The organism is Accumulibacter sp. (genome assembly GCF_029255285.1).
Lineage (GTDB): Bacteria > Pseudomonadota > Gammaproteobacteria > Burkholderiales > Rhodocyclaceae > Accumulibacter.
Map to the genome: position 1 here is coordinate 1 of NZ_JAPUVI010000088.1, position 57,245 is coordinate 57,245.

Sequence of the window (57,245 nt, forward strand, 5' to 3'; positions counted from 1 at the left end):
CAGATAGTTGACCAGACTCGCTTCTGCCGGCGGGGGGCGGCGCCGCGCCCCCAAGGAGAAGAAAATATATAAGAAAAAACCCCCCCCCCCCCCCCCCCCACCCCGCCCCCCCCCCCCCCCCACGCCCCCCGACGCCCCCCCCAGCGAGAAATATGGTAAGAGAGGCCCCACACCCCCCGTATCCACCTTCTTCTCCCCCCCCCCCCCCCCCCCCGGCCACCATCCAGCTCGCGGCGACCGCCGCGGACGAAGACGGCAGGATCACCAAGGTGGAGTTTTATAATGGCGCCACGCTCCTGGCGACCGTGCTGACGCCGCCGTACCAGTTCACCTGGAACAATGTCGGCGCCGGCACCTATAGCCTGACCGCCAAGGCCTACAGCACCCAGGGCCTCAGCAAGACCTCGCCGGCCGCCAACGTGACCGTCTCCGTCAACCAGTTGCCGGTCTCAGCCTGCTGACACCGGCCAACAACAGCGCGGTCGGCCCGCCGGGTAACGTCAGTCTTTCCGCCATCGCCTCCGACACCGATGGCCTGGTAGCCAGAGTGGAGTTCTACCGCGACTCCGCCCGGGTCGCGACGACCTTCGATGCGCCGCATCTTGCCGAGGCCTACGGCCTGGCGCCGGGCGTCTACAGCTTCACGGCGCGGGCGATCGACAAGCGCGGCGGCACGGTCGTCAATTGGCTGCCGCCGCTTTCGTCGTGGCGTCATCGAACGCCGTTTCGGAACTCGTCCGGCAGTACGACATGCCGGTGCGTTCAGCCTGACTGACTATCCCGGCGAGAAAATGCTCAGCGATCGCCATAGGTTCGCCGACTGCCGCTGGCGACGCCGCCGTGACTGCCTTTGGCTGCTTCGTGGTACGCTGCGCGGCCCGGGCCGTCTTGCCTGGGCGTGGCAGGTGAGCCGAAACGCTTGTCGCTTCGTCCGCTCGGTTGACTTTGGCTGCGCTTGTCGCCGCTTTTCCAGGCGGACTTGCCGACCGGCCGAGGCTTGACCGGCGCTGGACGCCGGGTCGGCTCATGACCGGCTACGATTTCGACCGGAATCGACTGTTTGGTAAAGCGCTCGATCTTTCGGACGTTGAAGTGTTCGGCGTGATGAACCAGCGAAATGGCCAAGCCGTTGCGACCCGCCCGGCCAGTGCGACCGATGCGATGCACGTAGTCTTCGGCGAACTTCGGCAGGTCGTAGTTGAAGACGTGCGTGATCGTCGGCACGTCGATTCCGCGCGCGGCGACGTCGGTCGCGACCAGAATGCGCACCTGGCCGCGACGCATCGCGGCAAGCGTGCGATTGCGCGCTCCCTGATGCATGTCGCCGTGCAGCGCCGCGGCATTGAGTCCGGCGATGTTGAGGCGGTCGCTGACCGTGTCGGCGTCACGCTTGGTGGCTGTGAACACCAGAGCCTGGTCGATCGTCGCGTCGCGCAGGAGGTGGTCGAGCAGACGGTTCTTGTGCGCGAGATCGTCCACGAAGTGCATGCGTTGCTCGATGTTGTCGTGCCTCGCCGAGCAGGCATCGACCTGGATGCGCAGTGCGGCGCGTGTCATCCGTTGCGCCAGCTCGCCGACGTTGCCGTCGAGCGTCGCCGAGAAGAGCAGCGTCTGACGTGAAGCGGGAGTTGCCGCGACGATTCTCTCGATATCTTCGATGAAGCCCATGTCGAGCATGCGGTCGGCTTCGTCGAGGACCAGGATCTGCAGTTGTGAGAAATCGATCTTGCCCGAGCTCATGTGGTCGATCAGGCGACCCGGCGTGGCGACCAGAATCTCCGGGTTGCGGCCGAGGAGTTCCATCTGCTTGGGGTAAGGCATGCCGCCGAGGATGGCCACGGCGCGCACTTGGAGTCGACGGCCGTACTTCTCGGTCGCCGCACTGACCTGTAAGGCCAGTTCGCGGGTCGGCGTCAGGACCAGCATTTTCGGTTGCGCCGCCTGGAAGCGCCGACGGTCGTGGCCGTGTGGCCGCGCGGCGCTCCGTTCGGCCGGCCGCGCCGTCGCCGGGCGCTCCGGTGAAGCGAAACGATGCAGCGCCGGTAGCATGAAAGCGGCGGTCTTGCCTGAACCGGTTTGCGACGAAACCATCAAATCGTGGCCAGCGATGGCGAATGGGATGGCTTGGCGCTGTACCGGTGTCGGTTCGCTGTAGCCGGAATCGGTGAGTGCGGCAAGGATGGCCGGGTGGAGGCCGATTTCTGCAAAAGTCATTCTCGTCTTTCGTAGGGAGGTGCGGCGTGCTGCCGTCAGGGCAGGCCACGCGGCAATAGAAAAAGCGCAACGCCAACCAACGAAAAAGCTGAGACGACTCTGATCGATCCAGAGAGTTCAGCACCCATCAGCACGGAAGCTTTGTGCCAGGGCGGTGCTGAAGGAATCGACACCAGGAGGCAGGAGGGCTTGAGAGTTACGGCCAGGTTCGCGATGCTCGTCGCACTTGGCAGTCTCTGCTGCCCGGTGCGGCGCGCATTATAACATTGGTCGTTCCGCGGTCCAGAATTCTTTGCCCGACTCCTCGCTCGACTCGGGCAGTTCCCGCAGCCGCGGCGAAAAGATCTCGCTTACCAGTACGGTTTGTCCGGCAAAACCAAAAAGCGAGCGACGGGCCCAAAGGATGGGCGAATCCGCTTCGGCGAGTTGCAGGGCCGCGCACGCCGGCGTGTAGAGCGCGTGGCGATGATCGAGTCGCTGAAAGGTCATCAGGCCACGCGTGAAGCCGGGGTGCGAAAACAGGAGCGCGCCGAGAGAACGATTGCCCAGGCGCGCCAGCCAGACGCTCAGCGGTCCGCGCGGTCGCCGCGGCAGAACGGTGTGCGCGAAGACGACGAGCCGCTCGTCGCAGGTCAGCGCCACCTCTCGCACCCAGGCGAGAGCGCCGGAATCGAGACCGAGCACGCGCGCTTCGTCGGCCGTCGGGCTGGCCAGCTGCTGGCGCAGCACGCGCACGGCGAAACGGCCTCGCGCCTGGAGGCGGGCGGTCAGCGATCCGCGGTTGCGCAACCAGTCGAGCAGCGACACGTTATCGGGCGTGCGCGGCAGGCTGGAGCGCCAGTCCTGCCGGCGAGCGATGGCCATTCCTTTCGACGCGGGGTGGGCGGTGCTTACCGTGGACGCGGGGACTTGTCGATACCGTTGACGCGCGCGCCCGGTTTGATTCCCTTGCCTGCGAACCAGCCGATATTCATTTCGAGCGCGTAGCGCGCGGCTTGCGCGGCGCAGTGGTTGTCTTCCGTCTGCGGCTGCATGTCCTCGATGTTCAGGATGCGTCCTTCGTTGTCGAGAAATGCCACCGAGAGCGGCAGGTAGGTGTTGCGCATCCACATGCAGTGGCGTGCCGGTTGGCTGAAGACGAAGAGCATTCCCTGGTTGGCCGGCAAGCTGCGTCTATGCATCAGACCCCGCGCGCGATGGGCATCGTTGGCCGCCACTTCGGCGTCGATGCGATAGAAACCGGCCGTCAGCTCGACGCGCGGCAATTCTTCCGCCGCCAGCGGCAGCGCCAGCAGACCCAGGGCGAGCATGACAGATTGGTGCATTGCGGACTCCGGCTGTTGGCGGTCTTGTCTCGGGGGAAATAGCGGTCGGTGCGGCGCGGAACGCTGGCGGCCGGCGTTCTGGCTACTTCTTGCGTGCCGTTCCTCTGGGTTTGGCGGGGGCATTGACGGCGGGCTTGGCGGTGGCCCCCGTCTTGGCCGTCGCCTGTGGTTTCGCGGCCCGGGTTGCCGCCGAGTCGGGTTTTCTCGCCGCCGGCGAGCGTGCGGCCGTTTGCGTCGTGGCGGGCGTCGCCAGCTTGGTAGTGGCCTTGCTCGTCGGCTTCGGTGGCGGCGCGGCCTCGCCAAAGCTGACCGGCGCGTCCTCATGCTCGGCGGCTTTTGGTACCGCCAGGCCGGTAGCGCAGCAGAGTGACAATCCGGCAGCAGCCAGGCACCGCCACGGCGTGGAAACGTTCTTTCTCATGGGCAAGCCTCTCGACATTTCGCTTTCGGCGCCAGTGCCCCGTGTGGGCTGCCGCGCCGCCGGCACGGCCCTGATCGCCGATCGTTGATCAGTGGCTGGTTCCCTCGGAACGCGATATTTTATTCCAGACGTTGTACTTGCCGACCGGTTTCCTGGCCGGAATGCGCTTCACCTCCTCAAGCGTTCGGGCGTCGATCACCACCAGGGCGCCGTCCATCTCCCACAGGCTGGCCAGCGCGTAACGTCCGTCCCGCGTGAACTCGACATGCGCGAGCGTCTGTCCGGGTTCCGCCTTGATCTGCGCGACGACTTCGAGCGTGCGCTTGTCGATCACTTGCAGCGTGTTCTTGTGTTGCGGGCTCATCATCGAATCGGTGAAGGCGTACGGAGTGTTTTCGTGGCTGCGCATGAAGAAACCCGGACCGAGCGTCCGGATCTGCTTGATGTTCTGGTAGCTCTCGAGGTCGATGACGGTGACGACGCCTTCATTGAGATTCGGCGAGGCCATCACCGTTCGTTCGCGGCCGGTCGGATCCTTCCACTTCCAGGTGATGCCGGAACCGAGATGCGGCATTCCCGGCAGGTCGAGGTCGGCGATTTTTTTGCGCCCGTCGAGGAAGATTACCTGGCCGCGGGTCGCCGAGCGCGACGAACCGAGGATTTCGTCGTAGCTTTGGGTGAAGAAGAAGTCATCGAGGTGTTGCTCCAGCATCGTCCGCCGGGGAACAAACATTGCCGGGCGAAATTCTCCCTCTTTGTATTGGAAGTCGTGCACCAGCCCTTCGGCGAGCGGTTCGGCATGCGGGTCGTAACTGATCTCCCAGGCCTCTGGAACGTCCTTGAGCGCCGCGACGAAGCTCTTGCGCGGTGCCGCATCGTAGACCGCCGAGACGCGCGATGTCTTGTCGCCGGCCGCATTCAGCGTCGGGATGATCCGGACCAGCGAGAGATCCCGGGCGTCGAGCAGCACCAGGCTATGTGGCAGGTAGTTGGCCACCATGACCCACTTGCCGTCGCCGGAAACCGCCGCATTACGGGTATTGAGGCCAGCGCGTATCTCGGCGACGACCGCCAGGTGGTAGAGATCGTACTTGGTGATCCAGCCGTCACGCGAAGCGAAATAGACGAAGCGGCCGTCGGGCGAGAATTTCGGGCCACCGTGCAGGGCGTAGCGACTCGGAAAACGATGCAGGCGTTCGAGCTTGTCGCCGTCCAGCACGGACACGTGGTGGTCGCCGGTCTCGACGACGATGAACAGGTTCAGCGGATCGGCGCCCTTCAGGCCGGGGCCAGGGGTCGCGGGCTTTTCGGCGGCCAGGGTGTCGACGACTTGCGATCCGCGAATCTCGGTTTCACCCCAGGCCGGCGAGGGGGTGACTTTGGCATACACCCAGTCGGCCAAATGCTGCGCCTCGTCGGCGCTCAGCTTGTCGCCGAAGGCCGGCATCTGTGTCGCAACGCGCCCGTCACGGATCACTTTCACGGCGTCTGCCTTGCGCAAACGTTCGAGGTTCTCCGGCAACAGCGCCGGGCCGATTCCGCCCAGGCGGGATTCGCCGTGGCAGGCGGCGCAGTGTTCGCGGTACAGTGCCGCCACGTCGGCCGCCGCCGGCCAGGCGCCGCCGGCCAGGAGGCTGGTGAGGCAAACCAGCAGCAGAACTCGGCGCGGCGTCATCACGCTCTCCGGATCTTGATGTAGGGGGTCAGGGGAACGCGTTCGCGACCGGGCGCGACGCCGATCTCTTCGTCGTCGAGATAGCAGCCGGGGTCTTCGGCCCAGGCGTCGCCGGTCAGTTGCTGAGCCCGCACACGGGTGTTGCCGTTGCAGATATCGAAATACTGACACTCGCCGCAGCGTCCGGAGACGCTTCGTGGGTGTTGCTTGAGGCCGGCCATCAGCGGATCCGAGAGGTCGGTCCAGATTTCGGAGAACGGGCGCTGGCGAACGTTGCCGAGGCTGTAGTGCCACCACATGGTGTCGGGGTGTACGTCACCGAGGTTGTCGATGTTGGCCACGTTGACGCCCGATGAATTGCCTCCCCACTGCACCAGACGGGCGCGGATGTTGGCCGCCTGTGGCGGAAAGTTCTTCTCCACCCAGTGCAGGAAATACACACCATCGGCGTCGTTGTTGCCGGTAGTAAACTCCTTGCGCAGACCCCGCCGCTGGTAATCCAGGCAGGTGGCGAAGAGCAGATCCATCGCCCAGCGCGTCAGGCGATGCTGGGCGTCGTCCTGGCGGTTGCGGTTGCCGCGGCCAGCGTAGTTGAGATGCGAAAAATAGAAGCGGTCGATGCCCTCATCCTCGATCAGGGCGAGCAGGCGCGGCAGATCCTGCGCGTTGTCCTGTGTCATCGTGAAGCGAACGCCGATCTTGAGGCCTCGGTCGCGGCACAGGCGAATGCCCTTCAATGACGCGTCGTAGGCGCCGGCGCTGCGGCGAAACTTGTCGTGCGTGGCGCCAATGCCGTCGAGCGAGATGCCGACATAGTCGAAATTGCATTCGGCGATGCGCTCGATGTTCGCGGCGTCGATCAGCGTTCCGTTCGATGACAAGCCGACGTAGAAGCCCATCGACTTGGCTCGCCTGGCGATCGCGAAAATGTCCGTGCGCAGTAGTGGCTCGCCGCCCGACAGAATCAGTACCGGAACGCGAAAGCGCGCTAGATCGTCCATCACGACGAAGATCTCGTCGGTCGTCAACTCGCCGGGGAAGTCCTTGTCGGCCGAAATCGAGTAGCAGTGCTTGCAGGTGAGGTTGCAGCGTCGGATGAGATTCCAGATCACCACCGGCGCCGGCGGGTTGCGCCTTGGCCCGGGTTGCTGCGGCGCCGACAGTTCCTGCACGTACTGGGAGAGGCGAAACATTCTGCTGGCCAGGAAAAGGAAATCCGCTCATTAAAGAATACGGCACGCGGCGCCGCATTGACGTGGATCAAGCCACTGAGCCAGCGCAACGGCAAGACGTCGGCGACGGTGGCGCCAGACGGCCCGATTCTCGCACACCTGGCACGACTGGCGACGACGAGTGACACCGTGCGGCGCGCCACGCCCGATTTGCCCGTGCCCGTGCCCGGGCCAGGGGCTTGCACTGCCTGGGCGACGATGGGAAACTGGCGACTCCCTCAATCCGTCAGGAGCACACCATGAATGCGCAGGACATCTCGCGTTGGCAGGATCTGGCCATCCAATACGCCTCGGATTTCGGCATCAAGGTCGCCGCCGCAATTGCTTTCTGGGTCATCGGCCGCTGGCTGATCGGCCGCGTCGGCAGCCTGATCCAGGGTGCGCTGGAGCGCCAGAAGGTCGATGCGACGATCATGCGCTATCTCGGCACGGTGATCAACGTGACGCTGAACATCCTGCTGGTGATCGGCATCCTGGGTTATTTCGGCATTCAGACGACGAGTTTCGCGGCACTCTTCGCCGCCGCTGGCGTTGCCATCGGGCTCGCCTGGTCGGGCCTGCTGGCCAACTTTGCCGGTGGCGTTTTCCTGATCATTCTGCGGCCGATCAAGGTCGGCGACTTCGTGACGGTCGGCGGCATCACTGGGACGGTCAAGGAGGTCGGCCTGTTCGTCTCGGCGATCAACACTCCGGACAACGTGCTGACGCTGGTTGGCAACAACAAGATCTTCTCGGACACCATCCAGAACTTCTCGACCAACCCGTATCGCCGGGTGGACCTCAAAGCGCAACTGTCGGGAGCGGCCGATCATGTCACGGCGATGGCTCTGCTGCGCGAGAAGATCGCGGCGATTCCCAATGTGACGTCGTCGCCGGCGGTGGACGTCGAAATCCTCGAGTTCAATCTCGTCGGTCCGGTGCTGGCCGTGCGTCCCTACTGTCATAACGACCACTACTGGCAGGTCTACTTCGACACCAACCGCCTCATCCGCGAGTCACTCGCGGCGGCCGGTTTCCCGGCACCGATGCCGGCGCAGGTCGTTTTCGTCAATCAACAGTAGGCCGGACGGCAGCCCGCCGGGCAGGTAACCGGGAAGCGACGGCCCGCTGCGATGACGCCCAAGTTCCTGCCCGGCAACCGGCTGACGCTGCTGAACAGCGGCGCCGAGTATTTCCCGGCGCTGATCGAGGCGATCGACGCCGCAACGCACGAAGTCCACCTCGAAAGCTACATTTTCGAGGACGACGTCACAGGACGCGCAGTCGCCGACGCGATGATCCGCGCGGCGCGACGTGGCGTCACAGTCCGCGTCCTCGTCGATGGGTTTGGCGCGCGCGAGTTCGCCGACCGGCTGCAACCGGGGCTCGTCGCCGCCGGCGTACAGGCGCTCGTCTACCGTCCCGACATCGCGCGCTTCCAGTTGCGGCGCCATCGCCTGCGCCGCCTGCACCGCAAGCTGGTGGTGATCGACGGGGAAATCGCTTTCGTCGGCGGCATCAACGTGATCGACGACCTCAATACGCCGCACCAGGTGCCACCGCGCTACGACTACGCCGTACGCGTCGAAGGCCCCTTGCTACGACCGATCGAGGAGGCGCTGCAGCGGCTGTGGGAACTCGTGCTATGGGCCAGACTCAATCGTCGCTACCGCTTGCGCCGCCGCGCGCCTCGCGAAGCGGCCGCACGCGGCACGCAAACGGCGGCCTTCCTGGTACGTGACAACATCCGCCACCGGCGCGATATCGAAGAAGCGTATCTGGCGGCCATCGCCGCCGCGCAGGAAGACATCATCATCGCCAACGCCTACTTCCTGCCCGGCCGCCGCTTCCGCAAGGCGCTGCACGAGGCGGTGCGGCGCCGAGTACGAGTGGTCATCCTGCTGCAGGGGCGCGTCGAGTACCGCCTGCTGCACTATGCCACGCAAGCGTTGTACAGCAAGTTGCTGGCCGCCGGCATTCGTATCTTCGAGTACCAACGCAGTTTCCTGCACGCCAAGGTGGCCGTCATCGACCGGCATTGGGCGACCGTCGGCTCGTCGAACATCGATCCCTTCAGCCTGCTGCTGGCCAGAGAGGCGAACGTCGTCGTTCAGGACGCCGGCTTCGCCGAGGAGTTGCGCAACAGCCTTCGCCAAGCAATGCGAATTGGCGCGCACGAACTCCACGCCGAAAACTGGAAACGGCTGCGCTGGCCGGCCCGCCTGCTGCGCTGGGCGAGCTACAACCTGGTCCGCATGCTGGTCGGGATCGCCGGCTACGGCGGCAAGCGCTGATTCGCCGCGTCAGCGCGCGGACACGCGCCGCGCCGTGCCGGCACCCGCGCCATCGACCACGCCGCGGTCGCCCAGCCCCAGAAGTTGGCCAGCGGCCCGCGAGCGATTTCCGGTGGCACGGGATGACCAAGAAATTCCAGCGCCGCGGCCAGCGGCACGCTGCCGGCCGCGGGGTCGACGGCGCGGGCGCGTGTCTGCTTGGAAAGTTTCTCGCCGCTCGCCGTGGTAACCACCGGTAGATGCGCATAACTTGGCGTCGGTAGTCCCAGGCGCTGTTGCAGCCAGATCTGGCGCGCCGTCGAGTCGATCAGGTCGGCGCCGCGAACGACCGCATTGACGCCTTGCGCGCCATCGTCGACGACCACTGCCAGTTGGTAAGCAAACTGCCCGTCAGCGCGTAGCAGGATGAAGTCACCGACCTCGCGCGCGAGATTCTGCCGCACAAGACCGTGGACCCGGTCCTGGAAACCGATCTCGCCATCCGGGACGCGCATCCGCCAAGCGCGGGCGACACTTGCGCCGGGCAAGCCGGCACGGCAAGTTCCGGGGTAAACCAGTCCGCCGTCCACCGCCGTCGGCGGTGACAGTGCGGCGATTTCCCGCCGCGAGCAGGCACAGGGATAAACGTCGCCATGCGCCTGTCGGTCGAGCAGGACCGCACGATAGACGGCAAGACGTTGGCTCTGGACGAGCACCGGACCATCCCACTCGAAACCGAAGCCTTCGAGAGTGCGCAGGATGGCGTCGGTGGCGCCGGCGACCGTCCGCGGCTGATCGATGTCTTCGATACGCAACAGCCATTCGCCGCCGTTGGCGCGGGCATCGAGATAGCTACCGACGGCGGCGACCAGCGAACCGAAGTGTAGGGGCCCCGTCGGCGAAGGCGCAAAGCGGCCACGGTAGTGCACAGGATCGCCATGCGTGACAGGTCTCGAAAATCTCATGTCTTCCCGGTAACGGCGGACGTGTGGTCGCTGCGCGGCCGGAAACGCCGACCACGGGCCGCCTTTTTATTTGCTCCGGCGCCGGGTAGAATCCAGCGGTCATCATCAGGACTGTGGCCATGACCGCTCGCTTGATCACTCCCTCCGACGCAGCCGCCATTCTCGCCGAGGCGCTGCCGTACATCAAACGCTTCCATGGCAAGACGATCGTCGTCAAGTACGGCGGTAACGCGATGACCGACGAGAAGCTCAAGCAGTGCTTCGCGCGCGACGTCGTGCTGCTCAAGCTGGTTGGCATGAACGTGGTCGTCGTGCACGGCGGCGGGCCACAGATCGAGAGTCTGCTCGGCCGGGTGGGGAAGAAGGGGCGCTTCGTCCAGGGACTGCGAGTGACCGACGATGAAACGATGGAGATCGTCGAGATGGTGCTCGGTGGTCAGGTGAACAAGGACGTCGTAAATCTGATCAATCAGGCCGGCGGCAAAGCTGTCGGGCTGACTGGCAAGGACGGCAGTTTCATTCGCGCCAGGAAGTTGATGCTGGCCAACCAGGACGACGGCGAAGATCTGATCGACGTTGGCCAGGTGGGCGACATCACACAGATCGACCCGTCACTGATCGGGCATCTCGAAGCGGGCGGTTTCATTCCGGTGGTGGCGCCGATCGGCGTCGGCAAGAGCGGCGAAACCTACAACATCAATGCCGATGTGGTGGCCGGCAAGATTGCCGAAATCCTCAAGGCCGAGAAGCTGGTCTTGTTGACCAACACGCCGGGCGTCCTCGATGAAGCGGGCAACCTGATCACCGGCATGACGCCGAAGCAGATCGACGACATGGTCACCGACGGCACCTTGTCGGGCGGCATGCTGCCGAAAATCTCGGCGGCGCTGGATGCCGCGCGCAACGGCGTGAAGAGCGTACATATCATCGACGGCCGTGTCGAACACGCGCTCTTGCTGGAAATCCTGACCGACCACGGCGTCGGGACGATGATCAAGTCTCACTGATCGGGTAACTGTGCTGAAAGCCGCTTCCCTAGTCTGGCTTTTCGACCTCGACAATACACTGCACGACGCCAGTCCGCACATCTTCCCCCATATCAATCGCTCGATGGCAAGCTACATCCGCGAACACTTGGGGGTGGACGAAAACGAAGCGACCCGTATCCGGCAGGACTACTGGCAACGCTATGGCGCTACCCTGCTCGGCCTGATGCGTCATCACGGAACCGACCCGCGGCACTTTCTCGAGTACACCCATCGCCTGCCCGACCTCGAGCACATGCTGATCTTCGAGCCTGGCCTGAAAGCGATGCTTCGCCGTTTGCCGGGGCGCAAAATCGTCTTTTCCAATGCACCGCTGCACTACAGCGAAGCGGTGCTCGAACTCGGCGGGATCCGCGACTGCTTCGCGGCCGTCTATTCGGTCGAGCGACTCCGCTTTCAACCGAAGCCGGCGATTGGCGGTTTTCGTCGCCTCTTGCACAGCGAGCGACTGCCGGCAGAGCGCTGTATCATGGTTGAGGACTCCTTGCCCAACCTGCGTACCGCCAAGCGGCTCGGCATGAAAACGGTATGGGTGAGCCGCGCCACGCGGCGCCCGCCCGGAGTAGACCTGCGTCTGGTTTCAATCCTTGATCTGCCGCACCATCTGCCGCGTTTGCAAGCGGTGACGTGACGAAAGCGCTCTGATCGCCATGTTAGACCCAGGCTCGCCGGAAAAGAAACTGCTTGAATACAAAGCCATTCTCGACGACGCGGGAATCGCCGTGGTGTGTACCTGCCGCCACAGCGTATATCGCTGCAACGCACGTGCCGAGGAGCTTTTCGGTTGGCCGGCGGGAACGCTGCTCGGTCAGCCGGACGCGGTTTTCCTGCCGAGCAACGGAGCGGGCAATTCACTGCGGCAGACGGTGCGTCCGCTGCTACGCGTTGGCAAGGTTGTCGACCTCGAAACCCGCCTGGCACGTCGCGACGGCAGCACTTTCATCGCCCACCTGATCGCCCGCACGATCGAGCCGGCGAATCCCCGCTTGGGAACCGTCTGGATCGTTCGCGACATCACGCCCGAAGTTAGCGCACGCGACAGCAATGCGCGTTTGCTACGCGAGCAGCAACTCATATTCGAGAACGCCGAAACCGGTATCGTGATCCTGCGCGATCGCATCATCCAGCGCTGCAACCGCCGCTTCGCGGAGGTTCTCGGTTATGCCGCGGGCGAGTTGATCGGCCAATCGACGCGTCTCTATTACCCGAGTGAGGAGGCCTGGCTGGAAACCGGCCGCCAGGCCTACGCGGCGATCGCCGAAACCGGCATTTTTCATGGCGACGTCGTTTTCCATCGCCGTGACGGCACGCCTTTCCGCTGCCACATCACCGGCAGCATGATGAATCGGGAGAACCCCGATGAAGGTTACGTCTGGCTCTACGAAGACATCAGCGAGAAGCACGCGGCGGCGGCGGCGATGGATGCCCTGCTGCGGGAACACACGCTGATCTTCGAAGGAGCGCCGATCGGGATTGCCTTTGTGCGCAATCGCATCATTCAGCGCTGCAATCCGAGTCTGGAAAGGATCTTCGGCTACGCGCCGGGACAATTGATCGGCCAATCGACACGCCGCTTCTTTTCGAGCGAACATGCCTGGCGGGAGAAAGGTGAGCAGGCTCGCCTGATGATCGAGGATTGCGGCAACTTCGCCGATGAACTGGAGTACCGCAAGGCCGATGGAACGCCGATCTGGTGTCAGGTCACCGGCAGCCTGGCCAACCCGGAGAACCGCGACGAGGGGCACGTCTGGCTGTTCGAGGACGTCACCGAGCGGCGTCAGGCAAGCCGGGCGATGGATGCCCTGTTGCGCGAGCAGACCTTGATTTTCGAACGCGCCCCGATCGGCATCGCTTTTCTGCGGGACCGTATCGTCAAGCGCTGCAATCCGAGTTTCGAGAGGATACTGGGCTATCAGCCGGGAGAACTGATAGGGCAGTCGACCCGCATCTGTTTTGCCAGCGAAGCGGCTTGGCGGGAAACCGGCGAGCGTGCTCATGCGGTGATCGCCGAACAGGGAAAATTCGTCAGCGAGGTCGAATACCGCAACGCCAAAGGGCTGCCGATCTGGTGCCAGGTCACCGGCAGCCTGCTCGATCCGGCAAACCCCGACGAAGGCCATGTCTGGTTGTTCGAGGACGTCACGGCTCGCCGGGCCGCCGAAGAGGCGCTGCGACAGAGTCATTTGCAACTCGAGCAACGGGTCGCCGAACGCACGCTCGAGTTGTCGCAACAGCTTCATTTCCTGCGCCAACTCATCGAAGCCATCCCCGGGCCGGTGTTCTACAAAAGCCGGGAAGGGCGCTACCTCGGCTGCAATCAGGCCTTCCTCAGAATGATCGGCAAAACGCGCGAGCAAGTCGTCGGAGCGACCGTCTACGATTTCGCCCCCAGGAATCTTGCCGATCAAGAGCAAGCGGCCGACGACGAACTCTTCGAACGTTCCGGTTCGCACGTATACGAATCTCAGGTGCTCGATGCCCAGGGCCAGGTCCGTGAGGTCATCGTCCACAAGGCAACCTACGGCCAGCGCGGCGAAACCGGTGGCGGATTGGTCGGCGTGATGCTCGACATCACCGAACGCAAACGAATGGAAACGCGCCTCCAGCAAGCGGCGACGGTTTTCGACAGCAGTACCGAAGGCATCACCATTACCGCGCCGGACGGAAACATCATTGCCGTCAACCGCGCTTTCACCGAGATTACTGGCTACAGCGAAGAAGAGGTCATCGGGCGTAACCCGAGAATCCTCCAGTCCGGGCTGCAGGATCGTGCTTTCTATTTGGACATGTGGCAAACGCTGAGCAGTTGCGGACGCTGGCAGGGCGAACTGTGGAACCGGCGCAAGGACGGCCGCTCGTTTCTCGAGTCGTTGACGATCAGCAGCGTCAAGGACAAGGACGGCCGCTTGACACACTACGTCGGCGTCTTTTCGGACATCACCGAACTACGCCGGGCGCACGATCAACTCGATCATCAGGCGCACCACGACCCTCTGACCGGCCTGCCCAATCGCCTGCTGCTTGGCGACCGGCTGCACAAGGCGCTGCAGCGCGCACACCGCGACGGGACCGGACTCGCCGTGCTGTTCATCGATCTCGATCGTTTCAAGAACATCAACGACACACTCGGCCATCAGGTCGGCGATCGCGTGTTGTGCGAAGTCGCCTGGCGACTCAGCCGGCAGATGCGCGAATCGGATACCGTCGGCCGACTGGGCGGCGACGAGTTCCTGATCGTCATCGAGGATATCAGCCAGCCGACGGACGTCTCGCACATCGCCGACAAGATCCTCAACGTTCTGCAGGCATCGCCGGTTACCGTCGAGCATGAGTTCTTCGTTGGCGCCAGCATTGGCATCAGCGTTTTCCCGCAGGACGGAGCGGATGCCGAAACCTTGATGAAGAATGCCGACGTCGCGATGTATCGGGCCAAGGAGCGTGGCCGTAACGCCTACGAATTCTTTACCAAAGACCTGACCCAGACTTCGCTCGCCCGCCTGCAGATGGAAACCGATTTGCGGCGGGCGATCGAGCGTGGCGAACTACGCGTTTATCTGCAGCCGCAATTCTCGCTTTCTGACGGCGAAGTGGTCGGTGCCGAAGCGCTGGTGCGCTGGGTGCACCCACAGCAGGGGCTGGTGATGCCTGGGGAGTTCATCAAGCTGGCCGAAGAGTCCGGCCTCATCGTACCGATCGGTGAATGGGTTCAGGCGACGGCGGCCTGTCAGTGGGCCGCCTGGGTGGCCGCCGGCTACCGGCCGGGAGTCCTCTCGGTCAACGTGTCGGGCGTCGAGTTCGCGCGTGGGCGAATCCAGGAAACCGTACGCCGAACCCTTGAGCTGTCGCGCCTGCCAGCCCGTCTCCTCGAACTCGAAATCACCGAGAGCGCGATCATGAACCAGGCCGAGAATAGTGTCCAAGTGCTGGGCAATCTCAGGGCGATGGGCGTCAGCCTGGTGATCGACGATTTTGGTACCGGCTACTCCTCTCTCGCTTACCTCAAGCGTCTACCCTTGAACAAGTTGAAGGTCGACCAAAGCTTCGTGCGTGGCTTGCCCAACGATACCGAGGATTGCGCCATCGCACGTGCGGTGATTGCCTTGGGCCATAGTTTGCAGCTGACAGTCATTGCCGAAGGGGTCGAGAGCAACGCGCAATGCGTTTTCCTGACCGGCGAAGGCTGTGACGAAATGCAGGGCTACCTGCGCGGCCGGCCGATGCCCTTTGCCGAGTATCAGGCGCGCTTCTTCGATGGCTGAGCCTTTCACGCCCGGCCCGGCGCGGCGACTGGCTTTTGTCGATGCCTTGAAAGCGCTGGCCTCGCAATTGATCGTCCTGCATCACCTGGCCTTTTACGGACCGCTCTCCGATCAGGCCTACCCGCTGCTGCCAGCCCTGATTTCCGGTCTGAGCCAGCATGCACGCCTCGCCGTGCAGGCCTTTCTGGTTATTGGCGGCTTTCTCGCTGCGCAAGGTCTGGCTCCCGCCGGCACGCTGCTGACGACCCGGCCGCTGCGGCTTCTTTGGCAGCGCTATCTGAAACTGGTCGTGCCTTATCTGGCTGCCGTATTGCTCGCCATCGGCTGTGCCGCCGTCGCCCGCGGTCTGATGACGCACGACTCGCTGCCGGGCCCGCCAACGCTGCCGCAGGTCGTCGCGCATGCGCTTCTGCTACAGAGCCTCCTCGGCTACGAGGGTCTGTCGGCGGGGGTCTGGTACGTCGCCATCGACTTCCAACTCTATCTCTTGCTGGTCGGCATACTCTGGCTGGCGCGCCGCCTCGCGCGCGATGCCGCGCGCGTCGCCCTACTTGGCCGCCTGCTGGTTGCCGTTCTGGCGCTGGCGTCGCTGTACCATTTCAATCGCGACCCCGATTGGGATAGTTGGGGTGTCTATTTCTTCGCTTCCTACGCGCTGGGGGCGCTGGTCTACTGGGTGTCGAATCGGTCAGCGGCCGCCGGTTGGCTGTTGCTCATCGTCGCTGCCGTGATCGCCGCGCTGCTTCTGGACTACCGGTCACGCATCGCCCTGGCCCTGGCCGTGGCTTTGGTGCTGGCGCTGGCGCGCCGAACCGGCTTCATCGAAAGCTGGCCCGGTGGGCGCTGGATCGCCCGCCTGGGGAAGATCTCCTACTCGGTATTCCTGGTCCACTTCCCGGTTTGTCTGGTGATCAGCGGCCTGTTCGCGCGCTTTGCCACGCCTGATCCAACGGTCGGCCTGATCGGGATGCTCGTCGCCTGGCTGGCCAGCCTGATCGCCGGCGCGCTGTTCTACCGCCTTGTCGAAAGCCGCTTGCCGAGCGTTCTTCGTCGCTTTGGCCCGACGTTCGCGTTCAGTCGGAAGACTTGAGCCAAGTCGCCGCCGCGAGGGCGAAGTAACTCAGGATGCCGTCGGCACCCGCCCGTTTGAAAGCCAGCAGCGTTTCGAGAACGCAGGCCTGCTCGTTCAACCAACCTGCCTGTGCCGCTGCCTTGAGCATGGCATACTCGCCGCTGACCTGGTAGACGTAGGTGGGAAACTGGAACTCGTCCTTCACCCTTCGAACGATGTCGAGGTAAGGCATTCCCGGTTTGACCATCACCATGTCGGCTCCCTCCGCGATGTCGAGCGCCACTTCGCGCAGCGCTTCGTTGCTGTTGGCCGGGTCCATCTGGTAGGTATGCTTGTCGCCCCGGCCAAGGTTGCCGGCCGAACCCACCGCGTCGCGGAAGGGGCCGTAGAAGTTGGACGCGTACTTGGCCGAATAAGCGAGAATTCGCGTGTGCACCTGTCCAGCCGCATCGAGTTCGCGGCGGATGCGGGCCACCCGGCCGTCCATCATGTCCGAGGGCGCCACCACGTCGGCCCCGGCCTGCGCATGAAGCAGCGCCTGTCGCGCCAGGACCTCGAGCGTTTCGTCGTTCAACACGTAGGCGCGCGGATCGTCGGCGTCGATCAGGCCGTCCTGCCCGTGGCTGGTATAGGGGTCGAGAGCGATGTCGGTGATCACGCCAAGCTCGGGAAATTCCTTCTTCAGCGCGACGACGACGCGCGGCACCAGGCCATCGGGGTTGTACGCCTCTTCGGCTCCCGGCGTCTTGCCGGCGGCATCGATCACCGGAAACACGGCGAGCGCCGGAATGCCGAGGCCGAGCGTCTGCTCGGCCGTTTTCAGCAGCCGGTCGATGCTCTGCCGTTCGATTCCCGGCATCGAAGGGACGGGCTCGCGGCGCCCGACGCCTTCCAGCACAAATACCGGGTAGATCAGGTCATCGGCCGCCAGGCGCGATTCGCGCATCAGGCGACGCGAGAAAGCGTCGCGGCGCATGCGACGCAGGCGCGTCGCCGGGAAGTTTCCTGGATAGTTCATGGATTAGCGTCGTGAATGGTTTGCGTGACAACATAGAGACAATTGATCGAAAGACCGATCCGACCCGGGAACTCCCGGGTCGACGGCCAACTCCTAGTCAACGGATGGCTAGGCCATCTCCCGCTTTACCTCCCTGAGCGGGTGCCTTATCCCCTTAAGGCATGTCTTGCCCCCGGCCCCCCTTGCCGGGGGTTTTTTTTAACGAGCACGGCCGACGCCACGGGCAGTACGAGCGCTCCAGCCGACAGTTCCACGCGGTTTCTGGCGCGCCTTTCGTGCCGTGGCCAGAGCGGTCGGCGGTGGCCGCTCTTCGCGCACCGCCAAGCCGAGCCAGTTGGCCAGAACAGCTTCCGCCTCGGGGACGCCCGACTTTTTCAGGCTGGAGAAAAGCTGCACCGTGCAGTTGCCGCCCAACTCGCGCAGGCCCGATCTTACATCGCGCAGGACCAATAGCTGTTGCTGCCGACTCAGCTTGTCGGCCTTCGACAACAAGATATGAATCGGCTTGCCGGTTGGTGCGAACCAGCCGAGCATTTGTAAATCGAGCTCGGTCAGCGGGTGGCGACTATCCATGATCAGAACCAGACCGCGCAGCGCTTCGCGTTGCCGCAGGTAGGGTGCGATCAAACCGTCCCATTGGCCCCTGACGTCCTCCGGTACCTTGGCAAAACCGTAGCCTGGCAGGTCGACGAAATACTTGCCGTCGGCGAGTCGGAAATAGTTCAGATGCTGTGTTCGACCCGGCGTCTTCGAAACGAAGGCCAACCGCGAGTGATTGGCCAGCGTGTTGAGCGCCGATGACTTTCCGGCGTTCGAACGTCCGCCAAAAGCGACCTCGCATTGCGCGTCCACCGGCAGATCAGTCAGCTCGGCAACCGTCGTGTGAAAGACAGCTTGCTGGAATAGGGGCATGATGGACGAGGGCCGCTAGGCAGGATGGGCTGGGAGCAAGCCCCGGTGGTGGTCCAATACGCCACCGGGGCGTCTGGTCGGCCAACGACCGGGAATGCTCGCCATTATAGAACGTAGAAGGCGAACTACTCGGTCGGGCCAAGCATTTACTCGCCCTCGTCCAGCGAGGCAGAGAAACGTAGCTTCGCACGGCTTATCGGTGAAGGACTCGCTGGTGAACGGCGAGTTTCTTTCTTGCGGCCGAGGAATTTCGGCTTGCCGTTGGCGCGCCAGGCATCTGCCAAAGAATCGGTACAGCCTGGCGCATTGCTTTCTCACGCTATGGTTTGCCACAGCTTCAAGCATCGCTTGGATACGGGGGAGCGCTATGATTCCGGCTGCTTTTTTTGGTCAGCCGGCCTTCCTATGCCAGAATGAGATTGATGCCGAAAGCCATGTCACTTCACCTGCCGCCTATTCTGATTGCCTTCACGCTGTGGTTCGTCGCGCTGGCGGCTGGCGACGCGTCGGCACAAGCCGGTCGGCGCGGCTTGCCGCCGATGCTGGTGACGGCCGAAGTGCTGCAGGCGAAAATCGTCGAGGTCGAAAGCAAGCCTGAACTGGACGCCAAGGGTCGTGCCGCTTTGGTCGCGCTTTACCGCGACGCCTTGAGCAACCTGAAAAAGATCGACGCCCACACAGCGCGCGCGGAGGCTTTTGCCGAAACGGTGCGAACGGCACCACGCGAGACCGAACTCGTTCGCCAGCGGACCGCCGCCTTGCAGTCAGCCACCCCGCCGCCAGCCCCGGCCGCCGGTATCGCCGGCTGGCAGATCGAGCGCGATCTCAGACGCGAGGAGGCCGATCTGGCCGCCGTGCAGGCTCTGGCTGCCGACATCGAGCGGCAACTGGCGTATCAGGAGAACCGACCGACGGCGATCCGTCAAGCTCTCGCCAGGGCGCAGGAACAGCAACGGGCGATCGCTGCCGCGTTGCAGAGCGCCGCCGCGGCCGACGACTCGGAAATGCTGGCCGAGGCGAGGCGCTGGAGCCTGGAAACCCGCTATGTCGCGTTGAGCACGTTGATCCAGGCGCTCGACGGAGAACTGCTCAGTCTGCCGATCAAATGGGAACTGCTCGGCGCGGAACGTGACGAGAAGACGGCCAAGGTCGAACGCATCAGCCAGCGCGTCAAGGATCTGAAGGCGCTGAGCAACGCCTGGCGGCTGGACGAGGCCAGGCGGGCGGAAGGTGCGGCGGAGGAGATGCGGCGGACGACGGCCGACCTGGACCCGACGCTGCTGGCGTTCGCCGAGCGGAACGTCGAACTGGCCAGGGAACTCAGCGCGGCCACCCGGCCGCTGGAAACGCTCGAACGCGAGCAGGCGCAGGCCATCGGGATGGCCGAAAGGATCCGGGCCAATCACCGACGCGAACAGGCGGCGACCGAAATCAGCGCGCTCAGTGCCGGACTCGGGCCGCTGCTGCTCGCGCATCGTCAGGCGCTGCCCGACCTGAAGCTTTACGAACGCCGGGCGGGCGAACTTGCGCAGAGGATTGCCGAGGTCAATGTCCGGCGCCTGCGCTACCTCGACGAGGTGGCGCGCTTCGCCGATCGTTCGGCCGCGGTTGCCGAGCTAGCCGCTGGCGTGGCCCATGCGCCGCCCACTTCTCAGCCGGACATACGGCAGGCCTTGATTGGCCAGAGACAGGCGCTGCTGGACCAGCAACTGGCGACCGACGCCAGGTATCTCGACCTCTTGCGCAAGCTGCGCGCCGCCGAGAACGAAGTGCTCGAGACGGCGCGCAGTTACGACAGCTTTCTCGAAAAGCATCTGTTCTGGCTGGACACGCAATCCAGAACGCAAGTCGCCGATTTCCTTCACCTGCCGGCCGAAATCCGCTTGTTGCTGACACCTGAGCGTTGGTCACATCTGGCGCAGGCCGTCGAGCGGCAGGTCGTCGCCGCCCCCGTTTTCTGGCTCGGTGTGCTGTTGTCCCTGCTCCTCGCGTGGAAGCAGGCCAGCCTCGCCAGCGCCATCGAAGGCACCGCCCGCCAGGCCGGCCAACCCGCGCGCGACGGTTTTCGGCACACCTTGCACGCCCTTGCCTGGACGCTTCTGAAGGCGGCGCCCTTTCCCCTGCTGCTGGGCGCCACCGGTTGGCTGCTGCGCGCACCGGAAAGCGGCAGTGCGCTCGCGCACGCTTTCGGTGGCGGATTGATACGCGTCTCGCTCAACGCCTACGTTCTCCTCGCACTGCGCGAGATTTGCCTTCCCGGAGGGCTGGCCACGGCGCATCTGCAATGGCCGGAGCCCGTCGCGCACCGGCTGCGCGTCGAACTGGGGCGCCTGTTCTGGCTCTTCATCCCGGCGAATCTCGTCGGACGACTGGCGCTCGACCTCAACCCGGCGAGCAGCGGCGGGGTCGTTGCCCGGCTGGCCCTGTTGCTGGCAAGCGTGGGGATTGCCCTCTTCGTCTACCGGATCTTCCACCCGGCGCGTGGCGTGTTGACGGAGCAGCGGCGCAAATCCAACGCGGCCTTGTTCTTCCGTTTGCAGCCGATATGGTTCGCCGCCCTGGTCGCGGCGCCCTTCGTTGTCCTCGTCTCGACGTTCAACGGTTACGTTTACCCGGCGGTGATCATGATGAACTCGCTGCTCATGACCTTCTGGCTGGCCTGCGGCATGGTCCTGTTGCATGGCCTGGCCTGGCGCTGGCTGACCTTGCTGCGCCAACGCGCCGGCCTGAGGAGCGCTGGCCAGGAAGGCACGGGCGGCGCTGTCCCGGACAGCGAAACGGCGACGCCCGGCGATTCCGGCGATGCGCCGGCGGCGGCTTACGCTGAGCTCGACCTGGCGGCGATCACCGAGGACAGCCGCGAGCTGCTCGGCATCTTCACCACCTTGCTCGCTCTGGCCGGCCTGCTCGCCATCTGGTCCGCCGTCTTTCCGGCCTTGCGCATCCTCGACGACGTTACGCTGTGGTATGGCTCGGCGACGATCGATGGCGAAGACCGGCGCCTGCCGATCACGCTCGCCGATCTGGGCCTCGCCCTGATCTATCTGCTCAGCATGCTGACCTTCGCCAGGCGACTGCCGGCGGTGCTCGACGTGATCCTGCTGGAACGCTTTCGCCTGCCCTCCGGCAGCCGCTACACCGTCACCACCCTGACCACCTACGGCATCGTCGCCGGTGGCACGCTGCTCACGCTCAACACGCTGGGTGCCCAATGGTCGCAAGTGCAGTGGCTGGTGGCGGCGCTTAGCGTCGGTATCGGCTTCGGCTTGCAGGAAATCGTCGCCAATTTCATCAGCGGCCTGATTATCCTGTTCGAGCGGCCGGTACGGGTGGGCGACCTCATCACGGTCGGCAACACCGACGGCGTGGTGACCAAGATTCGCATCCGTGCGACGACGATTCGTAACGCCGACCGCAAGGAGCTGGTGGTGCCCAACAAGGAATTCATCACCGGCCGCCTGCTCAACTGGTCGCTGTCGGACCAGATTACCCGGGTCGTCGTCAGCGTCGGCGTCGCCTACGGTACCGACGTCGACCGGGCGCACGCCTTGATGCGCGAAGCGGCGGACGAGCATCCGCACATCCTTGCCGACCCGCCGCCGAGTCTGAGCTTCGACGCCTTTGGCGACAATTCGCTGATGCTGACCCTGCGTGCCTTCGTCGACGACCTCGATCATCGAAGTGTGACGATGACCGACCTGCACAAGGCGATCAATCGCAAGTTCGAGCAGGCCGGAGTCGTCATGGCTTTCCCGCAGCGCGATCTGCACTTCGATCCACGGTCGCCGCTGCGTGTCAGGCTCGAAGACGCCAGACCGGCCAAGCCCGACACCGATACGCGCTAGTTGCCGAGCGGCGGAGAACGGCCGCTACCGACTTGCCGGTCGGCCGGGCATCGGTCGGGTTTTGGCGGCCGGCATTGTCCGGGCACGTCGTTGACCGGCCCGGCGTGGCAGTCTCATACTCCTGCGCATGGATTTCAGCTTTTTTTCCTTGCTGCATGTGCTCGTCCTGCTGGCGGTTTCGCTCCGCGTTTTTTCGCGGCGTAGTTCGCATGGCACGGCACTCGCTTGGCTGCTGCTGATCGTCCTGCTGCCGGCAGTCGGCGTCCTGATCTATCTGCTGATCGGCGAACGCCGCCTCGGCAAGACCTGGATGCGAAGGGCGATTGCCTTGCAGCCGCAGATCCTGAGCTGGGCGCGGCGCATTCCCGCCGAGCATGTCGTTGCACCGAGCACCCTGACGACCGGTGCCGAAAGTATCAGCCGACTGGCCACGGGTTCGGTCGGTCTGCCGCTGATGGGTGGTCATCGCCTGCAACTGCTGATCGACAGCGAGTCGAGCATGCGCACGCTGATTGCCGATATCGACGCTGCCCGCCGTTCGGTTCATCTGGAGTTCTACATCTGGAGCGCCGGCGGCTTTGTCGACGACCTCATCACGGCGCTGGTCGGTGCCGCCCGGCGTGGAGTCTCTTGCTGTGCTCTGATGGATTCCCTCGGCAGCCGGCCGTTTTTCAAGAGCGAGGCCTTCGTACGTCTGCAGGAAGCTGGCGTCAGCATCGTCGAAGTGCTGCCCGTCAATCCGCTGCGCGCGCTATTCGTACGCCTGGACCTGCGCGATCACCGCAAGATCGCCGTCATCGACCGCCGTATTGCTTACACCGGAAGCATGAACATCGCCGATCCGGAGTTCTTCAAGCGGGATGCCGGGGTTGGTGAGTGGGTCGACGCGATGGTCCGCGTCGAGGGGCCGGCGGCCTGGGTACTCGAAGCGGTCTCACTGTCGCTGACGGCTTTGCAGACCGGAGCCAACTTTGCCCCGCCGCCGCCGCCCAAACTGCCCAGCACCGGAAGCAGCCACGTCCAGATCTTTCCGTCGGGACCGCAGGCCGCCACACGGCACATCGAACAGCTTCTGCTGGCCGCCATTTACGCCGCGCGGCGCGAGATCGTCCTCACGACACCCTATTTCGTCCCTGGCGAGACACTGCTCACGGCATTGCGCTCGGCCGCCTTGCGCGGCGTTCGCGTCATCCTGATCGTGCCCGAGAAAGTGGATTCACTGTTTGTCCGCTACGCCAGCGATGCTTATAACGACGACCTATTGGCGGTTGGCATCACGATCCTGCATTTTCACGGCGGCCTGTTGCACACCAAAAGCATGGTGGTGGATGAGGAAATCACCATATTCGGAACGGTCAACCTCGATCTGCGCAGTTTCGAGCTAAATTTCGAGGTGTCGCTGATCGCCTACGACCGGACGTTTGCGGCCACCACGCGGAAACTGCAGCGCGCGTACGAAGCGCGGTCGCGGCCGCTGCATCTGGCACAGTGGCGCGCTCGGCCGAAGTGGCGGCGATTGCTCGAAAACGCGGTGCAGGTCATGGGGCCGCTGCTCTGAACTCTCCGGCCAGGCGAACCCGGCTCGCCAGGGCGAAGGGCCGACCGGTAGGCGGCGGGTTTCCAGCGCAACGCTCGGTCGTCACCGCTTCTTGCGACGCGGCTCGCTACCCTCGTGCCGGCTATCGATTGACGCGGAAAAAGCGTTGGAGTACAAACGTCTTCGGTCTCGACTCGGGCCGATACCGGCGAGCGGGCGAATACAACAAGGAGAAGCAAGATGAAAACCCTCGTCATGTCCTTCGGAAGCGCTTTACTGGCCATGGCCGCCGCGACGGATGTCGAAGCGGTCACGTGCGCCAACGGCGTCTATCGTGCCGGCTGCGCCGGCCCGAACGGCGCTGTCGTGGCGCGCAAACCGGTGGCGGTCGTTGCGCCACCGCCCCCCAAGGCCGTGGTCGTCGCTCCGGCGCCGCGGCCCGTGGTCGTCGCCCCCGCTTGTCGTTACGTCAATGGGGTGCGCGTCTGTCGTTGACTTTGACGGCAGGGCCGCGCTAGACGCCGACCGGCAAACACTGTCGAGCAGGAAAATGGGCCAATCTTTTCAGGGAGAATTCGTCATGTCTTTGCAGGGAAAACTCGTCATGTTCCGGCAGACCGCAGCCTACCTGTCGGCCGGCGTACTGGCCGCCAGTCTTGGCGCTTGCGCCGTGCCCGGGCCGCAACCCGGTGAAATCGAGATACGCACCGGGGTCATCGAACAGATCACCCGGGTTCAGCTACCGAGCAATCATCACGCCGGCGTCGGTGCCGTCGTCGGTGGTCTCGCCGGTCTCGGCATCGGCAGCTTGATCGGTGGCGGTACCGGGCGCGATGTCGCGATGGTGGCGGGCGCTATCGGCGGCGCCGTCGCCGGCAACGAAATCGAGAAGAGGTACGATCAACCGGTGCCAGGGCAGCAGGTCATCGTCCGTACCGGCAACGGCGTTCTGGTGTCGATCACGCAGCCGCTCAATCCGAATCTGTTCCAGGGCCAGCGGGTGTATATCGAAGGCTACGGCGAAGGCGCACGCGTCGTGTCGCGCTAGCCGCCATGACCCTTGCGACGATCGGCGAGGACGCGGCCGCCGCTTCACCAGGCGCCACCCTGTGGTGTCTGATAGGTTTGGCTGTCGCCGCGTGCGCACCCGATGCCTGGCGCGCCGACACACCCTATGAAGCGGCGCTCGACCGGGTGCAGCGGCAGTGCGGCAGTGAACGCCTGGGCGGCCGAGGCGTCGGCGCGGACCTGATTCAGGATCCTTATTTTCTGGATTTGAGCTCGCGTTTCTACCATGGCGAAATCAGCCGCGGCGACTACAGCGCAGCCCTTTCCGGATCCTATGGCGCGCCTGCCGACTCGCCGGGAGTCCTTTGTCTGGTGCGGGCCATGACGCAGCGCGACTTGCCTTCGCCATCGCATGGGGTGGATTGACCGCTTGGCGAGCGGCCGGGAACGCTCTGGCCGCGCAGCGCTTTCGACCGGACAGGTGGGGGGACGCTCAGCCGTCTCGGCGCTTTGCCGCCGTCTGGCCGCCTGGCCGTTGCTGGCGCTGCCACTGGTCGCCGCGGCTTGCGCGCCACAGATCGACGAACAGCCAGGGGCCGATACGGCGTCCTTCCGTCCGCACAGCGACGCCTTCCTGCGCTGCGAAGTCAGCGAATCGACCTATCGGGAAGTGATCGGCCGCTGGTTGCGCGCGCGACCGGCCGACGCCCCGCCGTTGCGCGGCCTGTCGCTCGGGCGAGCCTTCCACTTCCCCTGGATCTCGCGCCACCTCGCCGAGTCGGCACTGAGGGATGGCCAATGGGATGCGCGTCGAGGCCGGCCGCGCCACGCTGGGGAAAACCGATGGGTGGCGTCGACGCTGTCGGAGCCCGACTTCCTGGTGCGCCTGGCGATTCCTTTCGCCGGCAGTCCCTACGCGCCGGTCGGCGTGTCGGTCGAGAAAGTCCTGGTCGGCAAAGCGCAGGAGGTCGCACCCGACCTTGCGGCGGGACAGCGGCGGCTGCCGTTCGACGCCCAGATCTGGCTCACTATCGACAGCCGACGATGACCGTCGGGAACGATCCCGGGCGGGCGGTGGCCAAGCGCTTGACGCCGGCCGCTGGCGCCCGATCCACGTTCGGCCGTCAAGCGGCAGGAAGGCTTGCGCTCGGCCGCAGTTGGCGGCAGCGGAAGGACGGAGCGCGGTGAAGTGGACTCCGGCGTACCTGCTGGATCGCCTCGATATCGTCGTGTGGGGCGGTTCGCCGGAGGCGCTGCCGGCCGGCCGGCGGCACGGCTTGCGGCTGCTGCGCCTGGCCATGGTCCTGTTCCGGGATTTGGCCTATGGACAGCTCACGCTGTGGGCGATGAGCCTGGTCTATACCACGCTGCTTTCCTTCGTTCCTCTGCTCGCCTTGAGTTTTTCGGTGCTCAAGGCCTTTGGCGTCCATAACCAGATCGAACCGACACTGGCCCGGCTGCTCGCGCCGCTCGGCGCGAACGCCGACGAGATCAGTCCGCGCGTCATCCAGTTCGTCGACAACACCAACGTCGGCGTGCTCGGCTCGGCCGGTCTGGCGTTATTGCTCTACACGGTGGTTTCGCTGGTGCAGAAGATCGAGGAGTCGTTCAACGCCATCTGGCACATCGCTACCCCACGCAGCATCGCCGAACGCTTCAGCCTCTACCTGAGCGCGCTGCTGGTCGGACCGATACTGATCTTCGCCGCGGTCGGCATCACGGCCGCTACCCTGGACATGGCCGGCGTGCGCGAGTTTCTGGCGCTCGAACCCATCGGCTGGATGGCCGCGCTGATCGGGCGGCTGGTGCCTTATCTGATCGCCATCGGCACCTTCACGGCGATCTACATGGCCGTTCCCAAGACCCGTGTGGACATCGGCCCGGCGCTCGCCGGCGGCTTGGTCGGCGGGCTCCTGTGGCAGATTTCGGGTTGGGCCTTCGCCGCCTTCGTCGCTTCGTCGAGCCAGTACTCGGCGATCTACTCGGGCTTCGCGGTGGTCATCCTGTTCATGTTCTGGCTTTACCTGAGCTGGTTGATCCTGCTCATCGGAGCCAGCGTCGCCTTCTACCGGCAACACCCGGAGTCGGTCGTGGCCACCGGCGGCGAGCCGCGGCTCAGTAACCGCATGCGCGAGCGCCTGGCCCTGGCGATCATGAGTGCGGTCGGCGCGCACTACCTGGCGGGGCGTCCGCCATGGACGCTGGCGCAACTCTGCCAGCTTCTGCGGGTGCCCAAACACGCCGTCGAAACGATGCTCGCCGCCTTGCAGAGTGGCGGCCTGCTGGTGCAGAGCAAGGACGATGCGGGGGGCTATCTGCCGGCCCGCGACCTCGGTGCGATTTCGCTCAAACAGTTGCTGGACCTCGTCCGCTCGGCCGGCGAAAGCCGCTTTCTCGCCCCGGCCGGTCTGCCGGTCCCGGAGCGTGTCGAGCAGATCCTGCAAGGAATCGACGACTCGCTTGGCGCGGCTTTCGAAGGGATCAGCGTACTCGATCTGGCCGCCGAGGCGTCCGCTGCCCGACCCGCGGCGTGAAGTCTCAGGGAGGCGCCTGGCCAGCCATGGCGGGAACCTCGCGCTTTTCCGTTTCCCGCCGATACCGCTCGAGGATGCGCGCCTGCTCGGCCTGCAGGCGATGCCAGGCCTGCGCCAGCAGAGGCGTTCGCGTCTGGCCGATGCGCTGCGGTGCCTCACGCGCCACTTCGTTCTGTGCCGCCACCCAGCGCCGTCCTGCCGGCGTCCGGAACAGTTTCAAGGCGGCGTCCATGTCGCGCTCGGCCAGTTTTTCCCGCCACAGGTCGCGGTACACCTCACGTAAGGACGCTTCGCTGTGCACGCTGGCGCACAGCCCTTCGGCGTAGCGCTCGTAGGCCGCGACCAGCTCGACCCAATGCGGCGAGTCCGGGCCGAGTCCGCCGAAGTAGTCGGGTTGCGACTTGATCAGTTGCCCTGGCGAAACCAGACTCATCTCGTGCAGGCATTGGCGGCCCAACTGCCGGGCCTGATCGGGAACGGCCAGCAGGCTGAGCAACTCGTCGTACTTGCCGCCGGCCATGGCCGGCGGCTTGGCCTGCGCCGCCGCCGGCTGGGCTGATGCGCTCTGCCGTGCCAGGGCAAAGGCCGCGAGCGGGTGCCGGATGGCTTCGCCAACGAAGAGGCGTGGATTCGATTCCGGGAAATCTTCTCGGATCTCGCGCGCGGCGATGGCCGGCCTCGCTCTTTCGAAGGCTTCGACGAACGAATAGGTCTGGCGCAACGCCTGGTCGAAATAGGCTTTGCCGAAATAGGTGAAATCGGCCTCGTTGCTGCAGCCGAAGGAGTTCCTGTCGGCTGCGGCCGCGGTGATCACCAGCGTGTTGTCGTCCTGCAGGGCGTCGACGAAGCCGCCCGCATAGCAGGCCGAGATAACCACGACGCGGCGCTTGATCCCCGATTCGTCGAGCAGTTCGCGCAGGCGTCGGGGATCGAGGGTGTTGAAACGCATGGGCCAGAAATCGAGCACGAACTTGTGATCCGGCGAGCCGTGCGAGGTGAGGAAAAGGAACAGGATGTCCTCGTCGGGATTCATGATCGCGCCGATCCGCCGCAGCGTCAGACCCAGGCTGGTGACACTGGCGATCGGCGATTCGGCGACGCTCTGCGGATTGTTGATCAGCAGCACCGAACGTCCCTCGGTGGCGAAGCGTTCGCGGAACAGCTCGGCCACCGAGCGAACTTCCTTCATGAAGACGTCCTGCCGGGAATAACCCGCCGCGCCGACGAAATACAGATCGGTGACCCCCGGCCGCCCTGGCTGGAGGGCGGCAAGTTTGCGTTCGAGCAGTCGTGGTTGCAGATAGAAAGTGTCTTCGGCGACCAGCGACAGATATTTCCGCTCGAAGTCGCCGCTCGCCTCCTCGTCGTGCGCCTCGATCCACAGCGAACGCTCGTGGTATACGACGCTTGGCGGCACACCGAGGAGCAATCCGGCCGCGGCGGCGATCGCCAGGCGGCGGCTGGCGTGCGGCCTGAGAAAACGGATCGCCGCACCGGCAAAGGCCAGAGCCACCCACCATGGCGGCAGGTAATGAATGGCCGGGCGCCATTCCCTGGGCAGAAAATCGATCGCTTCACCGGTCGCGTGGAAAAGGAGCAGATAGAGCGCCTCGACTGCCACCTGCACGGCGGCGAGCATGGTCAGCAGCGCCAGCGTCCGCCGCTGACGTCCGGCCAGGCAGGCGACACCCCAGGCGGCGACGAGCATCATCGGCACGTGGAACAAGGCGCCGGGCAATCCTTCCTCGGAAAACACTCCGCGCGAGCCGACACGCAGCAGCGCCTCGACGACCGGCAGGGCGACGCCGAGCGCCGTCAGGGCGATGAACTGCGACCACGACGCCGACGGACGGCGCGACGGCAAGGGAAGGAACACGGCCAGACGCAGCCCCAAGCGCAGATGCCGGAGGAAAGCGTGCCACGCGCCAGGCCTGCCGCTTGACCCGCCGCCGGCCACGGCCGGGTCGCGCGGCGCGTTGCTGGGCTTCTCGGTTGGCACCGGCGCGCTGGCGATTCGTTCCCGCAGCCGCGCCAGGAAATCGGCCAACTCGGCAGGCGACGCGAAGGCGCTTTCCGGGACCGGGATGAAGCTGACCTCGTCGAGGTAGATCAGGACATGCCCACAGGCGGTTTCGAGCGAGCGGATCGCCGGCCAGGCAACGAAGCTCGTGCCGTCGGCGCTTGCCCAGTGCAGGCCGTCGTCCTTGGTTTCCAGGACACGTGGCCCGCGGACGAGACAGCTTCCTTCGGCGAGGCGGCGCAAGATGCCATTCTGAAAGCCTAGCTGCTGAACGCCAAGCAGAACGATCCCGCCAAGCAGCGCCGGAGCCAGCCACTTCCCATCGCCGCCGCTCAGCCAGGCTTCGCTGAGCAGCCAACCGATGGCCGCACAGACCAGTATCACGGTCACCTGATGTGCTGCCCGCTGTGTCCATGACGATCGCTGGCGCATCAGGCGCTGCTGGTTGAATTTCAAGAGCGCCGCATACTGATCGGCGCCGAGTTGGTAGGCTAGGGTGGTCGGCATCCTCGTCCTCGCCGGCTTCTTGACAAATTTTCGCAGTGGCCGCCTCCGGAGCAAGCCGGTATCGCGGCGCCTGGCGCATGGTAGCACGCCGGCAATTTCGTTCTTGGCCGCCGGCAGGGCGACGGCGATACGCCGGTCCAGCCGACGCAGGCAGGCGAGATCGGCAATGGGTCGATGAAACCCGGGCTGGCGGTGATGTCTACGGGAATCCCCGCCGTCCTCATCGAAAGATCACGGCGCCGTGACGGTCGCCCGCAGGCAGAGCCGAAGCAGTGAGCTCGACAAGCACGGCGCGGCCGGGCGAGATAACCGAGCAATTCCTGGCAAACGACCCGCTGAAGCAGGAAGCGCTCGATACCGGACGCGTCTGCTCGCGCCGCTCCAGGTTGGCGTCGATCTGCCCGGCCAATGCCGCAAGGTCCTCGCGCAGTTGGCGTAGGGAAGACTTTGCCATTCGCTATCACCTCTTGCGATCCGGGACCTGATCGATCACCGTGAACACGCTGAGCGTCTCCAGCAGTTGCGCCAACGGTCCCCGCGGTGGGACGCGAGGTATGCGCCCGTTGATGACGAACAACTCACCCGGCCGGCGGCCGGGTGACGAGGCTTGGGCGGTTTCCGAGTGGCTGCGCGGACCGTTCAGGCAGGCTGGCGCTGCGATCGGCCAAACGCCGGTTTTGTCTTGTCTGCGCCAAGCAGCCGAAAGACGAACACGGCGAGAAACAGCGTACCGACGGCGAACAAGATGTCTCCCGGCACGCGCAACCAGACGAAGCTTTCCATCATCGTGCTGTGTACGAATTCCGGCGAACGCGCGTACCAGACGCCGTGCGTGAGGCTTGCCCAGGCCTGGGCGATCCCTGCCGGAACCAGCGACAGGAAGACCATCATCGCCAGGCCGATGTTCAGCGACCAGAAGGTCCAGGCGAGCAGCGTGTCGGACCACGCGGCGTGCGGGAACAGGCCGCGCAGGCAGAAGAGCATCAGTCCGATGCCGAGCATGCCGTAGACTCCGAACAGTGCGGCGTGGCCGTGGGCGGCGGTCATGTTCATGCCCTGCATGTAGTAGAGCGCGATCGGCGTGTTGATCGAGAAACCGAGCAGGCCGGCGCCCACCACGTTCCAGAAGCCGACGGCGATGAAGCAGAAGATGGGCCACTTGTAGGCAGCGACCCACTCTGCGGCCTTCGAGCGCTGGTAGTTCCGGTAGGCGTCGACGCCGAGCATGGCCAGCGGCACCACTTCGAGCGCCGAGAACATCGCGCCGATGGCGATCACCGAAGTCGGCGTGCCGGTGAAGTAGAGGTGGTGCAGCGTGCCGAGGATGCCGCCGAAGAGGAAGATGATCGTTTCGGCGATGATCGCGGTGTTCGCCGTTGCGGCGCGGACGAGGCCGAGGCGGGTGAACAGGAGGGCGATGACGGCCGTGGCGAACACCTCGAAAAAGCCTTCGACCCACAGGTGCACCAGCCACCAGCGCCAGTACTCGATCATCGAATAGTGCGTATGCCGGCCCCAGGCCAGCGAGGTGGCGTAGAAGCCGCCGATGCACATCGCGGACAGAAAAACCATGGCGATCAGGCCGCGCGACTCGGACGGCTTCTTCAGTGCCGGCCACAGACTGCGCCCCAGCAGCGTGACCCAGACGAGCAGGCCGGCGAACAGCAGCAGTTGCCAGACGCGTCCCATGCTGGTGAATTCCAGCCCCTGGTTGCCGATCCAGAAGGCGTACTCGTTGCCCGGGTTGCGCAGGGTGCCGATCCAGCCGGTAACGGTGGAGCCGGCGACGATGAAGAGCAGCGCGTAGAACAGCAGGTTGACGCCCAGCTTCTGATACCTCGGCTCATGGCCGGAAATGGCCGGCGCGATGTAGAGGCCGGTCGCCAGCCAAGCCGTGGCGATCCAGAGAACGGCGAACTGGGTGTGGATGGTGCGGCTGACGATGAAGGGCAGGATCTGGCCGACGGGAATGCCGAACAATGCCGTACCTTCGACCGCGTAGTGCGCGGTGAGCACGCCCATGCCTACCTGCGCCAATATCAGCGCGACGACCACGAAGAAGTACTTGCCGGTGGCCCGCATCGAAGAGGTCGGCGTCAGGCTGAAGAGCGGATCGACCGGCGGCGGCACCGGGTCGCCGGCCTCATGGCGCGCCTGGTGGAAGGCCATGGCGGCGATGGCGCCGATCATCAGGATGATGCTGGCGATCGACCAGATGCCGGTGCCTGCCGTCGGTGTGTTGCCGACCAGTGGCTCGTGCGGCCAGTTGCTGGTGTAGGAAAGGCCCGTCTCGCCCGGGCGGTCGGTCGCCGCCGACCACGCGCTCCAGAAGAAGAAAGCGGCCAGCGCCTCGCGGTCGGCCACTTCCTGCAGCGTCGCTGGCAGCATGGCGTATTGCTCGCGTCGTCCTTGCAGCGACACCTCGTCGCCGAACAGGCCGACGTAGTGCCGGGCGACCTGTCTCACCGCTTCGGCGCGTTCGGCGGAAAGGGTGATGACGTTCGTCGCGGCGTCGTGCGTGTTGCGCCGCATTTCCGCTTTCAGCTGCGCGTCCAGCGCCGCCTGCTGGCCGGCCTGCAGATTGGCGTAGGCGGTGCCGTGAAGTTGCTGTGCCCGCAGTTCGCGCAGGGCGATGGCTTCACGGTGCAGCCAGTCGGCCGACCAGTCCGGTGCCAGGTAGGAACCGTGCCCCCAGACCGAGCCGAGCTGCTGGCCGCCGGCAGCGAGCCAGGCTTCTTGTCCACGCTGGATGCTGCCTTCGGAGAAGACGATATCGCCCGTGGCGCTGGCGACCTGCCTGGGGATCGGTGGTGCGCTGACGTAGATCTCGCTACCCACCCAGCCGAGTGCGGCGAAGGAGAGCACAAAGATCGCCGCCAACCAGGTCCATAGCTTGCGGGTGGCGTGCATGTTGAATGTCCTTTCTCAGTAACAAGTGATTGACGGAGGCCGGGAGGGCCGGGTGAGCGCGATGGTTTGAATAAGATGCATATTATTTGACTCTTTTAAAAGATGCAACAAATATGAATCTTTTTTGGCGCTCGCTTGCCGCCCGGGCGCTCGGGTCGCAGTGAATCAGGTGGCGACGAGAGGAAAGAACTTGAGGACGCGGCGCTCGTGCTGGCCGACGAGATCGGCCAGCGTCATCTCGTCGAGGACCTCGAGGAAGGCGGCCAGCGCCCTGGTGAGCGCGACCTTGAGCTTGCAGTCGGGATCGAGGAGGCACTGGCAGCCCGAACCGAAGCATTCGACGAGATGCATGCTCGGCTCCATCTGTCGCACCACGGCGCCAACGACGATCTCGCCTGGCGACCTCGCCAGCCGCAGGCCGCCGCCCTTGCCGCGCAGCCCCTCGACGAAGCCCGCGCGAATCAGCGCATTGACGACTTTCATCAGGTGATTGCGCGAGACGCCAAAACGCTCGGCAATCTCCTGAATGGTCACCAGGCGGTCCCGGCTGGTGCCGAGATAGATCAGCGCGCGGAGCGCGTAGTCGGTGTGCTGGGTGATGTACATGGCGACGAAGGACGGTGGCAGGCCGACATATCGTACACAGGCGTCGCCACCCTGGCCAGCGGCCAGGCCGCCAGGCCGCAAACTGCTCGACGAAGAAGCGACAGCGGGCTTTCCTGAACGCTCAGGAAGCTTCCCTGACGCGTCAGGGAACTTCACATAGGCGTCAGGGACCTTCCCTGACGCGTCAGGATGCTTCCCTGAGGCATCAGGATGCTTCCCTGAAGCGTCAGGATGCCTCCCTGACGCCTCAGGCAGCTTCCCTGACGCCTCAGGCAGCTTCCCTGAAGCCTCAGGATACTTCCCCGAGGCATCGGGAAGCTTCCGCAGAGCGTCGCGAGCCTCGCCGCGCGCCATCCGAAGAGCGCTGATGCGGCCGCCGTCTCGCCTCGGAGGCGGCTAATCGAGGACCGGCCGGCCGTTCAGGGAAGCTTGGGAGCAAGGGTGCCAAGCCAGGCGACGCTGGCCAGCACGAGGACGGCCAGCGTCGCCTCCGCGTACAAGCTGCGCCGCAGATTTGCCGCGGCCAGAGCACGATGCCCCGTGGCCAGAGAAGCCTCCAGGCTCGGGCCCAGCCGGAATCGGTTCGCCGCCGCCAAGCCGAGCATGCCTCCGAACAAAGCCAGTTTCCCGAGCAGCAGACGGCCATGGAGCGTCGTGAACAGCGGCTCGAGCGATGGCCCGGCGATCAGCCAATAGTTGATGAGGCCACTGGCGGCCAGCGTGACCACGATCAGCGTACCGGCTCGGGCGAAGCCGTTCGCTGTTCGGCTGAGCATCTCGAGCGAACCGTCGGCCTCGTCCGGCTTGCCGAGCGCCAGCATCAGGAAGGCGAGCAAGGCGCCGACCCAGGCGCCGGCGGCCCACAAGTGAGCGACGTGCGAAGCGAGTTGGAGGTATCCGCGCACGCCGTCACTCATTGCCCCGTGCCCGGCCCAGGCGAGCGTCGCCAGCGCCACGCCGCTCGATATCGCCAGCCAGACGAAGCGGGAGGTCGGATTCAGCTTCGACGCCGAAAGCAGCACGCAAATCATCAGCGCCAGGAGGCGAATAGACCAGGCAAGTCCCATGGGCGTGCCCGTGATGATCATCTCGAAGACGTGGATCGACAGCTCGCCATAGCTTTGCGCGCCGGACATCGTCTTGGCCAGGACCGCCATTCCCGCCAGCGACAGCCCGCTGCCGATGGCGGCGGACGCGCCGACGAATAGCCGGTAGCGTCGCGCGATCATCGAGCCTCGCTCATCGCGGCCCAAGGCATGGACGGCGAAGATGGCGACACCAAACGACGCCGCCAGGTCCAGATAGAGCGCCAGGCGCAGTGCGATCGTCAGCCCGTCGTCGGCCATCGGCTCATTTCACCTGGAAAGTCATGCTGCCGCTGACCGGATGCGTATCCGACGAGACGACACGGTATTCCACGCGGTAGAAGCCGGGCGCCAGCGCCTGCGCCGGCGTAACGACCAGGCTCTTGCCGTCGCTGGCGCCCGCCACGCTGGCACTGACCTTCATCGCGCCATGATTCGGCATCCCCGGCATGCCCGTCATGATTAGACTCGCGGCAGAGAACGGCAGCATGAGCTTTTCGGAAAACTTCAGCTCGATGACCGCCGGCGCGGCGACTTGCGATTTGTCGGCGGGTATCGACGAGACCAGCGAGGGATGCGCGAAAGCCAGGCTGGCGAACAGGCTGGCGGCGAGCGGCGCGATGAGTTTGCCGACGAGGTGTGAACGGGACATGAGGATTCCTCGCGAAGTGTGTGATCATGATATGAAGAACAGTGCCCGCGCCAGCCTTCTGTTTCGTCGAGGATACAGAGCGGAACGGACGCCATGCCTTGCGACAGCAAACTCTTCTAGCTTGAAAACGGCCCCTCCTGCAGGCGCTTGCCGCGGAGTCGAAGAGCGTTGCCGACTACCGATGCCGAACTCAGGCTCATCGCCAGCGCGGCGATCAGGGGAGACAGCAGCCAGCCCGTGACCGGATAGAAAACGCCCGCCGCGATCGGGATACCCAGTGCATTGTAGAGAAAGGCGAATGCCAGGTTCTGCCGCATGTTGCGCACCGTGTCGACGGAGAGCGCGCGCGCGACGGCTAGGCCGCGCAGATCGCCCTTGACCAGGGTGACCTGGGCGCTGTTCATCGCCACGTCGGTTCCCGTTCCCATGGCGATGCCGACGTCCGCCCGGGCAAGGGCCGGGGCGTCGTTGATGCCGTCACCGGCCATGGCGACGACCCGACCCTCCTGTTGCAAGCGCTCGACGAGCCTGAGCTTGTCGGCCGGCGTGATTTCGCCATGCACCTCGTCGATCCCCAGTCGCGCGCCGACCGCCTGGGCGGTCGTCCGGCCGTCGCCGGTGGCCATGATCACCCGCAGACCGGCCGCCTGCAGGGCGGCCAAGGCCTCGCCCGTGCTTTCCTTGAGCGGATCGGACACGGCGAGCAATCCGGCGAGCCGGCCGTCCACCGCCAGGTACATGACGCTGGCGCCCTGGCTGCGCAGCGCTTCGGCCTGTGGCACCAGCGCCTCGACCGACACTCCGGACTGTTCCATCAGCGTCGTATTGCCCAGTGCCAATTGCCGGCCATCGACCGTGCCGCGCACGCCGATGCCGGTTTCCGATGTGAACGTCTCCGGCTTGACGAGCGCCAGACCCTGGGCACGCGCCGCCCGCACGATGGCCTCGGCCAGCGGGTGTTCGCTGCCCTGGTTCAGGCTGGCGGCCAGGCGCAAAACCTCGTCGGCCGTGCCGCCGGTGGTTGCCACCGTACGGTCGAAAACCGGCCGCCCTTCGGTCAAGGTCCCCGTCTTGTCGATGACCAGCGTATCGACCTGGCGCAGATTCTCGATGGCCGCCGCATCGCGAAACAGAACGCCCTGCGTGGCGCCGCGGCCGGTCGCGACCATGATCGACATCGGCGTCGCCAGGCCGAGCGCGCACGGGCAGGCGATGATCAGCACGGCGACGGCGTTGATCAGTCCGTAGACCCAGGACGGCTGCGGCCCGAAGAAGCCCCACACGAACAGGGTCGCGACGGCGATGGCGACGACCGCCATCACGAAATAGCCCGCCACCACATCCGCTAGGCGCTGCATGGGCGCCTTGGAGCGCTGGGCCTGGGCGACCATCTGGACGATCTGCGACAGGACGGTGGCCGAGCCGACCCGTTCCGACCGCATGACCAGCGCACCGCTGGTGTTGAGCGTCGCGCCGATGACCTTGTCGCCTTCGCGCTTGCTTACCGGGAGCGGTTCGCCGGTGAGCATGGCTTCGTCCACCGCACTGTCGCCCTCGACGACCACGCCATCGACGGGCACCTTCTCGCCGGGCCGGATGCGCAGCAGGTCGCCGACATGGACGTTGCTCAGCGGCACGTCCTCCTCGCCGCCGTCGGCACGGATTCGGCGCGCCGTCTTGGGCGCCAGACCGAGCAGCGACTTGATCGCGGCCGAGGTCTGCGCACGGGCCTTGAGCTCCAGCACCTGGCCCAGCAAGGTAAGCGAAATGATCACCGCCGCCGCCTCGAAATACACGCCGACGCGGCCCATGGACAGGAAGGAGGCGGGAAACACCTGCGGCGCGACGGTCGCCACCACGCTATAGACAAAGGCCGCGCCCGTTCCCAGACCGATCAGTGTCCACATGTTCGGGTGCCGATTGAGCACCGACAGCCAGCCGCGCGAGAAAAACGGCCAGCCGGCCCAGAGCACGATCGGCAGCGAGAGCACCAGTTCGACCCAGCTCTGCGTGGCCATGTCCATCAGCTGCAGGCGATCGCCCAGCATGGCCAGGGCCAGCACGATGAGCGTCAGCGGCAGCGTCCACCAGAAGCGCCGCGAAAAGTCGCGCAGTTCCGGGTTGTCGTCATCGAGGTCGGGCAGCAGCGGCTCCAGCGCCATGCCGCACTTGGGGCAGGTGCCGGGATGGTCCTGGCGGATCTCGGGGTGCATCGGGCAGGTGTAGATCGTCCCGGGCGCGGCGGCCGCCGGCTGTTGGGATGGACTGGGCGGTCCGTCGCCGGGCACCGGCGTTGCGTTTTTTTCCATGCCGGACGCGCCGCCGCCATAGCGCGCCGGTTCCGCGTCGAACTTGCGCTTGCAGCTTGCGCGGCAAAAGTCGTAGGTGTGCCCCTGATACGTGGAGCGGTGCGGCGACGGCGCGGTGACCGCCATGCCGCAGACCGGGTCCTTCGGCGCCGCAGCGGACGATGGCCCGGCGGAAACCCCGGCATCGTCGTTGCTTGCTCGGTCGGCCGCCGGGTGGTGATGGGCATGTGCGCCGGGGCTCGCGGACCGGCTTGGCGGCTCGCGGTTCGCCGGGACATTCCCGGAAGGCTTGCTGGATGGGTTCATGGTGACTTCCGATCTTTGTCGTGGATCAGTGACGACGCTCCGAGGGAACGGGCTTGGCGCAGGCGGGGGAGGAGGCGCGGTGTCACACGCGCGTAGCGTTCGAATGCTTCGCCGAACCGCGCATGCATGGCGGCTTCCTCCGCCGACGCCAGCCGGCCATGCCTTACCCGCAGGAGCGGGAACATCGCCCGCGTCAGCCGGGCGTGGCGCGAACGCCAGAAGGGCGGTCGGGAGTCGGCGGTCGGCCCGTGTACGTGGCGCATGGCGTGGCTGCGGAATGGGGTGGGCGTCGTCGCCGGTCAGCGGTGCGACTGATAGACCGTGCGGCTGCCGTCGGTACCGATCAGCAGAACGTCGTAAGCATCCCGACGCCCGCCGTACGCCGGGCCATCCATGCCCGGCGACCCGACCGGCATGCCCGGCGCCGCCAGGCCGACGGCACGCGGGGCTTCGCTGAGCAGGCGCCGGATGTCCGCGGCGGGAACGTGGCCTTCGATGGCGTAGCCGCCGATCTGCGCCGTATGACAAGAACCAACCTGGCGCGGCATGCCCAGACGATCCCGGGCGGCGGTATTGCCGGTGTCGAAGACCTGCACGGCAAAACCGGCGCTCTTCAAATGAGCGATCCAGTCGGCGCAGCATCCGCAGTTGGGGTCCTTCCACACTTTCGCGGCCGGACTGGTTTGCGCCATGCCGGGTCCGCCGAGCGACATCATCAGCAGACCGGCGATCAACGTGGAGAACCTGGACGATTTGGCTGGCGGCCAGTGTTGATAGTGTTTCATTGGATACCTTTATGATCAGAATCGATGCTTGCAGGAATGACTAGAACCAGAATCGCAGGCCGGCCAGCCAGCGCGTCTGCTGTGTGCGGTCGCCTTCGGCGCGTAGCTGGCGCGCGGTTTCTCCGAAGCTGCCCGCCCGTTCTACGCCGATGTAAGGGGCGAACTGGCGACTGAACTCGTAGCGCAGGCGCAGACCGACGGACGCTTCGGCGAGGCCGCGGCCGATGCCCCGCTCCGGGTCGTCCTTGCCGAAGAACTGCAGTTCGGTACGGGGCTCCAGAATCAGGCGCTGGGTGAGCAACAGTTCGTAGCTTGCCTTCAGGAGCAGGGCGCTCCGGCCGGCGCTGCCGACATAGGCCGTGGCCTCCACTTCGAACCAGTAGGGCGCCAGGCCCTGCACGCCGAAGGCCAGCCACTGGCGGCCCGGGCCTTCGCCGCTGTCCAGGCGAACTCCCAACTGCGTGTCCCAATACGGCGCGATGGCGTGCCCCCAGAGCAACTCCGTGCGCGCGTCTTCGAGTTTCCCTCGCCCGATGTCGCCCTCGGCCTTGACGACGGCACGGTCAAACGTGGTGCCGACCCAGCCCTGCAGGTCGTACGCCGTGGAGTCGTCGCCGTTACGCGTAAAGCGGCGTTCGAAGGTTTCCGCGCGCAGCGAGGCGAAAAAATGTTCGTCGGCCAAAGTCAGGCGAGGAACGCCGGGCACGGCGTAATCGCCAGCGCCCAGTTGCTGGCCGTTGGCGTAGGCATGGGGGTCGCGCGCATCGGCCGGTGGCGGCCCGCCCGGCATCCGCATGTCGCCGTGATCCATCGCCGGTGGTGCCGCCGCGTCGCTTGCCGAGGCGGCCGGCGCCGCCTGGGCATCGGCGGCATCGGTCTTCGGCGCGGCGGCCGGGGCCGCCGGCCGGGGGTCGGTCTGAGCATGCGCCGCATGGTCGTTCTGCGCCTGCGCGGCAAGGCTCGCCAGCGCCAGGAGGGCGGTGCTCAGTGCTCGGGCGGTGAGTGCTGCGAACATTTTCGATCTTCCATTTGCGCTGAATTCACGACACCACGACTTCGCGGAACATGCCGGCGTCCATGTGGAACAGTAGATGACAGTGCCAGGCCCAGCGTCCGAGCGCGTCGGCCGTCACGAGAAAGCTGATGCGTTGCGCGGGCTGCACCGGCAAGGTATGGCGGCGGGCGAGGAAACGCCCGTCCGGGCTTTCCATCTCGCTCCACAGGCCATGCAGGTGCATGGGATGAGTCATCATGGTGTCGTTGTGCAGGATGACCCGCAGACGCTCGCCATGACGAAAATGCACCGGTGTGGATTGGCCGAATTCCAGTCCGTCCAGCGACCAGGAGTAACGTTCCATGTTGCCCGTCAGGTGCAGTTCGACTTCCCGGCCGGGGCCGCGCGAGTCGATCGGACCCGATGGCGTGTGCAGGTCGGCCAGCGTCAGCACGCGCCGTCTGTTGTTGCGCAGGCCGACGCCAGGGTCGTCGAGGTTGGTGCGTGCCATGTCGACCCGCATGTCCGTACTCGCCCCGTACTCCGTGCGCGCATGGCGCGCGATGGTGCTGGGGACGGCCAGTCCGCCTGCCGCCGCGGCGTGCTGGCGGTGATCCAGCGCCATGCCGCCGTGTTTCGGACGGCCCATCGACCCATGGTCCATCCCGCCCATGCCGCTCATGCCCGCCATCGCGCTGCCCTGGTTCGCCGCGCCATGGCTCATGCTGCCCATCATGTCGCTCATGTCCAGCCACTCGACCGGGTCGAGTGCCGGCACGGCCGGCGACAGACCTTCGCGCACCGCCAGCGTGGCGCGTGCGTATCCCGTCCGCTCCATCGACTGCGCGAAGATCGCATAGGCATCGTCGCGCGGCTCGACGATGACATCGACGGTTTCGCCGGGGCCGAAGCGAAACTCATCGACGGTCACGGGCTCCGTATCCACGCCGTCGACATGCACCACGGCAAGCTTCAGGCCGGGAATGCGCACGTCGTAGAAAGTGTTGCCCGCGCCGTTGATCATGCGCAGCCGTACCCGCTCCCCGGGGCGGAACAATGCCGTCCAGTTGCCAGCCGGAGTGACGCCGTTGGCGAGATAGGTCAGCGTTGCCGACGACAGATCGGCCAGATCCGTCGGATTCATCCGCATCTCGTTCCACATCTGGCGCTTGTCGATCGCGGCGACCAGGCCGTCTCGCGCGGCATCGCGAAAGAAATCGATCACCGTGGGCTGGTGGTAGTTGTAGTAATCGCTCTGCGCCTTGAGTTTGGCGAAAACACGCATCGGATCTTCGTCAGTCCAGTCCGAGAACAGCAGCACGTGCTCGCGATCGGCCCGAATGGTCTCGGGCCCGGCGGGATCGACGACGATCGCGCCGTACATGCCCTTGAGTTCATGGAAGCCGGAGTGGGAGTGGTACCAGTAGGTGCCACTTTGCTGCAACTTGAAGCGGTAGACGAACGTTTCGCCGGGCGCGATGCCGTTGAAGCTGATGCCCGGAACGCCGTCCATCTGAAACGGCAAGAGGATGCCGTGCCAGTGGATGGAGGCGGTCTCGCGCAAGTGGTTGGTGACGCGGAGGGTGACGGTCTCTCCCTCGCGCCAGCGCAAGGTCGGCGCCGGCAGCGAACCGTTGATCGTGATCGCCATTCCGGGTTGACCCGTGAAGTTCACCGGTGACTCGGCGATCAGCAGATCGAATTCATTGCCTCGCAGAACCGGAGGGCTTTCATTGGCCGTCGGGGCCTGCTGGGCGAACGCCCTCGAGGCCGGCGTCGATAGGCCGGCCAGGACGCCGCCGGCGGCCAGGCCTTGAACAAAACGCCGGCGAGACAAGTCGAGCGATGGGGCAACAAGAATGGGCGAACGGCTCGGCATGGCCTCAAGTCTTTCCTGAATAAGCTGAAGGTCGCCGCCCGCCTGGTTCCGCGAGGCACGGTTCGACGTAATGACTTCATGCTAGCGGGCGACCACTTTCGGACGCATGACTCGACGATTACATTCACGTAACCGCCGAGTCATCTTGGTGACCAGCGGCGACCAGGGAATCGCCTCCAGGCCGCCTGCCTCTGCGGCGCCGAAATCGGTGGATAATTGCTTGCCGGCGAGACTGACGCGGCCGGCGCATCGTCGGGGGCAGTCAAATGGCAGCTAATGTGGCAGCAGAGTACGACGTCTTCCTCTCCCATCGTTCGCCGGACAAGCCGATGGTCGAACGCCTCGCCGAGAAGCTCGTCGAGGAGGCGCGGCTCAGCCCGTTCCTCGACCGCTGGCACCTGATCCCGGGGGAGCCCTGGCAGGAGAGCCTCGAGCAGGCACTCAACCGGAGCCGCTGCGTGGCCGTCTTCGTCGGACCGAGTGGCGTCAGCTCCTGGGAAAACGAGGAAATGCGGGCGGCGCTGAGCCGGCGGGTGCAGGAGCACGCCTTTCGCGTCATTCCGGTCCTCCTGCCGGGCGCCGACCAGGAGGCGAAGGACAAGCTGCCGACTTTCCTGCTGCGCTTCACCTGGGTCGATTTCAGTTCCGGCATCGACGATCCGGTCGCCTTTTCGCGGCTCGTCGCCGGCATTCGCGGACAGGCGCCGGGACGCTCCGGCGTGCAGAAGCTGTCCGCCGCCTCGCCGTACGTTCGCCAGAGCGTGCGCGACATCATGGCCGACGTGCTGCGCCAGACGGGCATCGATCTGGCGTCACTGCCGCTCGGCGTCGGCGCGACGATCAGGACGATCATCCGCCGCTGCCAGCTTCAGTACCCGGATTTGCCGCCCGAAGAGGTGGCGCGTCAGGTGAGCGCCGGCCGCGCCGCGGCCTACGAGAAAAAGTACGCGCAGCGCAGCCAGAAGGAAGACGAGCGCTATCGCGCCTTCGAGGAGTGGGAGTCCGAACTGAACGCGCTCTTGCGGCATCTCGGCCTGCGCGACCTTGCCCGTTGCCGGGCGATCAACGTGGGCCTCGGCAACGGCCTCGAGAAGCCGTACTTTTACAAGGACTTCAAACAGTTGGTCGGGGTCGACCTGTCGGCCAAGGCACTCGCCAGCGCAGCGCAGGAAATCGTCAGGCTCGAGACGCACCAGGCCGAGGCCGAAGAGCTGCAAGGCGTGGCCAGCCATGCCTTCGACCTCTATCTGTCGCTGCGTACCTATCAGTCGAGCTTCTTCGATATCGGCGAAGCGCTTTTCGCGGCCTGCCGCGTCCTCGATGACGGTGGCCGCGCGGTGATCTCGATACCTTACGTCTATGTCGACCAGGGGCGACTGCTCAACGGCCTGCTGCGGCCGGGCGGGCACGACCTCGATCCCGATCTGCCCTACGAAATCGCCGACGCGGTCCGTCGCGGGCTGCAGACGCTTGGTTTCGAACAACTCGGGATGCACACCGGACTGTTCGAGATCTACGTCTACGGAACGAAGACGAGCTAGCGCGCCGTCGGCGCCCGCGCGATCCATTATCCCTTGACCGGAGGCACACATGGCCGATCCCCTTGGTGTCAAAGCCATCGCCAGACTTCCCGTGCTCGACTACCAGCAGGTGCGCGAGCAGCTGCGGACCGGCGACCTCGTCTTCTGCTCGGGCACCTATTTCTTCTCGCGCACCATCCAGTGGTTCACGAAGTCCGTCTGGAGCCACATCGGCATCATCTATCGCGACGACAGTCTGCAGCGAATCTTCGTTCTCGAGAGCGAGACCGGGATCGGCGTTCGCCTCGCGCCCCTGTCCAAGTATCTCTCCAACTACCACGGCCGCAACAAGCCCTACAAGGGGCGCATCGTCATCGGCCGGCTGACGCCGCAGCCGGCCGAGGAGCAGCTCAAGCAGGCGATCAGTTTCGGCATGGACGAACTGACCCGGCCCTACGACAACCGGGAGATCCTGCGTATCGCGATGCGCATTCTCTTCCGGCGTGGCGGCAAGAACCGCAATCGCAAGTACATCTGCTCGGAACTGGTCTACGAGGCGTTTCGCAAGGCCCAGATCGGCTTCAAGTTCCACCGCGACTCGATCAGCCCGGACGACATCTGGAAAGACGAGCGCGTGCTGATGCAGTTCCGGATCATGTGACGGCGCGCCGCGCGTCGAAGCGCCGGCGCGTGTTTGACTATGGCCGGCGAATCTTGGCAAAGTACGCGAACCCGCGGCCGGCGCTAGGAAGTGGCGGCGCCTGAAGCGCGAGGACTTCCCGTGCAGCAGGTGACGCGAGCCGGGTGGAGTGGTTGATCGATCGGCGCCGCGCGGGATCGCGTCGCTCTCTTTGGACCAAGGAGCTTGCACAATCTATGAAAACGACCTTTCACCTGCTGACCGGCGTGTGCGGCATCGTCCTCGCCTGTTCCGGCTGCGCGACCAATCCCATCACCGGCCGTTCGCAGGCCAGCGTCGTGAGCGACGCGGAAGCCGCGAGAGAATCGACCCGGGCCTACAGTCAGTTGGTCAGCCAGGCGCAAGTGCAGGGCGCTTTGGAAACCAATCCGCAGACCATTGCGCGGGTTCGCCGCATCACCGAACGACTCGTTCCGCAAGCGGTTCAGCTTCGGCCCGAGACGAGGAGCTGGCGCTGGGAGGTCCACGTGATCCGCTCCAAGGAAGTCAACGCGTGGTGCATGGCGGGCGGGAAAATGGCCGTCTACACCGGTTTGTTGAGCACGATCCAGCCGACGGACGACGAACTGGCCCAGGTCATGGCGCACGAGATCTCGCACGCCCTGCTGTCGCATCAGGCGGAAAAGATGTCTCGCGTGCAGATGCAGAAAACCGGGCTGCAACTCGGCGTGCTCGCGGGAGCGATGGCCGGCTACAACCTGCAGGGCGTCGCCGGCTTGGCCGATACCGCGGCCACCGTCGCACTGCAGTTGCCCAATAGCCGCGAGGCGGAAAGCGAAGCCGACAGCGTGGGCATCCGCCTCGCGGCTCAGGCCGGCTATGACCCCCGCGCGGCGGTCACTTTGTGGGAGAAGATGCGGAGAGTCAGCGGTGCGGGCTCTATGGAATTGCTGAGTACCCATCCCAGTCCGCAGAGTCGTATCGAGGCCATGCGTGTCCTGGCGGAGAAATACCTGCCCGTCTATCAGCAGCGCAAGTTTTGAGCTCGCGCCGGACGTAGGGCATGGCCGATCTTCCGACATGACTGGACTGGCGGACGCTTGCCCTACAATGGGAACGTCAGCCGCCGATGCGGTCTGAACCTTGCGAACAGAGGAGACAAGCATGTTGAAGAAGACTTTCCTGCCGGATTGGCGACGCATCGTCATCCTGACGCTGGCGGCAACCGCCGTATCCGCTTGCTACGTGGTGCCCGAAAGGACAGCCGACGGTACCGTTCAATACAGTTACCATCCCTTGCCGCCCCCAGGCACGCCGATTCCGCCAGCGGCCGGTGGCTCACCATCGGCAACGCTGAGCGTTCGACTGTATCCAGCGAACGAGCAAGCGACGCAAACCGGCGTAGTGAGCGGCACGGTGACCAATCTGATGACCGGCAAGGGGCGTTTCGTGCTCAATTACCTGGGCGAGGTGCTTAGCGGCGAAGCGACTCGCGTTTCCAATGAAGACAAGCGCGGAGTGGCCAGCGCCTTCGGCTCCGGCGGCATGTACATGTCTTGCGAGTACCTGATGAACACCCCCTTCCAGGGAGCCGGGACATGTTCTTTTGCCAACGGCGCCAACTATCGGATGCATATCGGCAATTGATCCGACGCGGCGCCGCTTGCCTGTGGGCGGTGCCGAGGATGGAGTACGGCGCCGGAGTTGGCGTCATGCCCCGCTCAGCGCGAGGTCCACGGCACTGTCGGCATGGATGAGCGTGGTGTCGAAGAGGGGGATGGGCGTGTCGGCGGGCGAGATCAGCAGGGCGATTTCGGTGCAGCCGAGAATGATCCCCTGCGCGCCGCGCTGCGCCAGCCGGCCGATGACCGCCCGATAGGCACGGCGCGAATCTTCCGCCACGACGCCGAGACAAAGTTCCTCGTAAATCACGCGGTGCACCTGCTCGCGGTCGTCGAATTCGGGAATGACGACCCGCAGGCCGTGCACGCTTTCCAGGCGCGCACGATAGAAATCCTGCTCCATCGTGAAGCGTGTTCCCAACAGGCCGACGGTGCGCAGCCCAAGCTGACGGATGCGCGCCGCGGTCGGATCGGCGATGTGCAGCAGCGGAATCGACACCGCGGCTTCGATGGCCGGAGCCACCTTGTGCATGGTGTTCGTGCAAAGCAGCAGCAGGTCGGCCCCCGCCGCTTCGAGCGAACGTGCGGCGACGGCGAGCAGCGTTCCGGCCTCGCACCAGCGAGCCTCGCGCTGCAAGCGTTCGATTTCGGCGAAGTCGACGCTGTACAGGAGGAGGCGGGCCGAGTGCAGGCCGCCGAGGCGTTGCCGTACCCGTTCGTTGATCCGGCGATAGTAGGGAACGGTCGATTCCCAGCTCATGCCGCCGAGCAGTCCGATGGTTTTCATGCGCCGTACTCGTTCAGGCGTCTTTGCTTCGGCCCGCGTCGTGAGACGAACGGCCGGGCACCGCGCTGTTCCCGCTCGTGGGCTTGACGGAGCCTGACGGCGGGTAGTCGAAAAACGACTCGATCAACTCGGCCAGCTTCTCGGGCCGGTCGTGTTGCACATTGTGCCCGCAGTCTTCGATGTGAATGAGGCTGCCCTTGGCAAAGCAGGCCATCCGGCGTTGCAGTTCGTCGGGCTTGTCGGCGAAGCGTTGCGTCACGTAGCCATGGTCGGCCGTCACCAGCCGGACGGGTGCCGTCAGCGCGCGCCAACAGGCCATGACTTCCTCGATCCGGTAGAGATGCGGCGAAGGAACCCGGTGCCAGGGGTCGCAGGCGATGACCCAGCGACCGTCCGGCGTTTCGACCGCGCAGTGCTGTGCCAGAAAGGCGGCACGCTCGGCGGGCAGTCGGGAATTGGCTTGCTGCAGCCGCTCGGCAAGCTGTTCGCGGCTGCCGTAGGTCCGCAGCTTCGGCGTCTTGCGCGTGTTGTCCAGCCACTCGCGGATGCGGCCGGGAGCTTCGTGCGCTTCGTTGGGCAGCAGGCCGATGAAGTCGACCATCAGCAGGCCGGCCAGGCGTTCGGGCCGGGCGCCGCCATACAGGCTGGCCACCGCGCCGCCCATGCTGTGGCCGACGATGCGCGCCGCGGCGTGAGGACTATAGCGCTCGAGCAACGCGTCGAGGTCGGCGTAATAGTCGGCGAACCAGTAGCGGCGGTTCAGCCACTCGCTCTGCCCGTAGCCGCGCCAGTCCGGCGCCACCACGTGCCACGCGTGCTGCAGCGCATCGACGGTGAACTGGAAGCTGGCCGACGAATCCATCCAGCCGTGGAGCATCACGAGCAGCGGTGCGTCGGCCGCTCCCCAGTGGCGGACGTTGTAGGCCAGGCCGTTGATCGCAACGCGCTCGCAGCGCGAGGGTGAGAGTGTTTGCATGATATGGCCTGTTCGGTGGAGAGTGATGGTCATCATTATTGGGCCAGCGGCAGGAAAACGGTGAGCCTTTGCAGATCGCCGAATTGACTCCTGAAATCGCCCCGCGTATATTACTGACCGATCAGTCATTATCTTTCGCCGATGAATTTGCCCCTCTCCCAGGCGCCGCCCGAAGCTCCCTGCGAGGTACTGGCCACGCGTCGTCGTCGCAAGGACGCCCGACCATCCGAACTGACGGCGGCGGCGCTCGCGCTGTTTGTCGACAAGGGCTTCGCCGCCACTCGACTGGATGACGTGGCGGCTCGCGCCGGCGTTTCCAAAGGCACGCTCTACCTCTACTTCAGCAGCAAGGAAGCGCTTTTCAAGGCGGTCATCGAAGAGGGCATGGTCGCCGTACTGGCCGCCGCCGAGGAGCACCTGGCCAATCATCAGGGCTCGGCGGCCGATCTGCTGCGCGAACTGCTGCTCGGCTGGTGGCAGCAGATCGGCAGCACGGCGATGGCCGGCTTGACCAAACTGATCGTTTCCGAATCGAGAAACTTCCCCGAGATGGCGCAGTATTACCACGACGGGGTGATCACGCGTGGCCGGGCACTGCTGCGCCGCGCGCTCGAACGCGGGGTCGGCAGCGGCGAGTTCCGCCCCCTGAACGTCGAGGCGGCGGTCGACGTGATCATGGCGCCCCTGCTGATGCTGGCGATTTCGCGCTTCTCGCTGTGCCTGTGTGGACAACAGGTGGCACCGGAAGCCTATCTCGAAACCCATCTCGATCTATTGATCCGCGGTTTGCAGCGTACCGGCGCGATCAGCGAACGGCCGTCGAACGAAGGCATGCCATGCAACTGAACTCGCATCGATCGGGCCGCCTGCGGCCGTCGCTCCGGCTGCTGCCGATCATCGCGCTGCTCGTCTCCTGCACCAAGGAAGCCCCGCCGCCCGTGCCGCCGCGGCCGGTGCTGACGCGAGTCGTCGGCGAGATCGCCGACGAAGAAGCGCTGACTTACTCGGGAGAGCTTCGCTCGCGCTACGAAACGCCTTTGGCGTTTCGCCTTTCCGGCAAGATCAGCGCCCGGCTGGTCGATGCCGGCGCGGTCGTCAAGGCCGGTCAGGTTCTGGCGAGGATCGATCCGGCCGACAGCGCGCTGTCGGCCGCCGCCGCCACCGCGCAGCTCGATCTGGCCGACGCCGACCTGCAGCGTTTTCGAAACCTGCGCGAGAAGAACTTCGTCAGCCAGGCGGCACTCGAGGCGCGCGAAGCGAGCTTCAAGGCGGCACAGGCACAGGCCGGGCTGGCGCGCAATCAGTCGTCCTACACCGTCCTCAAAGCCGAGCAAGCGGGAGTCATCGGTTTGATCTCGGCGGAAGTCGGACAGGTGGTGGCGGCCGGGCAGACCGTGATGCGACTGGCGCGCGCCGATACTCTCGAAGTCGCCATAGCCATTCCCGAGGGGCGCATGTCCCAGGTGCGCGCGCTCGGTGCCGCCGAGGTGACGCTATGGGCGGACAGCGAGGCGCGCTATGCCGGCACGCTGCGCGAAGTGTCGCCGGTCGCCGATCCGGTAACGCGAACCTACGCGGCACGGGTGTCGATCGACCAGCCGGATGCGCGGCTTCTGCTCGGGATGACCGCCAAGGTCCGCTTTCTTCGCAGCGCTGGCGGCCAGCGCCTGAGCGTGCCGCTGACGGCGATTTTCCAGGACGCGGGTCGACCGGCGCTGTGGGTGGTCGGCGCCGACCAGACGGTCAGTTTGCGGCCGGTCGCCGTCGCCGCCTATCGGGAAGACACGGCGCTTCTCGACAGCGGCGTCGCGGCCGGTGAACGCGTCGTCGTGGCCGGTGTACACAAGCTGAGCGCCGGCGAGAAGGTGCAGCTCATCGCGCTGCCGGACGCTTCGCCCCGGTCGGCGGCCGATCGCTCCGACCAAGCGACACCATGACGCCGCCCAATCTCTCCGAATGGGCGCTGCGCCACCGCTCGCTGATCGGCTACCTGATCGTCGTGCTGATGGTGGCCGGCGTTCTGGCCTATTTCAAGCTCGGGCGGGCCGAGGATCCCGATTTCACCTTCAAGGCGATGGTGGTACGCAGCCTGTGGCCAGGCGCGACGGCACAGGAGGTGCAACTGCAGGTCACCGAGCGCATCGAAAGACGCCTGCAGGATGTGCCCTGGGTCGACGTCCTGCGCTCGCAGACGCGGCCTGGCGAATCGCTGATCACTGTCCTGCTCAAGGACTATACGCCGAAGAAGCAGGTTCCCGAAGCCTGGTACCAGGTGCGCAAGAAGATCGGCGACATGCGCCATACGCTGCCGCAGGGGGTGCTCGGCCCTTTCATCAACGATGAGTTCGGCGACACCTTCATCACCATCTACGCGCTGACCGGCGACGGTTTCGACCTCGCCAGGCTGCGTCACGAAGCCGATCGCATCGGCCGCGAACTGCGTCAATTGCCGGATGTCAAGAAGATCGAGCTCTTCGGCGTGCAAGACGAGAAGATCTACATCGAGGTATCGCACGCCAAGCTGGCGACGCTGGGGCTCAGCCCACTGGCGATCATCGACGCCCTGCAGAAGCAGAACGCGATGACTCCGTCGGGTTTCTACGAGACGCCGTCCGACCGGGTGCGGATTCGCGTTTCGGGCGACTTCGAATCGCCGGCAAGTATTCGCGAAATCGGTATTCAGGCCGGTGGCCGTCTGTTCCGTCTGGGAGACATTGCCACCGTCGAGCGCGGTTTCGCCGATCCACCGACGCCGCGCATGCGGGTTCAGGGTCAGGACGCGATCGGCATCGGCATCGCCATGAACAAGGGGGGCGACGTCATTCGCCTGGGCGACCGACTGCATGCCGAAGTCAAGCGCCTGCAGCAGCATCTGCCGTTGGGAATCGACCTGCACGTCGTCGCTGACCAGCCGCAGATCGTACGCCAGTCGATGAATCTGTTCATGTCGTCGCTCGCCGAAGCGGTGGTGATCGTTCTTGCCGTGTCGTTCATCAGTCTCGGACTGCGCACCGGCGCCGTCGTCGCGCTGTCGATTCCGCTCGTCCTGGCGATCACTTTTCTTCTGATGTATGCCTTCAACATCGATCTGCAGCGTATTTCGCTGGGTGCGCTGGTGATTTCGCTCGGCCTGCTGGTCGACGACGCGATCATCGCCGTCGAGATGATGGTGGTGAAGATGGAACAGGGCTGGGACCGCTTTCGCGCAGCGACCTTCGCCTACACCTCGACGGCTTTTCCGATGCTCACCGGCACGCTGATCACGGCCGTTGGGTTCATGCCGGTGGGCCTCGCCAAGTCGGGTGCCGGCGAGTACACGTTTTCGATTTTCGCCGTCGTCAGCATCGCGCTAATCGTCTCCTGGGTGGTTGCTGTGGTGTTCACTCCCTACCTCGGCTATCTCGTTCTCGACTCCGGCAAGCTGCAGCGCAAGGCGCAGCAGCACGGCGACGACCTTTATCAGACGCCCTTCTACCGCCAAGTGCGGGGCAGCGTCGAATGGTGCCTGCGACATCGCTGGCTGGTCATCGTCGCGACGCTGATCGCATTTGCCATCGCGCTGGCCGGACTGGTGCTGGGCGTGCAGAAACAGTTTTTTCCGGCGGCGAGCCGGCCCGAACTTCTGGTCGACCTGTGGCTGGCCAACGGCTCGTCGCTGAAAGCGACCGAGGCGCAGGCGAGGAAGGTCGAGGCGCTGCTCAGCCAACCCGAGATGCAGCGCTCGATCCGCTATTACGCGAGCTATCTCGGTAACGGCAGTCCGCGTTTCTATCTGCCGCTCGACCAGCAGTTGTTCAACGACGGCTTTGCGCAGTTCGTCATCACGACGCAGGACATCGACGCGCGCGAGGATCTCAAGCGCCGCCTCGAACAGCGTTTCGCTGATGCCGATGGTGAGTGGAGCGGCTTGCGGACGCGAGTCCTGCGTCTGGAAAACGGGCCGCCGGTCGGTTTTCCGGTCCTCTTTCGCGTTTCCGGCGACGATCTCGGCGAGTTGCGGCGGGTTGCCGCAGAAGTGGCGGCGGTAATGCGCACGCACCCGTACCTCAGGGAGGTCAACTTCGACTGGAACGAACTGGGCAAGACGATCCGCATCGACATCGACCAGGATCGCGCGCGTGCACTCGGCATCAGCTCGCAGGAACTCTCGGCTTTCCTCAATTCGATGCTCAACGGCGTCACCGTCACGCAAATGCGTGAAGGCGACCAACTGATCGACGTCGTGGCGCGCGCCCCCGGAGACGAGCGGGCGCGCATCTCCGCCCTGGCCGACATCAACATCCACACTGCCAGCGGACGTTACGTGCCGCTCGAGCAGTTGGCGAAGATCCGCTACGAACTCGAGGAGCCGGTGATCGCCAGCCGCAACCGTTTGCCGACCGTCACTGTGCGGGCCGACATTCGCGACGGCATTCAGGCGCCGGCGGCGACGGCGCAGATCGAGCCCTTGCTCGAAGCGCTGCGCGCACGACTGCCAGCCGGCTTCCGCATCGAAGCCGGCGGTGCCACCGAGGAATCGGCGAAAGGCGAGAATTCGATCAAGGCGGTGATGCCGCTGATGCTGGTCAGCGTCGTCACCCTGCTCATGATCCAGTTGCAGAACGTCGGCCGTACGCTGCTCGTGTTGCTCACGGCACCGCTCGGTCTGATCGGCGTTTCGCTGGCGCTGCTGATTTTCAAGGTGCCATTCGGTTTCGTCGCCAATCTGGGCGTCATCGCCTTGTCGGGAATGATCATGCGCAACTCGGTGATTCTTGTCGACCAGATAGAACAGGACGAGAAAGCCGGCAAGCCGGCCTGGGAAGCGGTCGTCGGCTCGACCGTGCGGCGCTTCCGGCCAATCATGCTGACCGCCGCGGCGGCGATTCTGGCGATGATTCCACTCACCCGCAGTGTCTTCTGGGGACCGATGGCGGTGGCCATCATGGGCGGGCTGGTGGTCGCCACGCTGCTGACACTCGTTTTCCTGCCGGCGCTCTATGCCGCCTGCTACCGCGTGAAGCCGGCAGCGAACGGGCATCCGACGCGAAGTGGCGATCCAACTTGAAACCACAGTGCGTCTAGGGTAGTTTGACCGCTTCGTCAGGCAGCGGCGTGAGGGGAAGAGGATGCCAACGCAGTCAGTTCAGCGTGCGGAATGGCCCGCGTCGGATCAACTCGAGTTGATCCAGCGCATCGGCCGCATCGGTTACTGGGAGTTCCTGCCGGACTCCGGCGAACTTAGGCTGCCGCCCTTGTCGCGCGAATTGCTGGGCTGCATCGTCGACTCGCCGAGTCTGGCTGGCCTGCCTTTCTGCGATCTGATGCCGGAAGGCGAGTGGCGGCGCTTTGCGGCAACGCTGAAAATCGCCGTCGAGCAGCGGCTGCCCTTGGAACTGGAACTGCGCCTGGCGCACGGTCTCGACGGTGGCGCCAGCCTCCTGATGCGCGGCACGCCAGTCGCTACCGGCGACGGCGCGGCACGCTATGCGGGGACCTTCCAGGATGTCAGTAGCGAGCGGCGTGCCGAAACTACCCGTCAGGAAGTGATCAACCAGCTTCACGCCCTGCTCGCCAGCCTGCGTGTCGGAGTGACGGTGTTCGATCAGGATCTGCGCCTGCTGTTCTGGAACCAGCAAATCTGCGAAATCATCGGCCTGCCACGCGAAGCCGTCTACAAGTATGTGCGCTTCGAGGATCTGATTCGCTATCCGGCCGAACGCGGTGAATACGGCCCGGGGGATCCGGCACAACTGGTACGCGAGCGCGTCGATCTGGCTCGGCGCTTCGAGCCGCATCGCTTCGAGCGTCTGGCGCGCGACGGCCGTGTCCTGCTGGTGGAGGGCTATCCGTTCGGCCTCGGCGGCGAAGTCTCCGGTTTCATCACGACTTATTCCGACATCACAGACCAGAAGCGTGTCGAGGAAAAACTGCTGCGCCAGAACAACGTGCTGTCCACCATCATCGAGCACTTCCCCGGTGCGATCTCGCTGTTCGACGCCGACCTTCGTCTGGCGGCGCACAACGATCAATTCAAACAGCTTCTCGAACTTCCCGAAACGCTTTTCGAGAAAGCCGATCTGCATTTCGAAGACTTCATTCGCTACAACGCCCAGCGTGGTGAGTACGGGCAAGGCGATATCGAACAGCAGGTGGCGACGATCGTCGACCGGGCGCGTAACTTCAAACCGCACAAGATCGAACGTGTGCGCCCCAATGGCACCGCTTTGGAGATTCGCGGCATGCCGCTACCGGGCGGCGGATTCGTCACCATCTACATCGACGTCACCGAGCGCCGGCGTGCCGAGGAGCGGATTCGGGTGATGGCTTTGCAGGACGCGCTGACCGGGCTGCCCAACCGCCTCAAGCTCAACGAGATGGTCGAGCAGGCGCTGGAACGTGCGGCGGCCGGCCGGCAGGCCATGGCCCTGCTATTTCTCGACCTCGACGGGTTCAAGAAGGTCAATGACAGTCTCGGCCACGATGCCGGCGACGAGCTTTTGAAGCAGGTGGCGGCAACGCTGAACGCCACGGTGCGGCAAACCGACATCGTGGCGCGGCTGGGCGGTGACGAGTTCGTGATCCTGCTGCACGATGTCGTCAGCGATAAGATTCCCGGTACGATCGCCGAAGGGATCGTGCGTACCCTGGCGCAGCCATTCGCTCTGCGCCAGGGCGAAGCGCGGATCGGCGTCTCGGTTGGCATCGCCCTGTATCCTCAGCACGGCAACACGCGTGAGGTGCTGCTCAAGGCCGCCGACGAGGCGATGTACGCCGCCAAACAGGCGGGCCGCGGCGCCTGGCGGCGGGCGAGCTGAGACAGGTCTCAGACCACCGCGATCGGCGCTGTGTCGGCAGATGGCTCGCGGAATTGCATCGCGTACAAGCGCGCATAGTGACCGTTGCGGGCCAGCAGTTCGGCGTGACTGCCTCGTTCGACGATGCTTCCCTGTTCCATGACCAGGATCAGGTCCGCCTTTTCGACGGTCGACAGGCGATGGGCGATGACCAGTGTTGTCCGGCCAGCGATTACCCGATCCAGCGCGCTGTGGATGTGACGCTCCGATTCGCTGTCGAGCGCTGAAGTCGCCTCGTCGAGAATCAGGATTGGCGCGTCCTTGAGCAAGGCCCGCGCGATGGCCAGGCGCTGACGTTGCCCACCCGAGAGCAGTACGCCGTTTTCGCCGACCAGTGTTTCGAAGCCGTCCGGGAGCTGGTCGATGAATTCACGCGCGCATGCCGCCTCGGCCGCCTGCTCGACGGCCGCGCGTGGCGCCGCAGCCAAATCTCCATAGGCGATGTTGGCGGCCACGGTGTCGTTGAAGAGGACCACCTGCTGCGTCACGAGGGCGATTTGGCGACGCAGATTGCGCAAGGTGTAGTCGCTGACGTCGACGCCATCGATCAAGATTCGACCACAGTCGTGCTGGTAGAAGCGGGGAACCAGGCTGGCCAAGGTGGACTTGCCGCTTCCCGAGCGGCCGACCAGCGCGACCATCTGTCCGGGCTCGGCCGTAAAACTGACGTTGTCGAGCACGCGCTGGGTATGGTCAGGATAGGTGAAAGACAGGTTCTGGACCGCCAGATGGCCGGCGACACGGTCCTTTTCGACGCGGCCATGATCCGGTTCCGGCGCTTCGTCCAACTGGGAAAAAATGCTCTCGGCACCCGCCAGGCCCTTCTGAATCGTCGCGCTGACCTCTGAGAGCTGGCGAATGGGCTTGGGAAGCATGCCGGCGGCGGTAAGGTAGGCGACCAGATCGCCGGCCGATGCTTCGCCACGTAGCAGGAGAACCAGTACCAGTACCACCGCCATGGCTGAGAAAGTGACGAGTTGCAGCGCCGGCGTGTAGCTCGCCGCGGTTTTGACCATGCGCAACTGTTTGGCCTTGTTCTCCGCACTTGCCGTGCGGAAACGCGCCGCCTCATAGTCCTCGCCGCCGAAACTGCGCACCACCCGGTAGCCCTGAATGGTTTCCGACGCGACGTGCGTCAGGTCGCCCATCGTCTCCTGGATTTTCCGGCTCTGCCGACGAAACTTTCGGCTGGCGTGGCTCACCATGACGCCGATGACGGGCAGGATGGCCACCATCACCAGGGTCAGTTGCCAGTTCATCCAGAGCAGATAGCCGAACAGGAAAAGAACCGACATCCCCTCTCGGATGACGACCTTTATCGCTTCGGTGGCGGCGCCGGTAACCATCGTCACGTCGTAGGTGATGCGCGAGATCAGATGCCCCGAACTGTGCTGGTCGAAGTAGACGTTGGGCAGGCGCAGCAAACTGTCGAAAAGCGCGCGCCGCAAATCGTCGATCAGGCCCAGCGAGACCTTCGCCAGATAGTAGTTGCCAAGAAAGGAACCCGTTCCTTGCCAGGTGACGACAACGATCAGAAGCAAGGGCACAGCGTAGATCAGGTCAAGTCCGCCGACCAGAGGAACGGTACGCGGCGTCAGGCCGTTGGCCGCATTCAGTCCATCGACGAAGTACTTCAGAATTCCCGCCATCATGGGCTGCGACGAGGCGAAGATAACGTAGCCCAGCAGGCTGACGGCAAAGGCGCCGGCCAGTGGCCGTAGATAGCCGAGCAGCCGCAGATAGATGCGCAATGAAGAAACGCGAGGAGAGCTGGCGGGTGGCATTCTCGAGCGGGTTGGGCCGAACGTTTGGGGCCCGAGTTTATCACGCTGGCGCCGCCGGCCAGGCGACGCAGGTGGCTGGCTTAGCCGGAGCGGATGCTTGGCCGGCTGGTGCGCGAGCGGCGAGGCGCCATTCGGATCTCCTTCGCGCGACCGCAATGGCCGCGGGCAGCCGCACCGGAGGCATCCTTTTCGCCGCTTGGCGACATGTGGGTCATTTCCAGGGTCAGCCAGCTTGACCCGGTGTGCGACGGACGTTTCAGTCGAGTTCTACCGGCGCTCCTTCGTAATATTCAGCTTCCGTGCTCCGGGCGACGGCAGGCGCCGAAGCGAGCTTCGTCTGGAAACTCCCGATCACTCCGAAGGCCGCCAGCAGCGCCCTGCCTTCCTCATCTTGGGGCTCGATGCGCAGTGCGCAAGCGTCGCCTTCCACCACCATCATCACTTTCATTTCAGCCTCCATGTGCGCCCGACTAGCGCGTCGAGCAGACGGAAAAGATCAACAGCGCCTTGTCATTCGGCCCGGCGTCCGCTGTTTACGTCAGGGTCGAGGGCCAGCAGTCGCAAACGAACCGATGACCTCTGAGGCAAAGTATCGGCATCATTCTCGGGCGCCGAAAGGAATTAGTGCACAGTCCGCCGCTCTCCCGGCGGGTGCTTGGGAAGGTACCGCGCTTGGCCTGTCCTCGTGCGAAGAAATCCGGCCAAGCGGTTGAGCGCGAGTCGCGCTACCCGGGCAGTGCGGCGGCTTAGTTGATAGGAGCTAAGCCGTCCTCAGTCCTCGGGCTTGAGGCTGTCGTCGAGTGGCGGCGGCGCTTCCAGTTCGGCTGGCGCGTTCTCCTGGTAGAACACTTCCTCGGCCGGGCCCTTGCCCGGGCTCGGCGAGGTGACCGTCACGAGGCCCTCGGGGGCTGGGAGAAACGACTCTGGAACGTCCTTCAGTACCTTGGCCATGTAGGCGATCCAGGTCGGCAGAGCGGCCGTGCCGCCAGTTTCGCCGGCGCCCAGGTTCTTCGGTTGGTCGTAGCCGATCCACGAGCAGCCGACGACCGTCTGCTGGTAGCCACAAAACCAGGCGTCTACATGTTCGTTGGTGGTTCCCGTCTTGCCAGCGAGGTCCTTTCGCTTGAGTGTCGCCGAGGCACGCGCGGCCGTACCGTAGAGGGTGACGTCGCGCAGCATGCTGTCCATCAGGTAGGCGTTCCGCGGGTCGATCGCGCGCAGCGTTTCGTCGCCGGCGGTGATGGGTTCGGCCCGCGCCAGCACCTGCCTTTTGTCGTCCTGGATCTCGCTGACGATGTACGGCCGAACGCGGTAACCGCCATTGGCGAAAACGGCGTAGGCCGTGACCATTTGCCATGGCGTGACCGATCCCGCACCGAGCGCCATCGTCAAGTAAGGCGGGTGCCTCTGGGCGTCAAACCCGAAGCGCGTGACGTAGTCCTGCACGAAGCGCACGCCACTCGCTTGGAGAAGGCGAATCGAGACCATGTTCTTTGACTTCGCCAGCGCGGTGCGCATGCGCATCGGACCTTCGTACTTGCCGTCGTAGTTCTTGGGCTCCCAGGCCTGGCTGCCGGTGATCGCCGAGGGAAAGCTGATCGGCTCGTCGTTGATGACCGAGGCTGGCGTAAAGCCTTTTTCGAGCGCGCCGGAATAGATGAAAGGCTTGAAACTCGACCCCGGCTGCCGCCATGCCTGGGTGGCATGGTTGA

The 57,245-nt window shown here is 65.0% G+C and carries 47 protein-coding genes and 1 pseudogene (1 of these 48 running past the window's edge); 24 read left to right on the plus strand and 24 right to left on the minus strand.

Annotated features, from left to right (window positions below):
* Positions 1 to 79 precede the first annotated feature (79 nt).
* Positions 80 to 214, minus strand: a pseudogene (locus tag Q1M07_RS10880) (RNA-binding protein); the annotation flags it as partial.
* 55 nt (positions 215 to 269) lie between these two features.
* On the opposite strand from Q1M07_RS10880, the gene Q1M07_RS10885 reads away from it, so the two are divergent.
* Together Q1M07_RS10885 and Q1M07_RS10890 are read left to right on the plus strand one after the other, a co-directional pair.
* Positions 270 to 461, plus strand: coding sequence for an Ig-like domain-containing protein (locus tag Q1M07_RS10885; RefSeq protein WP_300453861.1), 192 nt, complete (start codon positions 270 to 272; stop codon positions 459 to 461).
* Entirely contained in the window at positions 458 to 775 is a 318-nt protein-coding gene (locus Q1M07_RS10890) for an Ig-like domain-containing protein (protein WP_366984079.1), read from the plus strand. The genes Q1M07_RS10885 and Q1M07_RS10890 overlap by 4 nt, the downstream gene beginning before the upstream one ends.
* A gap of 20 nt (positions 776 to 795) precedes the next feature.
* Here Q1M07_RS10890 and Q1M07_RS10895 read toward each other — a convergent pair whose 3' ends face one another.
* From Q1M07_RS10895 to Q1M07_RS10905, 3 genes are all read right to left on the minus strand, one after another.
* Positions 796 to 2,214, minus strand: a complete 1,419-nt coding sequence (locus Q1M07_RS10895; protein ID WP_300453865.1) for a DEAD/DEAH box helicase — start codon at positions 2,212 to 2,214, stop codon at positions 796 to 798.
* Positions 2,215 to 2,472: 258 nt separating this feature from the next.
* Entirely contained in the window at positions 2,473 to 3,078 is a 606-nt protein-coding gene (locus Q1M07_RS10900; RefSeq protein WP_300453868.1) for a chorismate lyase, read from the minus strand.
* Between the two features lie 26 nt (positions 3,079 to 3,104).
* Entirely contained in the window at positions 3,105 to 3,539 is a 435-nt protein-coding gene (locus tag Q1M07_RS10905) for a DUF192 domain-containing protein (RefSeq protein WP_300453870.1), read from the minus strand.
* An 89-nt stretch (positions 3,540 to 3,628) separates the two neighbouring features.
* Between Q1M07_RS10905 and Q1M07_RS10910 the strand changes: the two genes are divergently transcribed.
* Complete coding sequence (locus Q1M07_RS10910; RefSeq protein ID WP_300453872.1) at positions 3,629 to 4,048, plus strand: hypothetical protein; 420 nt, start codon at positions 3,629 to 3,631, stop codon at positions 4,046 to 4,048.
* Here Q1M07_RS10910 and Q1M07_RS10915 read toward each other — a convergent pair whose 3' ends face one another.
* Both Q1M07_RS10915 and nirJ read right to left on the minus strand, forming a co-directional pair.
* Positions 4,049 to 5,635 carry a nitrite reductase gene (locus tag Q1M07_RS10915; RefSeq protein WP_300453875.1) on the minus strand — a complete coding sequence of 529 codons (1,587 nt, stop codon included), beginning with the start codon at positions 5,633 to 5,635 and terminating at the stop codon, positions 4,049 to 4,051.
* Positions 5,635 to 6,828: a heme d1 biosynthesis radical SAM protein NirJ gene (gene nirJ / locus Q1M07_RS10920; RefSeq protein WP_300453877.1), complete on the minus strand. Its 1,194-nt coding sequence runs from the start codon at positions 6,826 to 6,828 to the stop codon at positions 5,635 to 5,637. Before nirJ ends, Q1M07_RS10915 begins: the two co-directional genes overlap by 1 nt.
* A 278-nt stretch (positions 6,829 to 7,106) precedes the next feature.
* Here nirJ and Q1M07_RS10925 point away from each other — a divergent pair, with 278 nt between their 5' ends.
* Both Q1M07_RS10925 and clsB read left to right on the plus strand, forming a co-directional pair.
* Positions 7,107 to 7,928, plus strand: coding sequence for a mechanosensitive ion channel family protein (locus Q1M07_RS10925; RefSeq protein WP_300453879.1), 822 nt, complete (start codon positions 7,107 to 7,109; stop codon positions 7,926 to 7,928).
* Positions 7,929 to 7,979: 51 nt separating this feature from the next.
* The gene (clsB, locus tag Q1M07_RS10930) at positions 7,980 to 9,140 is read left to right on the plus strand and encodes a cardiolipin synthase ClsB (RefSeq protein ID WP_300453882.1); all 1,161 of its coding nucleotides are present in this window, start codon (positions 7,980 to 7,982) and stop codon (positions 9,138 to 9,140) included.
* Here clsB and gluQRS read toward each other — a convergent pair.
* Complete coding sequence (gene gluQRS, locus Q1M07_RS10935; protein ID WP_300453884.1) at positions 9,122 to 10,084, minus strand: tRNA glutamyl-Q(34) synthetase GluQRS; 963 nt, start codon at positions 10,082 to 10,084, stop codon at positions 9,122 to 9,124. The genes clsB and gluQRS overlap by 19 nt on opposite strands.
* A 119-nt stretch (positions 10,085 to 10,203) precedes the next feature.
* On the opposite strand from gluQRS, the gene argB reads away from it, so the two are divergent.
* Genes argB through Q1M07_RS10955 form a run of 4 tightly spaced genes read left to right on the plus strand, consistent with a single transcriptional unit; the run spans position 10,204 to position 16,479 of the window.
* Positions 10,204 to 11,091, plus strand: coding sequence for an acetylglutamate kinase (gene argB, locus Q1M07_RS10940; RefSeq protein ID WP_300453887.1), 888 nt, complete (start codon positions 10,204 to 10,206; stop codon positions 11,089 to 11,091).
* A gap of 10 nt (positions 11,092 to 11,101) precedes the next feature.
* Positions 11,102 to 11,761, plus strand: a complete 660-nt coding sequence (locus Q1M07_RS10945; RefSeq protein ID WP_300453890.1) for a pyrimidine 5'-nucleotidase — start codon at positions 11,102 to 11,104, stop codon at positions 11,759 to 11,761.
* Between the two features lie 19 nt (positions 11,762 to 11,780).
* Complete coding sequence (locus Q1M07_RS10950; RefSeq protein WP_300453892.1) at positions 11,781 to 15,389, plus strand: PAS domain S-box protein; 3,609 nt, start codon at positions 11,781 to 11,783, stop codon at positions 15,387 to 15,389.
* The gene (locus Q1M07_RS10955; RefSeq protein WP_300453893.1) at positions 15,382 to 16,479 is read left to right on the plus strand and encodes an acyltransferase; all 1,098 of its coding nucleotides are present in this window, start codon (positions 15,382 to 15,384) and stop codon (positions 16,477 to 16,479) included. The genes Q1M07_RS10950 and Q1M07_RS10955 overlap by 8 nt, the downstream gene beginning before the upstream one ends.
* Here Q1M07_RS10955 and hemB read toward each other — a convergent pair.
* Both hemB and yihA read right to left on the minus strand, forming a co-directional pair.
* Positions 16,463 to 17,479: a porphobilinogen synthase gene (gene hemB / locus Q1M07_RS10960; RefSeq protein WP_300453895.1), complete on the minus strand. Its 1,017-nt coding sequence runs from the start codon at positions 17,477 to 17,479 to the stop codon at positions 16,463 to 16,465. The genes Q1M07_RS10955 and hemB overlap by 17 nt on opposite strands.
* A 198-nt stretch (positions 17,480 to 17,677) precedes the next feature.
* The gene (gene yihA / locus Q1M07_RS10965; protein ID WP_300453896.1) at positions 17,678 to 18,391 is read right to left on the minus strand and encodes a ribosome biogenesis GTP-binding protein YihA/YsxC; all 714 of its coding nucleotides are present in this window, start codon (positions 18,389 to 18,391) and stop codon (positions 17,678 to 17,680) included.
* A gap of 434 nt (positions 18,392 to 18,825) precedes the next feature.
* Here yihA and Q1M07_RS10970 point away from each other — a divergent pair, with 434 nt between their 5' ends.
* From Q1M07_RS10970 to Q1M07_RS11000, 7 genes are all read left to right on the plus strand, one after another.
* Positions 18,826 to 22,236, plus strand: coding sequence for a mechanosensitive ion channel domain-containing protein (locus tag Q1M07_RS10970; RefSeq protein ID WP_300453897.1), 3,411 nt, complete (start codon positions 18,826 to 18,828; stop codon positions 22,234 to 22,236).
* Between the two features lie 127 nt (positions 22,237 to 22,363).
* A complete protein-coding gene (gene cls, locus Q1M07_RS10975; protein ID WP_300453898.1) occupies positions 22,364 to 23,794 on the plus strand; it encodes a cardiolipin synthase in 1,431 nt (476 codons plus the stop codon).
* Between the two features lie 219 nt (positions 23,795 to 24,013).
* Entirely contained in the window at positions 24,014 to 24,268 is a 255-nt protein-coding gene (locus Q1M07_RS10980; RefSeq protein WP_300453899.1) for a hypothetical protein, read from the plus strand.
* Between the two features lie 55 nt (positions 24,269 to 24,323).
* Positions 24,324 to 24,821 carry a glycine zipper 2TM domain-containing protein gene (locus tag Q1M07_RS10985; RefSeq protein ID WP_300453900.1) on the plus strand — a complete coding sequence of 166 codons (498 nt, stop codon included), beginning with the start codon at positions 24,324 to 24,326 and terminating at the stop codon, positions 24,819 to 24,821.
* Positions 24,822 to 24,826: 5 nt separating this feature from the next.
* Positions 24,827 to 25,207, plus strand: a complete 381-nt coding sequence (locus Q1M07_RS10990; RefSeq protein ID WP_300453902.1) for a hypothetical protein — start codon at positions 24,827 to 24,829, stop codon at positions 25,205 to 25,207.
* A complete protein-coding gene (locus Q1M07_RS10995; RefSeq protein ID WP_300453903.1) occupies positions 25,194 to 25,829 on the plus strand; it encodes a hypothetical protein in 636 nt (211 codons plus the stop codon). Before Q1M07_RS10990 ends, Q1M07_RS10995 begins: the two co-directional genes overlap by 14 nt.
* A gap of 136 nt (positions 25,830 to 25,965) precedes the next feature.
* Positions 25,966 to 27,315 carry a YhjD/YihY/BrkB family envelope integrity protein gene (locus Q1M07_RS11000; protein ID WP_300453904.1) on the plus strand — a complete coding sequence of 450 codons (1,350 nt, stop codon included), beginning with the start codon at positions 25,966 to 25,968 and terminating at the stop codon, positions 27,313 to 27,315.
* A gap of 4 nt (positions 27,316 to 27,319) precedes the next feature.
* Here Q1M07_RS11000 and Q1M07_RS11005 read toward each other — a convergent pair whose 3' ends face one another.
* The 10 genes from Q1M07_RS11005 to Q1M07_RS11050 all read right to left on the minus strand — a co-directional run bounded on the left by Q1M07_RS11005 (position 27,320) and on the right by Q1M07_RS11050 (position 41,368).
* A complete protein-coding gene (locus Q1M07_RS11005) occupies positions 27,320 to 29,842 on the minus strand; it encodes a C13 family peptidase (RefSeq protein ID WP_300453905.1) in 2,523 nt (840 codons plus the stop codon).
* A gap of 220 nt (positions 29,843 to 30,062) precedes the next feature.
* Complete coding sequence (locus tag Q1M07_RS11010) at positions 30,063 to 30,296, minus strand: hypothetical protein (RefSeq protein WP_300453907.1); 234 nt, start codon at positions 30,294 to 30,296, stop codon at positions 30,063 to 30,065.
* 185 nt (positions 30,297 to 30,481) lie between these two features.
* The gene (locus Q1M07_RS11015) at positions 30,482 to 32,752 is read right to left on the minus strand and encodes a nitric-oxide reductase large subunit (protein ID WP_300453908.1); all 2,271 of its coding nucleotides are present in this window, start codon (positions 32,750 to 32,752) and stop codon (positions 30,482 to 30,484) included.
* A 165-nt stretch (positions 32,753 to 32,917) separates the two neighbouring features.
* The gene (locus Q1M07_RS11020) at positions 32,918 to 33,358 is read right to left on the minus strand and encodes an Rrf2 family transcriptional regulator (protein ID WP_300453948.1); all 441 of its coding nucleotides are present in this window, start codon (positions 33,356 to 33,358) and stop codon (positions 32,918 to 32,920) included.
* Positions 33,359 to 33,777: 419 nt separating this feature from the next.
* Positions 33,778 to 34,704, minus strand: coding sequence for a copper homeostasis membrane protein CopD (gene copD / locus Q1M07_RS11025; RefSeq protein ID WP_300453909.1), 927 nt, complete (start codon positions 34,702 to 34,704; stop codon positions 33,778 to 33,780).
* Between the two features lie 4 nt (positions 34,705 to 34,708).
* The gene (gene copC, locus Q1M07_RS11030; protein ID WP_300453910.1) at positions 34,709 to 35,095 is read right to left on the minus strand and encodes a copper homeostasis periplasmic binding protein CopC; all 387 of its coding nucleotides are present in this window, start codon (positions 35,093 to 35,095) and stop codon (positions 34,709 to 34,711) included.
* A 116-nt stretch (positions 35,096 to 35,211) separates the two neighbouring features.
* Positions 35,212 to 37,530, minus strand: coding sequence for a heavy metal translocating P-type ATPase (locus tag Q1M07_RS11035; RefSeq protein WP_300453949.1), 2,319 nt, complete (start codon positions 37,528 to 37,530; stop codon positions 35,212 to 35,214).
* A gap of 479 nt (positions 37,531 to 38,009) precedes the next feature.
* Positions 38,010 to 38,495 (minus strand): DUF411 domain-containing protein, encoded by a 486-nt coding sequence (locus Q1M07_RS11040; protein ID WP_300453911.1) that lies wholly within the window; start codon positions 38,493 to 38,495, stop codon positions 38,010 to 38,012.
* A 40-nt stretch (positions 38,496 to 38,535) separates the two neighbouring features.
* Positions 38,536 to 39,510: a copper resistance protein B gene (locus Q1M07_RS11045; protein WP_300453912.1), complete on the minus strand. Its 975-nt coding sequence runs from the start codon at positions 39,508 to 39,510 to the stop codon at positions 38,536 to 38,538.
* Positions 39,511 to 39,535: 25 nt separating this feature from the next.
* A complete protein-coding gene (locus Q1M07_RS11050) occupies positions 39,536 to 41,368 on the minus strand; it encodes a copper resistance system multicopper oxidase (RefSeq protein WP_300453913.1) in 1,833 nt (610 codons plus the stop codon).
* A gap of 266 nt (positions 41,369 to 41,634) precedes the next feature.
* On the opposite strand from Q1M07_RS11050, the gene Q1M07_RS11055 reads away from it, so the two are divergent.
* The 4 genes from Q1M07_RS11055 (at position 41,635) to Q1M07_RS11070 (ending at position 45,175) form a co-directional block, all read left to right on the plus strand.
* Positions 41,635 to 42,909, plus strand: coding sequence for a TIR domain-containing protein (locus tag Q1M07_RS11055; protein WP_300453915.1), 1,275 nt, complete (start codon positions 41,635 to 41,637; stop codon positions 42,907 to 42,909).
* A gap of 49 nt (positions 42,910 to 42,958) precedes the next feature.
* Positions 42,959 to 43,549, plus strand: coding sequence for a YiiX/YebB-like N1pC/P60 family cysteine hydrolase (locus Q1M07_RS11060; RefSeq protein ID WP_300453916.1), 591 nt, complete (start codon positions 42,959 to 42,961; stop codon positions 43,547 to 43,549).
* A gap of 215 nt (positions 43,550 to 43,764) precedes the next feature.
* Complete coding sequence (locus Q1M07_RS11065) at positions 43,765 to 44,571, plus strand: M48 family metallopeptidase (protein ID WP_300453917.1); 807 nt, start codon at positions 43,765 to 43,767, stop codon at positions 44,569 to 44,571.
* A 121-nt stretch (positions 44,572 to 44,692) separates the two neighbouring features.
* Positions 44,693 to 45,175, plus strand: a complete 483-nt coding sequence (locus Q1M07_RS11070; RefSeq protein WP_300453918.1) for a hypothetical protein — start codon at positions 44,693 to 44,695, stop codon at positions 45,173 to 45,175.
* A 63-nt stretch (positions 45,176 to 45,238) separates the two neighbouring features.
* On the opposite strand, the gene Q1M07_RS11075 is transcribed toward Q1M07_RS11070, so the two are convergent.
* Both Q1M07_RS11075 and Q1M07_RS11080 read right to left on the minus strand, forming a co-directional pair.
* Entirely contained in the window at positions 45,239 to 45,937 is a 699-nt protein-coding gene (locus Q1M07_RS11075; RefSeq protein ID WP_300453919.1) for an aspartate/glutamate racemase family protein, read from the minus strand.
* A 13-nt stretch (positions 45,938 to 45,950) separates the two neighbouring features.
* The gene (locus Q1M07_RS11080; protein ID WP_300453920.1) at positions 45,951 to 46,913 is read right to left on the minus strand and encodes an alpha/beta hydrolase; all 963 of its coding nucleotides are present in this window, start codon (positions 46,911 to 46,913) and stop codon (positions 45,951 to 45,953) included.
* Positions 46,914 to 47,054: 141 nt separating this feature from the next.
* Here Q1M07_RS11080 and Q1M07_RS11085 point away from each other — a divergent pair, with 141 nt between their 5' ends.
* The 4 genes from Q1M07_RS11085 to Q1M07_RS11100 all read left to right on the plus strand — a co-directional run bounded on the left by Q1M07_RS11085 (position 47,055) and on the right by Q1M07_RS11100 (position 53,710).
* Positions 47,055 to 47,759 (plus strand): TetR/AcrR family transcriptional regulator, encoded by a 705-nt coding sequence (locus Q1M07_RS11085; protein ID WP_300453921.1) that lies wholly within the window; start codon positions 47,055 to 47,057, stop codon positions 47,757 to 47,759.
* Entirely contained in the window at positions 47,750 to 48,850 is a 1,101-nt protein-coding gene (locus Q1M07_RS11090) for an efflux RND transporter periplasmic adaptor subunit (protein WP_300453922.1), read from the plus strand. Before Q1M07_RS11085 ends, Q1M07_RS11090 begins: the two co-directional genes overlap by 10 nt.
* Entirely contained in the window at positions 48,847 to 51,960 is a 3,114-nt protein-coding gene (locus Q1M07_RS11095; protein ID WP_300453923.1) for an efflux RND transporter permease subunit, read from the plus strand. Before Q1M07_RS11090 ends, Q1M07_RS11095 begins: the two co-directional genes overlap by 4 nt.
* Before the next feature lie 61 nt (positions 51,961 to 52,021).
* Positions 52,022 to 53,710 (plus strand): PAS-domain containing protein, encoded by a 1,689-nt coding sequence (locus tag Q1M07_RS11100; RefSeq protein ID WP_300453924.1) that lies wholly within the window; start codon positions 52,022 to 52,024, stop codon positions 53,708 to 53,710.
* A gap of 8 nt (positions 53,711 to 53,718) precedes the next feature.
* Here Q1M07_RS11100 and msbA read toward each other — a convergent pair whose 3' ends face one another.
* From msbA to Q1M07_RS11115, 3 genes are all read right to left on the minus strand, one after another.
* Positions 53,719 to 55,533, minus strand: coding sequence for a lipid A export permease/ATP-binding protein MsbA (gene msbA, locus Q1M07_RS11105; RefSeq protein ID WP_300453925.1), 1,815 nt, complete (start codon positions 55,531 to 55,533; stop codon positions 53,719 to 53,721).
* Between the two features lie 256 nt (positions 55,534 to 55,789).
* Entirely contained in the window at positions 55,790 to 55,981 is a 192-nt protein-coding gene (locus tag Q1M07_RS11110) for a hypothetical protein (protein ID WP_300453926.1), read from the minus strand.
* Between the two features lie 323 nt (positions 55,982 to 56,304).
* Positions 56,305 to 57,245 carry the end of a penicillin-binding protein 1A gene (locus tag Q1M07_RS11115; protein ID WP_300453927.1) on the minus strand. The gene runs 1,354 nt beyond the window's last position, so only the last 941 of its 2,295 coding nucleotides appear in the window; the start codon falls outside the window, past its right edge; it ends in the stop codon at positions 56,305 to 56,307.

Excerpts from the sequence above, each read along its gene's own strand:
- Q1M07_RS10895 (WP_300453865.1), bottom strand. The coding sequence starts at position 2,214 with ATGACTTTTGCAGAAATCGGCCTCCACCCGGCCATCCTTGCCGCACTC.
- Q1M07_RS10900 (WP_300453868.1), bottom strand. The coding sequence starts at position 3,078 with ATGGCCATCGCTCGCCGGCAGGACTGGCGCTCCAGCCTGCCGCGCACG.
- Q1M07_RS10905 (WP_300453870.1), bottom strand. The coding sequence starts at position 3,539 with ATGCACCAATCTGTCATGCTCGCCCTGGGTCTGCTGGCGCTGCCGCTG.
- Q1M07_RS10915 (WP_300453875.1), bottom strand. The coding sequence starts at position 5,635 with ATGACGCCGCGCCGAGTTCTGCTGCTGGTTTGCCTCACCAGCCTCCTG.
- nirJ (WP_300453877.1), bottom strand. The coding sequence starts at position 6,828 with ATGTTTCGCCTCTCCCAGTACGTGCAGGAACTGTCGGCGCCGCAGCAA.
- Q1M07_RS10925 (WP_300453879.1), top strand. The coding sequence starts at position 7,107 with ATGAATGCGCAGGACATCTCGCGTTGGCAGGATCTGGCCATCCAATAC.
- clsB (WP_300453882.1), top strand. The coding sequence starts at position 7,980 with ATGACGCCCAAGTTCCTGCCCGGCAACCGGCTGACGCTGCTGAACAGC.
- gluQRS (WP_300453884.1), bottom strand. The coding sequence starts at position 10,084 with ATGAGATTTTCGAGACCTGTCACGCATGGCGATCCTGTGCACTACCGT.
- argB (WP_300453887.1), top strand. The coding sequence starts at position 10,204 with ATGACCGCTCGCTTGATCACTCCCTCCGACGCAGCCGCCATTCTCGCC.
- Q1M07_RS10950 (WP_300453892.1), top strand. The coding sequence starts at position 11,781 with ATGTTAGACCCAGGCTCGCCGGAAAAGAAACTGCTTGAATACAAAGCC.
- Q1M07_RS10955 (WP_300453893.1), top strand. The coding sequence starts at position 15,382 with ATGGCTGAGCCTTTCACGCCCGGCCCGGCGCGGCGACTGGCTTTTGTC.
- hemB (WP_300453895.1), bottom strand. The coding sequence starts at position 17,479 with ATGAACTATCCAGGAAACTTCCCGGCGACGCGCCTGCGTCGCATGCGC.
- yihA (WP_300453896.1), bottom strand. The coding sequence starts at position 18,391 with ATGCCCCTATTCCAGCAAGCTGTCTTTCACACGACGGTTGCCGAGCTG.
- Q1M07_RS10970 (WP_300453897.1), top strand. The coding sequence starts at position 18,826 with ATGTCACTTCACCTGCCGCCTATTCTGATTGCCTTCACGCTGTGGTTC.
- cls (WP_300453898.1), top strand. The coding sequence starts at position 22,364 with ATGGATTTCAGCTTTTTTTCCTTGCTGCATGTGCTCGTCCTGCTGGCG.
- Q1M07_RS10980 (WP_300453899.1), top strand. The coding sequence starts at position 24,014 with ATGAAAACCCTCGTCATGTCCTTCGGAAGCGCTTTACTGGCCATGGCC.
- Q1M07_RS10985 (WP_300453900.1), top strand. The coding sequence starts at position 24,324 with ATGGGCCAATCTTTTCAGGGAGAATTCGTCATGTCTTTGCAGGGAAAA.
- Q1M07_RS10990 (WP_300453902.1), top strand. The coding sequence starts at position 24,827 with ATGACCCTTGCGACGATCGGCGAGGACGCGGCCGCCGCTTCACCAGGC.
- Q1M07_RS10995 (WP_300453903.1), top strand. The coding sequence starts at position 25,194 with ATGGGGTGGATTGACCGCTTGGCGAGCGGCCGGGAACGCTCTGGCCGC.
- Q1M07_RS11005 (WP_300453905.1), bottom strand. The coding sequence starts at position 29,842 with ATGCCGACCACCCTAGCCTACCAACTCGGCGCCGATCAGTATGCGGCG.
- Q1M07_RS11010 (WP_300453907.1), bottom strand. The coding sequence starts at position 30,296 with ATGGCAAAGTCTTCCCTACGCCAACTGCGCGAGGACCTTGCGGCATTG.
- Q1M07_RS11015 (WP_300453908.1), bottom strand. The coding sequence starts at position 32,752 with ATGCACGCCACCCGCAAGCTATGGACCTGGTTGGCGGCGATCTTTGTG.
- Q1M07_RS11020 (WP_300453948.1), bottom strand. The coding sequence starts at position 33,358 with ATGTACATCACCCAGCACACCGACTACGCGCTCCGCGCGCTGATCTAT.
- copD (WP_300453909.1), bottom strand. The coding sequence starts at position 34,704 with ATGGCCGACGACGGGCTGACGATCGCACTGCGCCTGGCGCTCTATCTG.
- copC (WP_300453910.1), bottom strand. The coding sequence starts at position 35,095 with ATGTCCCGTTCACACCTCGTCGGCAAACTCATCGCGCCGCTCGCCGCC.
- Q1M07_RS11035 (WP_300453949.1), bottom strand. The coding sequence starts at position 37,530 with ATGGCGGTCACCGCGCCGTCGCCGCACCGCTCCACGTATCAGGGGCAC.
- Q1M07_RS11040 (WP_300453911.1), bottom strand. The coding sequence starts at position 38,495 with ATGAAACACTATCAACACTGGCCGCCAGCCAAATCGTCCAGGTTCTCC.
- Q1M07_RS11045 (WP_300453912.1), bottom strand. The coding sequence starts at position 39,510 with ATGTTCGCAGCACTCACCGCCCGAGCACTGAGCACCGCCCTCCTGGCG.
- Q1M07_RS11050 (WP_300453913.1), bottom strand. The coding sequence starts at position 41,368 with ATGCCGAGCCGTTCGCCCATTCTTGTTGCCCCATCGCTCGACTTGTCT.
- Q1M07_RS11055 (WP_300453915.1), top strand. The coding sequence starts at position 41,635 with ATGGCAGCTAATGTGGCAGCAGAGTACGACGTCTTCCTCTCCCATCGT.
- Q1M07_RS11060 (WP_300453916.1), top strand. The coding sequence starts at position 42,959 with ATGGCCGATCCCCTTGGTGTCAAAGCCATCGCCAGACTTCCCGTGCTC.
- Q1M07_RS11065 (WP_300453917.1), top strand. The coding sequence starts at position 43,765 with ATGAAAACGACCTTTCACCTGCTGACCGGCGTGTGCGGCATCGTCCTC.
- Q1M07_RS11070 (WP_300453918.1), top strand. The coding sequence starts at position 44,693 with ATGTTGAAGAAGACTTTCCTGCCGGATTGGCGACGCATCGTCATCCTG.
- Q1M07_RS11075 (WP_300453919.1), bottom strand. The coding sequence starts at position 45,937 with ATGAAAACCATCGGACTGCTCGGCGGCATGAGCTGGGAATCGACCGTT.
- Q1M07_RS11080 (WP_300453920.1), bottom strand. The coding sequence starts at position 46,913 with ATGCAAACACTCTCACCCTCGCGCTGCGAGCGCGTTGCGATCAACGGC.
- Q1M07_RS11085 (WP_300453921.1), top strand. The coding sequence starts at position 47,055 with ATGAATTTGCCCCTCTCCCAGGCGCCGCCCGAAGCTCCCTGCGAGGTA.
- Q1M07_RS11090 (WP_300453922.1), top strand. The coding sequence starts at position 47,750 with ATGCAACTGAACTCGCATCGATCGGGCCGCCTGCGGCCGTCGCTCCGG.
- Q1M07_RS11095 (WP_300453923.1), top strand. The coding sequence starts at position 48,847 with ATGACGCCGCCCAATCTCTCCGAATGGGCGCTGCGCCACCGCTCGCTG.
- Q1M07_RS11100 (WP_300453924.1), top strand. The coding sequence starts at position 52,022 with ATGCCAACGCAGTCAGTTCAGCGTGCGGAATGGCCCGCGTCGGATCAA.
- msbA (WP_300453925.1), bottom strand. The coding sequence starts at position 55,533 with ATGCCACCCGCCAGCTCTCCTCGCGTTTCTTCATTGCGCATCTATCTG.
- Q1M07_RS11110 (WP_300453926.1), bottom strand. The coding sequence starts at position 55,981 with ATGAAAGTGATGATGGTGGTGGAAGGCGACGCTTGCGCACTGCGCATC.